The organism is Pseudomonas entomophila (assembly GCF_018417595.1).
GTDB lineage: Bacteria > Pseudomonadota > Gammaproteobacteria > Pseudomonadales > Pseudomonadaceae > Aquipseudomonas > Aquipseudomonas entomophila_C.
On the sequence record NZ_CP070982.1, the window covers coordinates 4,875,418 to 4,932,449 of the forward strand.

53 protein-coding genes and 1 other RNA gene (2 of these 54 only partly in view) are annotated in these 57,032 nt (G+C 63.5%); 16 read left to right on the forward strand and 38 right to left on the reverse strand.

What is annotated here, in order from left to right:
* The 14 genes from JYG34_RS21295 to rsmI form a co-directional block, all read right to left on the reverse strand.
* Positions 1–674, reverse strand: the 5' portion of a protein-coding gene (locus JYG34_RS21295) for a D-alanine--D-alanine ligase (RefSeq protein ID WP_213658217.1). The gene continues 283 nt to the left of window position 1, outside the view; 674 of the gene's 957 nt are visible here — the first part of the coding sequence; the start codon lies at positions 672–674; its stop codon lies beyond the left edge, outside the window.
* Complete coding sequence (murC, locus tag JYG34_RS21300; protein WP_213658218.1) at positions 671–2,119, reverse strand: UDP-N-acetylmuramate--L-alanine ligase; 1,449 nt, start codon at positions 2,117–2,119, stop codon at positions 671–673. Before murC ends, JYG34_RS21295 begins: the two co-directional genes overlap by 4 nt.
* Entirely contained in the window at positions 2,112–3,191 is a 1,080-nt protein-coding gene (gene murG / locus JYG34_RS21305; protein WP_213658219.1) for an undecaprenyldiphospho-muramoylpentapeptide beta-N-acetylglucosaminyltransferase, read from the reverse strand. The genes murC and murG overlap by 8 nt, the downstream gene beginning before the upstream one ends.
* Complete coding sequence (gene ftsW, locus JYG34_RS21310; protein WP_011535538.1) at positions 3,181–4,395, reverse strand: putative lipid II flippase FtsW; 1,215 nt, start codon at positions 4,393–4,395, stop codon at positions 3,181–3,183. The genes murG and ftsW overlap by 11 nt, the downstream gene beginning before the upstream one ends.
* Positions 4,392–5,738 carry a UDP-N-acetylmuramoyl-L-alanine--D-glutamate ligase gene (gene murD, locus JYG34_RS21315; protein ID WP_213658220.1) on the reverse strand — a complete coding sequence of 449 codons (1,347 nt, stop codon included), beginning with the start codon at positions 5,736–5,738 and terminating at the stop codon, positions 4,392–4,394. The genes ftsW and murD overlap by 4 nt, the downstream gene beginning before the upstream one ends.
* Positions 5,739–5,744: 6 nt before the next feature.
* A complete protein-coding gene (gene mraY / locus JYG34_RS21320) occupies positions 5,745–6,827 on the reverse strand; it encodes a phospho-N-acetylmuramoyl-pentapeptide-transferase (RefSeq protein WP_011535540.1) in 1,083 nt (360 codons plus the stop codon).
* Positions 6,827–8,194 (reverse strand): UDP-N-acetylmuramoyl-tripeptide--D-alanyl-D-alanine ligase, encoded by a 1,368-nt coding sequence (locus JYG34_RS21325; protein WP_213658221.1) that lies wholly within the window; start codon positions 8,192–8,194, stop codon positions 6,827–6,829. The genes mraY and JYG34_RS21325 overlap by 1 nt, the downstream gene beginning before the upstream one ends.
* The gene (locus tag JYG34_RS21330; RefSeq protein ID WP_213658222.1) at positions 8,187–9,650 is read right to left on the reverse strand and encodes a UDP-N-acetylmuramoyl-L-alanyl-D-glutamate--2,6-diaminopimelate ligase; all 1,464 of its coding nucleotides are present in this window, start codon (positions 9,648–9,650) and stop codon (positions 8,187–8,189) included. The genes JYG34_RS21325 and JYG34_RS21330 overlap by 8 nt, the downstream gene beginning before the upstream one ends.
* On the reverse strand, positions 9,650–11,380 hold the full coding sequence (locus JYG34_RS21335; RefSeq protein WP_213661239.1) for a peptidoglycan D,D-transpeptidase FtsI family protein: 1,731 nt from the start codon (positions 11,378–11,380) through the stop codon (positions 9,650–9,652). The genes JYG34_RS21330 and JYG34_RS21335 overlap by 1 nt, the downstream gene beginning before the upstream one ends.
* Positions 11,380–11,673, reverse strand: coding sequence for a cell division protein FtsL (gene ftsL / locus JYG34_RS21340; protein WP_213658223.1), 294 nt, complete (start codon positions 11,671–11,673; stop codon positions 11,380–11,382). Before ftsL ends, JYG34_RS21335 begins: the two co-directional genes overlap by 1 nt.
* Positions 11,670–12,617 (reverse strand): 16S rRNA (cytosine(1402)-N(4))-methyltransferase RsmH, encoded by a 948-nt coding sequence (rsmH, locus tag JYG34_RS21345; protein WP_434011146.1) that lies wholly within the window; start codon positions 12,615–12,617, stop codon positions 11,670–11,672. The genes ftsL and rsmH overlap by 4 nt, the downstream gene beginning before the upstream one ends.
* Complete coding sequence (mraZ, locus tag JYG34_RS21350) at positions 12,614–13,069, reverse strand: division/cell wall cluster transcriptional repressor MraZ (protein WP_011535546.1); 456 nt, start codon at positions 13,067–13,069, stop codon at positions 12,614–12,616. The genes rsmH and mraZ overlap by 4 nt, the downstream gene beginning before the upstream one ends.
* A 308-nt stretch (positions 13,070–13,377) precedes the next feature.
* An RNA gene (gene rnpB / locus JYG34_RS21355) (RNase P RNA component class A) lies at positions 13,378–13,737 on the reverse strand.
* A gap of 217 nt (positions 13,738–13,954) precedes the next feature.
* Positions 13,955–14,797: a 16S rRNA (cytidine(1402)-2'-O)-methyltransferase gene (rsmI, locus tag JYG34_RS21360; protein WP_213658224.1), complete on the reverse strand. Its 843-nt coding sequence runs from the start codon at positions 14,795–14,797 to the stop codon at positions 13,955–13,957.
* 220 nt (positions 14,798–15,017) lie between these two features.
* Between rsmI and JYG34_RS21365 the strand changes: the two genes are divergently transcribed.
* The 5 genes from JYG34_RS21365 (at position 15,018) to JYG34_RS21385 (ending at position 18,765) form a co-directional block, all read left to right on the forward strand.
* Positions 15,018–16,835 carry a penicillin-binding protein activator gene (locus JYG34_RS21365; protein WP_213658225.1) on the forward strand — a complete coding sequence of 606 codons (1,818 nt, stop codon included), beginning with the start codon at positions 15,018–15,020 and terminating at the stop codon, positions 16,833–16,835.
* Positions 16,835–17,206, forward strand: coding sequence for a YraN family protein (locus tag JYG34_RS21370; RefSeq protein ID WP_213658226.1), 372 nt, complete (start codon positions 16,835–16,837; stop codon positions 17,204–17,206). The genes JYG34_RS21365 and JYG34_RS21370 overlap by 1 nt, the downstream gene beginning before the upstream one ends.
* An 87-nt stretch (positions 17,207–17,293) precedes the next feature.
* A complete protein-coding gene (locus tag JYG34_RS21375) occupies positions 17,294–17,887 on the forward strand; it encodes a phosphoheptose isomerase (RefSeq protein ID WP_011535550.1) in 594 nt (197 codons plus the stop codon).
* Positions 17,884–18,462, forward strand: coding sequence for a BON domain-containing protein (locus tag JYG34_RS21380; protein ID WP_213658227.1), 579 nt, complete (start codon positions 17,884–17,886; stop codon positions 18,460–18,462). The genes JYG34_RS21375 and JYG34_RS21380 overlap by 4 nt, the downstream gene beginning before the upstream one ends.
* Positions 18,463–18,546: 84 nt before the next feature.
* Positions 18,547–18,765: a YgdI/YgdR family lipoprotein gene (locus tag JYG34_RS21385; RefSeq protein WP_011535552.1), complete on the forward strand. Its 219-nt coding sequence runs from the start codon at positions 18,547–18,549 to the stop codon at positions 18,763–18,765.
* Between the two features lie 48 nt (positions 18,766–18,813).
* Here the strand turns inward: JYG34_RS21385 and JYG34_RS21390 are convergent, their stop codons facing one another.
* From JYG34_RS21390 to rplM, 7 genes are all read right to left on the reverse strand, one after another.
* On the reverse strand, positions 18,814–19,248 hold the full coding sequence (locus tag JYG34_RS21390) for a ClpXP protease specificity-enhancing factor (RefSeq protein WP_213658228.1): 435 nt from the start codon (positions 19,246–19,248) through the stop codon (positions 18,814–18,816).
* Positions 19,249–19,262: 14 nt separating this feature from the next.
* Positions 19,263–19,886, reverse strand: a complete 624-nt coding sequence (locus JYG34_RS21395; protein WP_213658229.1) for a glutathione S-transferase N-terminal domain-containing protein — start codon at positions 19,884–19,886, stop codon at positions 19,263–19,265.
* Between the two features lie 116 nt (positions 19,887–20,002).
* Positions 20,003–20,782 (reverse strand): cytochrome c1, encoded by a 780-nt coding sequence (locus JYG34_RS21400; protein WP_011535555.1) that lies wholly within the window; start codon positions 20,780–20,782, stop codon positions 20,003–20,005.
* Positions 20,782–21,993: a cytochrome b gene (locus tag JYG34_RS21405; RefSeq protein WP_011535556.1), complete on the reverse strand. Its 1,212-nt coding sequence runs from the start codon at positions 21,991–21,993 to the stop codon at positions 20,782–20,784. The genes JYG34_RS21400 and JYG34_RS21405 overlap by 1 nt, the downstream gene beginning before the upstream one ends.
* Entirely contained in the window at positions 21,993–22,586 is a 594-nt protein-coding gene (petA, locus tag JYG34_RS21410; RefSeq protein ID WP_011535557.1) for a ubiquinol-cytochrome c reductase iron-sulfur subunit, read from the reverse strand. Before petA ends, JYG34_RS21405 begins: the two co-directional genes overlap by 1 nt.
* A gap of 262 nt (positions 22,587–22,848) precedes the next feature.
* A complete protein-coding gene (rpsI, locus tag JYG34_RS21415; protein ID WP_003260797.1) occupies positions 22,849–23,241 on the reverse strand; it encodes a 30S ribosomal protein S9 in 393 nt (130 codons plus the stop codon).
* A 14-nt stretch (positions 23,242–23,255) separates the two neighbouring features.
* Positions 23,256–23,684 carry a 50S ribosomal protein L13 gene (gene rplM / locus JYG34_RS21420; protein ID WP_003260798.1) on the reverse strand — a complete coding sequence of 143 codons (429 nt, stop codon included), beginning with the start codon at positions 23,682–23,684 and terminating at the stop codon, positions 23,256–23,258.
* Positions 23,685–23,941: 257 nt separating this feature from the next.
* Here rplM and JYG34_RS21425 point away from each other — a divergent pair, with 257 nt between their 5' ends.
* Together JYG34_RS21425 and JYG34_RS21430 are read left to right on the forward strand one after the other, a co-directional pair.
* Positions 23,942–24,982 carry an NADP(H)-dependent aldo-keto reductase gene (locus JYG34_RS21425; RefSeq protein ID WP_213658230.1) on the forward strand — a complete coding sequence of 347 codons (1,041 nt, stop codon included), beginning with the start codon at positions 23,942–23,944 and terminating at the stop codon, positions 24,980–24,982.
* Between the two features lie 242 nt (positions 24,983–25,224).
* Entirely contained in the window at positions 25,225–26,145 is a 921-nt protein-coding gene (locus JYG34_RS21430; protein ID WP_213661241.1) for a GlxA family transcriptional regulator, read from the forward strand.
* Between the two features lie 49 nt (positions 26,146–26,194).
* On the opposite strand, the gene zapE is transcribed toward JYG34_RS21430, so the two are convergent.
* The 3 genes from zapE to JYG34_RS21445 form a co-directional block, all read right to left on the reverse strand.
* Positions 26,195–27,289, reverse strand: coding sequence for a cell division protein ZapE (gene zapE / locus JYG34_RS21435; protein WP_011535560.1), 1,095 nt, complete (start codon positions 27,287–27,289; stop codon positions 26,195–26,197).
* Between the two features lie 223 nt (positions 27,290–27,512).
* A complete protein-coding gene (locus JYG34_RS21440; RefSeq protein WP_213658231.1) occupies positions 27,513–28,862 on the reverse strand; it encodes a tryptophan--tRNA ligase in 1,350 nt (449 codons plus the stop codon).
* A 25-nt stretch (positions 28,863–28,887) separates the two neighbouring features.
* Positions 28,888–29,523 (reverse strand): alpha/beta hydrolase, encoded by a 636-nt coding sequence (locus JYG34_RS21445; RefSeq protein ID WP_213658232.1) that lies wholly within the window; start codon positions 29,521–29,523, stop codon positions 28,888–28,890.
* A gap of 135 nt (positions 29,524–29,658) precedes the next feature.
* Between JYG34_RS21445 and JYG34_RS21450 the strand changes: the two genes are divergently transcribed.
* Complete coding sequence (locus tag JYG34_RS21450; protein ID WP_011535563.1) at positions 29,659–30,096, forward strand: YhcB family protein; 438 nt, start codon at positions 29,659–29,661, stop codon at positions 30,094–30,096.
* A 141-nt stretch (positions 30,097–30,237) separates the two neighbouring features.
* Here the strand turns inward: JYG34_RS21450 and mdeB are convergent, their stop codons facing one another.
* Entirely contained in the window at positions 30,238–32,919 is a 2,682-nt protein-coding gene (gene mdeB / locus JYG34_RS21455) for an alpha-ketoglutarate dehydrogenase (RefSeq protein WP_434011778.1), read from the reverse strand.
* 33 nt (positions 32,920–32,952) lie between these two features.
* Positions 32,953–34,149 carry a methionine gamma-lyase gene (locus tag JYG34_RS21460; RefSeq protein WP_213658234.1) on the reverse strand — a complete coding sequence of 399 codons (1,197 nt, stop codon included), beginning with the start codon at positions 34,147–34,149 and terminating at the stop codon, positions 32,953–32,955.
* A gap of 127 nt (positions 34,150–34,276) precedes the next feature.
* On the opposite strand from JYG34_RS21460, the gene JYG34_RS21465 reads away from it, so the two are divergent.
* Positions 34,277–34,756, forward strand: a complete 480-nt coding sequence (locus tag JYG34_RS21465) for an Lrp/AsnC family transcriptional regulator (protein WP_213658235.1) — start codon at positions 34,277–34,279, stop codon at positions 34,754–34,756.
* 170 nt (positions 34,757–34,926) lie between these two features.
* Here JYG34_RS21465 and cysN read toward each other — a convergent pair whose 3' ends face one another.
* The 3 genes from cysN to JYG34_RS21480 all read right to left on the reverse strand — a co-directional run bounded on the left by cysN (position 34,927) and on the right by JYG34_RS21480 (position 38,725).
* Positions 34,927–36,828: a sulfate adenylyltransferase subunit CysN gene (cysN, locus tag JYG34_RS21470; protein WP_213658236.1), complete on the reverse strand. Its 1,902-nt coding sequence runs from the start codon at positions 36,826–36,828 to the stop codon at positions 34,927–34,929.
* Positions 36,829–36,844: 16 nt separating this feature from the next.
* On the reverse strand, positions 36,845–37,762 hold the full coding sequence (gene cysD / locus JYG34_RS21475) for a sulfate adenylyltransferase subunit CysD (protein WP_011535568.1): 918 nt from the start codon (positions 37,760–37,762) through the stop codon (positions 36,845–36,847).
* 204 nt (positions 37,763–37,966) lie between these two features.
* Positions 37,967–38,725 carry a Nif3-like dinuclear metal center hexameric protein gene (locus tag JYG34_RS21480; protein WP_011535569.1) on the reverse strand — a complete coding sequence of 253 codons (759 nt, stop codon included), beginning with the start codon at positions 38,723–38,725 and terminating at the stop codon, positions 37,967–37,969.
* Between the two features lie 232 nt (positions 38,726–38,957).
* Here JYG34_RS21480 and algW point away from each other — a divergent pair, with 232 nt between their 5' ends.
* Entirely contained in the window at positions 38,958–40,118 is a 1,161-nt protein-coding gene (gene algW / locus JYG34_RS21485) for a Do family serine endopeptidase AlgW (protein ID WP_213658237.1), read from the forward strand.
* A 39-nt stretch (positions 40,119–40,157) separates the two neighbouring features.
* Here algW and JYG34_RS21490 read toward each other — a convergent pair whose 3' ends face one another.
* The 4 genes from JYG34_RS21490 to JYG34_RS21505 form a co-directional block, all read right to left on the reverse strand.
* Positions 40,158–40,922 carry an amino acid ABC transporter ATP-binding protein gene (locus tag JYG34_RS21490; RefSeq protein ID WP_011535571.1) on the reverse strand — a complete coding sequence of 255 codons (765 nt, stop codon included), beginning with the start codon at positions 40,920–40,922 and terminating at the stop codon, positions 40,158–40,160.
* A 10-nt stretch (positions 40,923–40,932) separates the two neighbouring features.
* Positions 40,933–42,030 carry an amino acid ABC transporter permease gene (locus JYG34_RS21495; protein WP_213658238.1) on the reverse strand — a complete coding sequence of 366 codons (1,098 nt, stop codon included), beginning with the start codon at positions 42,028–42,030 and terminating at the stop codon, positions 40,933–40,935.
* Between the two features lie 10 nt (positions 42,031–42,040).
* Positions 42,041–43,219 carry an amino acid ABC transporter permease gene (locus tag JYG34_RS21500; RefSeq protein ID WP_213658239.1) on the reverse strand — a complete coding sequence of 393 codons (1,179 nt, stop codon included), beginning with the start codon at positions 43,217–43,219 and terminating at the stop codon, positions 42,041–42,043.
* A gap of 66 nt (positions 43,220–43,285) precedes the next feature.
* Positions 43,286–44,314: an amino acid ABC transporter substrate-binding protein gene (locus JYG34_RS21505; RefSeq protein WP_213658240.1), complete on the reverse strand. Its 1,029-nt coding sequence runs from the start codon at positions 44,312–44,314 to the stop codon at positions 43,286–43,288.
* A 336-nt stretch (positions 44,315–44,650) separates the two neighbouring features.
* Here JYG34_RS21505 and JYG34_RS21510 point away from each other — a divergent pair, with 336 nt between their 5' ends.
* Both JYG34_RS21510 and rhlB read left to right on the forward strand, forming a co-directional pair.
* A complete protein-coding gene (locus tag JYG34_RS21510; protein ID WP_213658241.1) occupies positions 44,651–45,307 on the forward strand; it encodes an alpha/beta hydrolase in 657 nt (218 codons plus the stop codon).
* Positions 45,308–45,399: 92 nt separating this feature from the next.
* Complete coding sequence (gene rhlB, locus JYG34_RS21515; protein WP_213658242.1) at positions 45,400–46,863, forward strand: ATP-dependent RNA helicase RhlB; 1,464 nt, start codon at positions 45,400–45,402, stop codon at positions 46,861–46,863.
* Positions 46,864–46,958: 95 nt separating this feature from the next.
* On the opposite strand, the gene moaE is transcribed toward rhlB, so the two are convergent.
* The 5 genes from moaE to JYG34_RS21540 all read right to left on the reverse strand — a co-directional run bounded on the left by moaE (position 46,959) and on the right by JYG34_RS21540 (position 51,275).
* On the reverse strand, positions 46,959–47,405 hold the full coding sequence (gene moaE, locus JYG34_RS21520; protein WP_213658243.1) for a molybdopterin synthase catalytic subunit MoaE: 447 nt from the start codon (positions 47,403–47,405) through the stop codon (positions 46,959–46,961).
* A gap of 2 nt (positions 47,406–47,407) precedes the next feature.
* Positions 47,408–47,653 carry a MoaD family protein gene (locus JYG34_RS21525; RefSeq protein WP_213658244.1) on the reverse strand — a complete coding sequence of 82 codons (246 nt, stop codon included), beginning with the start codon at positions 47,651–47,653 and terminating at the stop codon, positions 47,408–47,410.
* Positions 47,653–48,123 (reverse strand): cyclic pyranopterin monophosphate synthase MoaC, encoded by a 471-nt coding sequence (moaC, locus tag JYG34_RS21530; protein WP_213658245.1) that lies wholly within the window; start codon positions 48,121–48,123, stop codon positions 47,653–47,655. Before moaC ends, JYG34_RS21525 begins: the two co-directional genes overlap by 1 nt.
* Before the next feature lie 132 nt (positions 48,124–48,255).
* A complete protein-coding gene (locus JYG34_RS21535; RefSeq protein ID WP_213658246.1) occupies positions 48,256–49,650 on the reverse strand; it encodes a PhoH family protein in 1,395 nt (464 codons plus the stop codon).
* A gap of 506 nt (positions 49,651–50,156) precedes the next feature.
* The gene (locus JYG34_RS21540; RefSeq protein ID WP_213658247.1) at positions 50,157–51,275 is read right to left on the reverse strand and encodes a polysaccharide deacetylase family protein; all 1,119 of its coding nucleotides are present in this window, start codon (positions 51,273–51,275) and stop codon (positions 50,157–50,159) included.
* 136 nt (positions 51,276–51,411) lie between these two features.
* On the opposite strand from JYG34_RS21540, the gene yaaA reads away from it, so the two are divergent.
* The 4 genes from yaaA to JYG34_RS21560 form a co-directional block, all read left to right on the forward strand.
* Entirely contained in the window at positions 51,412–52,188 is a 777-nt protein-coding gene (gene yaaA / locus JYG34_RS21545) for a peroxide stress protein YaaA (protein ID WP_011535582.1), read from the forward strand.
* An 805-nt stretch (positions 52,189–52,993) separates the two neighbouring features.
* Entirely contained in the window at positions 52,994–54,310 is a 1,317-nt protein-coding gene (locus JYG34_RS21550) for a nucleotide sugar dehydrogenase (protein WP_213658248.1), read from the forward strand.
* Between the two features lie 70 nt (positions 54,311–54,380).
* Complete coding sequence (locus JYG34_RS21555; protein WP_162042931.1) at positions 54,381–55,862, forward strand: glycosyltransferase family 2 protein; 1,482 nt, start codon at positions 54,381–54,383, stop codon at positions 55,860–55,862.
* Between the two features lie 35 nt (positions 55,863–55,897).
* On the forward strand, positions 55,898–57,032 hold the 5' portion of the coding sequence (locus tag JYG34_RS21560; RefSeq protein WP_213658249.1) for an alginate biosynthesis protein Alg44. The gene runs 32 nt beyond the window's last position; 1,135 of the gene's 1,167 nt are visible here — the first part of the coding sequence; it begins with the start codon at positions 55,898–55,900; its stop codon lies beyond the right edge, outside the window.

Here is a 57,032-nt window from a genome sequence, read left to right on the forward strand (position 1 = left end):
ATGTACTTGGCGTCGTAGTCGTAGAACACGTGCGGGGTGCCCAGCGCGATCGGCGGCAGCACCTGGCCACGCAGCACGGCGATGGTGTACTCCGGGCCATGGATCCACTGCTCGACCAGCACTTGCGAATCGTACTTGGCGGCGTCTTTCCAGGCGGCGACCAGTTCCTGCTCGCTGTTCACCTTGGCCATGCCGATGCTCGAACCTTCATGGGCAGGTTTGACGATCAACGGGAAACCCAGTTCCGCGCTGGCGGCAACGCAGTCCTGCTCGCTGGCCAGCACCGCGTGGCGTGGCGTGGGGATACCCAGGCTCTGCCACACCTGCTTGGTGCGCAGTTTGTCCATGGCCAGTGCCGAGGCGAGGATGCCGCTGCCGGTGTAGGGGATCCCCAGGCATTCGAGCAGGCCCTGCATGCTGCCGTCTTCACCGCCACGGCCGTGGAGGATGATGAAGGCGCGGTCGATCTGCTCGCGTTGCAGGCGATCCAGCAGATCGTCGCCCACATCGATGGCGACCACGTCGACACCGGCGCTGGTCAGCGCTTCGATCACCGCCGCGCCGGATTTCAGCGAGACCTCACGCTCGGCGCTCTTGCCGCCGTAGAGCACGGCGACACGGCCGAAGGCCTTGACGTCGAGGGTGGAGTGAAGCTTGTCGTAGGCGCTGGTCATTTCGACTTCTCCTGCTTGGCGCCTGCGAACAGCGGGCTTTTCATCAATTGCGGAGCCAGGCCGCCGACATCACCGGCACCCTGGCAGATCAGGATGTCGCCGGCGCGCAGCAGCGGCTTGACCAGCGGCGCGAGTTCGGCGCCACGTTCGATGTAGATCGGGTCGAGCTTGCCGCGCTGGCGGATGCTGTGGCACAGCTGGCGACTGTCGGCACCGGGGATCGGCTCTTCGCCGGCCGGGTAGACCTCCATCAGCAGCAGCACGTTGGCATCGCCCAGCACCTGTACGAAATCGTCATACAGGTCGCGGGTGCGGCTGTAGCGGTGTGGCTGGTAGACAATGACCAGGCGGCGGCTCGGCCAGCCGCCACGCACGGCCTTGATCACCGCAGCGACCTCGGTCGGGTGGTGACCATAGTCGTCGACCAGCATCACGCTGCCACCATCGACTGGCAGCTCGCCATACACCTGGAAGCGTCGGCCGACGCCCTGGAAGCCGGACAGGCCCTGGACGATGGCTTCGTCGCTGATACCTTCGTCGGTGGCGATGGCGATGGTGGCCAGGGCATTGAGCACGTTGTGGTTGCCCGGCATGTTCACCGACACCTCGAGCGGCTCGCAGTCGCGGCGCAGCACGGTGAAGTGGGTCTGCATGCCCTGCTGGCGCACGTTGATGGCGCGGATGTCGGCCTCTTCGCTAAAGCCATAGGTGACGGTCGGGCGCTTGACCTGCGGCAGGATCTCACGCACGACCGGGTCGTCCAGGCACATCACCGCCAGCCCATAGAACGGCAGGTTGTGCAGAAACTCGACAAAGGTCTTCTTCAGCTTGTTGAAGTCACCTTCGTAGGTGGCCATGTGGTCGGCGTCGATATTGGTGACCACGGCGACCATCGGCTGCAGGTGCAGGAAGCTGGCGTCGCTTTCATCGGCTTCGGCGATCAGGTAGCGGCTGGTGCCCAGCTGGGCATTGGTGCCCGCCGCAGTCAGACGACCGCCGATGACGAACGTCGGGTCCAGGCCGCCCGCTGCAAACACCGAGGCCAGCAGGCTGGTGGTGGTGGTCTTGCCGTGGGTACCGGCAACGGCCACGCCATGGCGATAGCGCATCAGCTCGGCGAGCATTTCGGCACGCGGCACTACCGGAATACGGCGCTCCAGCGCGGTGGCGACTTCCGGGTTGGCCGGGTTGATCGCGCTGGACACCACCAGCACGTCGGCGCTGGCGGCGTTCTCGGCACGGTGGCCGACGAAGATCTCGGCGCCGAACGACTCCAGGCGCTCGGTGACCGGCGAAGCCTTGAGGTCGGAACCGGACACTTCATAGCCCAGGTTCAACAGCACCTCGGCGATGCCGCACATGCCCACGCCGCCGATACCGACGAAGTGAATGCGACGGATACGGCCCATCTTCGGTTGCGGCATGGCTTTCTGGCTCTCAACCATGGGCCACCTCCAGGCAGATATCGACCACGGTGCTGGTTGCGGCAGGTTTGGCCAGGCGACGCGCGGTGCCGGCCATGGTGTTGAGTTTCTCGGGTTGCATCAGCACCTCGTTCAGGCGTTCAGCGAGCTGCGCTGCGCCAGTTGTCGCTTGCGGCATCAGGAAGGCGGCGCCTTCACGAGCCAGATATTGGGCGTTGTGGGTCTGGTGGTCGTCGATCGCGTGGGGCAAGGGCACCAGCATCGAGGGCAAGCCCGCCGCCGCGAGCTCGCTGACGGTCAGGGCGCCGGCCCGGCACACCACCATGTCGGCCCAGCCATAGGCGTGGGCCATGTCTTTGATAAACGGCTCTACCTGAGCCTCGACACCCGCCTCGTGATAACGCTCGGCGGTGGTCGGCGCGTGGTTCTTGCCGGCCTGGTGGAACACCTCTGGCCGCAGGCTCGCGGGCACCTCGGACAAGGCCTTAGGCAACAATTTGTTCAATGGTTCCGCACCCAGGCTGCCGCCCATGACCAACAGGCGCGCACGGCGTTCGGCCAGGGGCGCGCGCTGCGCATCCATGAACAGCTCCGGGCGCACCGGGTTGCCGGTGGTACGCAGCTTGTCGCTGGCCTCGAAGGTGCCCGGGAACGCTTCGCAGACGCGGGCCGCCAGTGGCACCAGCAGGCGGTTGGCGGTGCCGGCGCGGGCGTTCTGCTCGTGAATGACCAGCGGCACGCCGCACAGCTTCGCGGCGACGCCGCCGGGGCCGGTCACATAACCACCGAAGCCGATCACGCAGACCGGCTTGAGTTCACGTACGATGCGCCGCGCCTGCAGCACCGCCTTGACCAGGGTGAACGGCGCCTTGAGCAGCGACAGTTTGCCCTTGCCACGCAGGCCGGTGACCTGGATCAGGTGCAACGGCAACCCCGCCTGGGGCACCAGCTCGTTTTCGATACCACGCGGGGTGCCCAGCCAGTGCACGCTGTAGCCACGGGCCTGGAACTCGCGGGCACAGGCCAGGGCCGGGAACACATGCCCCCCGGTGCCGCCGGCCATGATCAACACGTTCTTGCCGTCAGCGGCCATGGCTGGTCTCCTCGGCAAAATCGCTCTCCTTGAATTCATGTTCCTCGCTGCCCAGGTGCGTGCGGCTTTCCCACTCGATCCGTAGCAACAGCCCCACACAGGCGCAGCAGATCACCAGCGAACTGCCCCCGTAGCTGAGGAATGGCAGGGTCAGGCCCTTGGTGGGCAGCAGGCCGACGTTCACGCCGATGTTGATCAGGAACTGGCCGATCCACAGGAACGACAGGCCGAAGGCCATGTAGGCGGCGAAGAACTGCTTGGCCTTCTCCGCCCACAGGCCGATGTACAGGGCACGAACCGTGACGAAGACGAACAGCGCGATGGTCAGCAGCGAGCCGACCACGCCCAGTTCCTCGGCCAGCACCGAGAACACGAAGTCGGTGTGCGCCTCGGGCAGGTAGAACTGTTTCTGCACGCTGTTGCCCAGGCCCACGCCCAGCCATTCGCCGCGGCCGAAGGCGATCAGTGCCTGGGTCAGCTGGTAGCCGGAACCGAACTGGTCGGACCAGGGGTCGGTAAACGTGATCAGGCGCGCCATCCGGTAAGGCTGGGCCTGGACCAGGACCACCACCGAAATGACCGCCAGCACCACCATCAGCGAGAAGCGGAACAGCCCCACCCCACCGAGGAACAGCATGGCCGCCGCAGCGCCCATCATCACCACCGTGGCACCGAAGTCCGGCTCCATCAGCAGCAGGCCCGCCATCGGCAACAGCACGATGAACGGCTTGAAGAAGCCCATCCAGCTCTCGCGCACCTCGGTCTGCCGGCGCACCAGATAGCCGGCCAGGTAGATGACCACGAAGACCTTGGCGATCTCGGAGGGCTGGACGTTGAAAAAGCTGAAGCCGATCCAGCGCATCGAACCGTTCACCTCGCGGCCGATGCCCGGTACCAGCACCAGTACGAGCAGGCCGAAGGCGCCGATCAGCATGAGGAAACCCATGCGCTGCCAGGTGGCGATCGGCACCATCATGGTCATCACCCCGGCGCCCAGGCCGAGGGTGACGTACACCAGGTGACGGATCATGTGATACAGCGGGTTGCCCGACTGCACCGCGGCCACTTCCGAGGAGGCCGAAGTGATCATCACCAGGCCCAGGCCGAGCAGCGCCAGGCAGCCGGCCAGCAGCGGGAAGTCCAGGTCGATGCCACGGCCGCTGATCAGCGGCGACGGGTAGGGTTTGAGGATGCCGAAGATCATGCCAGCCCCTCCGCTGCCTGCGCGAACAGGCGCCCGCGTTCTTCGAAGTTCTTGAACATGTCGAGGCTGGCGCAGGCAGGTGACAGCAGCACTGCATCACCTGGCTGGGCGAGTTCGGCACAGCGTTGCACGGCTTCGTCGAGGGTCTTGACCCGCACTTGCGGCACGGCATCGCCCAAGGTTTCGGCCAGGCGCTCGGCGTCACGGCCAAGCAGCACCACGGCGCGGCAATGCCGGGCCACCGGCTCGCGCAAGGCGGCGAAGTCTGCGCCCTTGCCATCGCCACCGGCGATCAGCACCAGCTTGCCCTCGATATCGGCACCCAAGCCTTCGATGGCGGCCAAGGCGGCACCGACGTTGGTGGCCTTGGAATCGTCGTACCAGTTCACGCCATTGCGTTCACGGACCCACTGGCAGCGATGGGCCAGGCCCTTGAACTCGCGCAATGCCTCGAGCATGGGCTCGAACGGCAGACCGGCGGCATGACCAAGGGCCAGCGCGGCCAGGGCATTGCTCTGGTTGTGGGCGCCACGGATCTTCAACTCACGCACCGGCATGAGCGTCTGGAATTCGAAGGCCAGGTACTTCTCGCCGTCGACGTCCCGTAGACCGAAGGACTTGAAGTCCGGCGCATTCAGACCAAAGCTCCAGCTCGGGCGACCTTCGACCGGCAGCGGACGGCTCAGGGCATCCTGGCGATTCACCACCACCTGGCGGGCACCGCGGAAGATCCGGTGCTTGGCCAGGTGATAGGCCGGCAGGCCGCTGTAGCGATCCATGTGGTCTTCGCTGATGTTCAGCACGGTGGCCACTTCAGCGTTGAGCTGGTCGGTGGTCTCCAGCTGGAAGCTGGACAATTCGAGCACGTACAGCTCAACGCTGTCGTCGAGCAGGTCCAGCGCCGGCGTGCCCAGGTTGCCACCCACCGCCACACGTTTGCCTGCCTTGGCGGCCATCTCGCCGACCAGGGTGGTCACGGTGCTCTTGGCGTTGGAGCCACTGATCGCGATGATCGGCGCTTTTGCGTGGCGGGCGAACAGCTCGATATCACCGGACAGCGTCACGCCGCGTGCCGCCGCCTGCTGCAGGGCCGGGGTGGCCAGGGCCAGACCGGGGCTCACGTACAGTTCGTTGGCGCGGCAGAGGAAGTCCACGTCCAACTCGCCACAACGCACTTCCACCTGCGGGTAGTCACGGCGCAGGGTGTCCAGTTCCGGCGGTTGCTCGCGGGTGTCGGCGACCGCAAAGGCAATGCCCCGGCTCGCCAGGAAGCGAACCAGGGACATGCCGCTCTTGCCGAGGCCGACAACGATGCGGAATTGGTCGGAAGCGATCAGTGACACGCTCGTTTACCTCAGTTTCAGGGTGGCAAGGCCGATCAGCACCAGGATCACGGTGATGATCCAGAAGCGCACGATCACGCGCGGCTCGGGCCAGCCCTTGAGTTCAAAGTGATGATGGATCGGCGCCATGCGGAACACACGCTTGCCGGTGAGTTTGAAAGACGCCACCTGAATGACCACCGACAGGGTTTCCATCACGAACACGCCGCCCATGATGAACAGGACGACTTCCTGGCGGACGATCACGGCGATGGTGCCCAACGCCGCGCCCAGCGCCAGCGCGCCAACGTCGCCCATGAACACCTGGGCCGGGTAAGTGTTGAACCACAGGAAACCCAGGCCCGCGCCGATCAGCGCGCCGCAGAACACGATCAGCTCGCCCGCGCCCGGCACATAGGGGATCAGCAGGTACTCGGCGAACTTCACGTTGCCCGACAGGTAGCAGAAGATGCCCAGGGCGCCGCCGACCATCACCGTCGGCATGATCGCCAGGCCATCGAGGCCGTCGGTCAGGTTGACCGCGTTGCTGGAACCGACGATGACGAAATAGGTGAGCACGATGAACCCGGCCCCCAGCGGGATGGCCAGGTCCTTGAGCATCGGGATGATCAGCGTGGTCTCGACGCTGGTGGGAGCGGTCTTGTACAGGAAGATCGCCGCGGCCAGGCCGAACACCGACTGCCAGAAATACTTCCAGCGGCTCGGAAGGCCGCGGGAATTCTTTTCGATCACCTTGCGGTAGTCGTCGACCCAGCCGATGGCGCCGAACGCCAGGGTGACGATCAGGACCACCCACACGTAGCGGTTGGTCAGATCGGCCCACAGCAGGGTGCTGATGGCGATGGCAGACAGGATCAGCGCGCCACCCATGGTGGGGGTGCCGGACTTCGACAGGTGCGATTGCGGGCCGTCGTTACGCACGGCCTGACCGATCTGGCGGATCTGCAGGGTACGGATCATCCACGGGCCCAACCAAAGGGCCAGGGACAACGCGGTCAGCACACCCAGGATTCCGCGCAGCGTGAGGTACTGGAAGACCGCGAAGCCCTTGTGGAACTGTTGCAGATACTCAGCCAACAGCAGCAGCATTAATGTTTCTCCCCGCTGGCACCGCACAGTGCGGCCACGACGTTTTCCATCGCAGCGCTGCGCGAGCCCTTGATCAAGATAGTGGTGTCGCTGGCTGCTTCCGCGCGAACGGCATCGATCAGCTCAGCTTGAGTAGCGAAATGGCGCCCTTTTTCGCCGAACGCCTTGACCGCATGGACCATGTTGTTGCCCACCGCGTACAGCGCGTCGACCTTGCCACGCGCGTAGTCGCCCACCTGACGGTGGCCTTCCTCCGCCCATTGCCCCAGTTCGCCGATATCCCCGAGCACCAGGACGGTGCGTCCGGAAAAGCCGGCGAGTATATCAATGGCCGCGCACATGGAGGTGGGATTTGCGTTGTAGCTGTCGTCGATCACCCGCGCGCCGCTGGGGGCGACCTGCGCCACGGTACGGCCCTTGACCGGTTGCACGGCATTCAGGCCGGCGGCGATGCCACTCAGGCTCAGACCAACGGCATGGGCGGCGGCGGCGGCGGCCAGGGCATTGCTGACGTTGTGGATGCCCAGCAGGTTCAATTGCACCGGGACGCTGCCGTCCGGACCGTGCAAGGTGAACGACGGGCAGCCACGGGCGTCGCGACCGATGTCGCTGGCGTGGAAATCGGCCTGTGGGTTGTCCAGTGCAAAGCTCAGGATCCGGTGGGTCCCCGCACGCTTGCGCCAGATGTCGAAGGCCTTGTCGGCCAGGTTGAGAATGGCCGTGCCACCCTCGCCCAGGCCTTCGAGAATTTCGCCCTTGGCTTCGACGATCTTCTCCGGACCGCCGAACTCGCCAACATGGGCAGTCCCGGCGTTGTTGATGATGACCACCTGCGGCTTGGTCAAACCGACGGTATAGCGAATCTCGCCAATACGCGAAGCGCCCAGCTCAATGACCGCGGCGCTGTGCTCGGGGGCGATCTCCAGCAGCGTCAGCGGCGCGCCCAGGTCGTTGTTCAGATTGCCGCGGGTAGCATGTACCGGACCACGGGTACGCAGGATCGCCGCGAGCATTTCCTTCACCGTGGTCTTGCCGCTGGAGCCGGTGATGGCGACGACCGGTTTGTCGAAAGCCGCACGGTTCAACGCACCGAGCTGCCCCAGGGCCAGGCGGCTATCGGCAACCACCAACTGCGGCAGGTCGACATCGGCGATCTCGCGCTCGACCAGCGCGGCGACAGCCCCCTTGGCTTTCACATCGGCCAGGTAGTCGTGGCCATCGAAACGCGGGCCGGCCAGCGCAACGAACAGCTGCCCCGCACCAACGCTGCGACTGTCGATGCTGACGCCAGTGAAGCTGGCATCGGCCCCGACGTGGCGAGCACCCAGTGCCGTGGTCAGCTGGTTGAGTGTCATGGGCTTAAGCATGTGGAGCCTCCCAGGCTGCAAGTGCCTTCTCGGCTTCGACCAGGTCGGAGAAGTCATGGCGTTCGCCATTGATCTCCTGGTAATCCTCATGCCCCTTGCCTGCCAGGACGATGACATCGTCGGCGGCGGCAGTGGCGATCAGGTGGGCGATGGCCTCGCCTCGGCCGGCGACGAACTCGACGTCGTCGGGCTTGGCGAAACCAGGGCGAATGTCATCGAAGATGCGTAGCGGGTCTTCGGTACGCGGGTTGTCGTCGGTGACCAGCACGCGATCGGCCAGGCGCTCGGCCACTGCCGCCATCAGCGGACGCTTGCCGCTGTCACGGTCGCCACCGCAGCCGAACAGGCACAGCAGCTTGCCGTGGGCGTGCGGGCGCAGGGCCTCCAGCACTTTCTCCAGGGCATCCGGTGTATGGGCATAGTCGACCACCACCAACGGCTTGTCACCGCCACCCAGGCGCTGCATGCGACCGATCGGCCCGTGCAACTGCGGGGTGACCTTGAGAATCTCGTCCAGTGGATAGTCCAGTGCGAGCAAAGTGGCCACGGCCGCGAGCATGTTGCTCAGGTTGAAACGCCCCAGCAGTCGACTGCGTAAAGCGTGCTCGCCCTGCGGGGTCACGATCACGGCGCGCACGCCATCGTCGTTGAAGATGGCCTGCTTGCAGAACAGCGTCGCTGCCGGGTCCTGCAGGCTGTAGCTGATCAGGCGCGATTGGCCATGGGCCTCGGCCAGGCGACGGCCGAAGTCGTCGTCCAGGTTGACCACACGTGCACGCAGGCTCGACCAGTTGAACAGCTTGGCCTTGGCGGCCTCGTAGGCCTCCATGCTGCCGTGGTAGTCAAGGTGGTCGCGGGACAGGTTGGTCATTACCGCGATGTCGAAGTCCAGCGCAGCGACCCGGCCCTGCTCGAGGGCGTGGGAGGAAACCTCCATGGCCACGGCCTTGGCGCCGCCTTTTTTCAGATCATTGAGCGTCGCCTGCACGGCGATGGGGTCCGGCGTGGTCAGGCGGCCGCTCTGCAGCTCGCCATAGAAGCCGGTACCCAGGGTGCCGATCAAGCCGCAACGCTGCCCAAGGGCGTCGAGCGCCTGGGCCAGCAGTTGAGTGACGCTGGTCTTGCCGTTCGTTCCAGTGACACCGACCAGCTCCAGCTGACGACTCGGCTCGCCATAGAAGCGTCCAGCGATCTGCGACAACTGGCCAATCAGCCCCTTGACCGGAATCAGAGGCACCTCGGTGATCGGCAGCACACTGGCGCCCTGCTCTTCGTAGGCGACTGCGGCGGCGCCACGGGCCAGGGCGTCGGCAATATGGGCGCGGCCGTCGACCTTAGTGCCAGGCACAGCCAGGAACAGATCGCCCGGGCGCACGGCGCGGCTGTCCAGTGTCAGCTCGCGGATCAGCGGATCGCGGCTGGCATGGGCGAACAGTTTGCTCAATGGCATCGTCATCAACCTCGCCCTCCCTTGGCGGGTACTGCGCTGGCTTGCTGCGTCGAAGGCGGCGGCAGGTTGTCCGGCGGTACGTTCATCAGGCGCAGGGTGCCCGACATCACTTTGCTGAATACGGGGGCCGAGACCAGGCCGCCGAAGTAACCGCCCTTGCCGGGCTCGTCGATGACCACGACGATGGCGTAGCGCGGGTCGCTCATCGGGCCGAAACCGGCGAACAGGGAGCGGTAGGCGTTCTCGGTGTAACCCTTGGAACCGACGGTGGCTTTACGCGCCGTACCGGACTTGCCGGCCACGTGATAGAACGGCACCTGGGCGCGGAACACACCGCGCGGCGCCTCGATCACCTGCTGCAGCATGCCCTGCACGGTTTCGGCGGTTTCTTTCGGGATGGCCTGCACCGCTTCCGGCGCCTTGTCGACCTTGAGAATCGACAACGGCACCATCTTGCCGTCGTTGGCCAGGGCGGCGTAGGCATGCACCAGTTGCAGGGCGGTCACCGAGACGCCATAGCCGTACGACAGGGTTGCCGTCTCGGCCTTGCGCCATTCGCGGTGGTTGGGCAGGTTGCCGACGCGTTCGCCAGGGAAACCCAACCCGGTGTACTGCCCGAGGCCAACCTGCGACATTACCCGGTAGATGGCCTCGCCACCGATATCGAAGGCGATCTTGCTCATGCCGACGTTACTGGAGTTGATCAGGATGCCGGTCAGGTCGAGGATCGGGCCCTCGCTCTTCGATACGTCCTTGATGGTGTAGCGGCCGATCTGCAGGCTGCCCGGATACACCTCGACCTTGTCGGTGGGTTTCCAGCGGCCGCTCTGCAGCGCGGCGCTCATGGAGATCGGCTTGACCGTGGAGCCTGGCTCGAAGACGTCGATGATCGCCCGGTTGCGCATCGCCGCCGGGAACATGCTGCGGCGGTTGTTGGGGTTGTAGGTTGGCTGGTTGACCATGGCCAGGACCTCGCCGGTCTTGACGTCCATGATCACCAGGCTACCGGCCTTGGCGTCCTGCTCGGCGATGGCGTTGCGCAGCTCGCGCGTGGCCAGGTACTGCAGGCGCAGGTCGATCGACAACGCCAAGGTCTTGCCGGCCTTGGCGTTCTTGGTTACCTGGATATCCTTGATCAGCCGGCCGCGCCGGTCCTTGATCACCTGTCGCTTGCCGGGCACGCCGGCCAGCCATTCGTCGTAGGCCAGCTCGACCCCTTCGCGACCGTGGTCGTCCAGGTCGGTGAAACCGACCATGTGCGCGGTGACATCACCGGCCGGATAGAAGCGGCGGAACTCTTCCAATCCATACACGCCGGGCACTTTCAGGTCGAGCACCTGCTGCCCCTGCTCCGGGGTCAGGCCACGGACCAGGTAGATGAATTCCTTGCTGGCCTGCTGGGTCAGGCGCTCGATCAATTGCTGCGGGTTCTGCCCAAGGGCGGCGGCCAGCTGCGGCCAGCGGTCCTTGGCCACCTGCATCTCCTTGGGGTTGGCCCAAAGGGTGGTGACCGGCGTGCTCACGGCCAGCGGCTCGCCGTTGCGGTCGGTGATCAGGCCACGGTGCGCGGGGATCGGGATATGCCGCAGGCTGCGGGCATCGCCCTGCCCCTTGAGGAAGTCGCGATCGACCACCTGCAGGTCGATGATGCGCCAGCAAATGGCGCCGACCATCAACGCCAGCAGGCCGACGACCACGCGGAAACGCCAGGGGTAGAGTGCGCCTTCGAGCTTCATCATGGCGCCACCATCCGTACTTCGTCAGCGGCCGGCACGCGCATCTTCAGCTGTTCGCTGGCCAACGTCTCGATCCGGCTGTGGGCAGTCCAGGTGCTTTGTTCAAGAATGAGGCGGCCCCATTCGGCCTGCGCTTTGTCGCGCTCGCTCAATTCACCGTACAGGGTGTTGAGCAACTGGCGGTTCCAGTGGGCGCTGTAAGACACGGCAATGGCCGAAACCAGAACACCGACGAACAGCAAAAGCATCAGGAAGCTTCCGCCTGGCAAAGGTTTGGCGAACAGCCGGCTCACCGCAGCTTCTCCGCCACCCGCATCACGGCGCTGCGCGACCGCGGGTTGGCCTTGAGCTCTGCCTCGGAGGCGAATTGCGCCTTGCCGATGAGCTTGATCTTCGGCTCGAACGTCTTGTGCTGCACCGGCAGGTTGCGCGGCAGGTTGTCCGCCTCGCCCTTGACCAGCTTGCGCATGAACAGCTTGACGATGCGGTCTTCAAGGGAATGGAAGCTGATCACAGCCAGACGCCCGCCGACCTCCAGCGCATCGAGCGCCGCCTCAAGACCGGTCTCCAGATCGCCCAGCTCGTTGTTGACGTGGATGCGAAGGCCCTGAAACGCGCGGGTCGCTGGGTTCTTGCCCTTCTCCCAGGCTGGGTTGGCGACCTTGAGCACCTCAGCCAGGTCAGCAGTGCGGGTGAACGGTTGCTTTTCACGACGCTCCACCACCGCACGGGCCATACGCCCGGCAAAACGCTCTTCGCCATACTCCTTGAACACCCGGGCGATTTCCTCCACAGGCGCGGTGGCGATGAATTCGGCGGCGCTGATACCCTGGTTCGGGTTCATGCGCATGTCGAGCGGGCCGTCATTGAGGAAGCTGAAGCCACGCTCCGGGTCATCCAGCTGTGGCGACGACACCCCGAGGTCGAGCAGGATACCGCTGACCTTGCCGGCCAGACCACGCCCCGCGACTTCAGAACCCAACTCGGCAAAGCTGCGCTGCACAATGACAAAGCGGCCGTCTTCGGCCGCCAGCGCTTGCCCTGTGGCAATCGCCTGTGGATCCTTGTCGAACCCCAGCAGCCGCCCTTGCGGCCCGAGCTTGCTCAGGATCAGGCGGCTGTGGCCGCCACGCCCGAAGGTGCCGTCCAGATAGCAACCGTCGGCGCGCAGGGCCAATGCCTCGACGGCTTCGTCGAGGAGGACGGTGATGTGGTTGAAGCCGCTATCTATGGTCACAGGATCAGGTCACGCAAATCATCGGGCATGGCGCCCGGTTGTTGGATAGCTGCAAGGTCGGCTGCCGAAACCGCGTTCCAGGCATCCTCGTCCCACAGCTGGAATTTGTTCAGCTGCCCCACCAGCATCGCCTTCTTGTCGAGCTTGGCGTACTCGCGCAGGCGGGGCGGCACCAGGAAACGCCCGCTGCCGTCGAGCTCCAGGTCAACCGCATTACCGATCAGCAAACGCTGCAGGCGGCGGTTTTCCTCACGCAAAGACGGCAAGGCGCGCAACTTGGCTTCTATCTGTTCCCACTCATCGAGGGGATAAACACACAAGCAGGGGTCAACGGCGTCGATGGTCACGATCAACTGACCATTGCAACGCGAATCGAGCTCGTCACGGTACCGGCTCGGCATGGCGAGACGGCCCTTGGCATCGAGGCTGACGGCGTTGGCTCCGCGGAACACGGCTGCGATTCCCCACAATGTTAGCTTTTTTGTGCCAGAAAACCCACTTCATCCCACTTTCTGCCACTTGCGCACACTATAGGAATCCGCCCGCCACACCGTCAAGGCACGTTCATAAGGAAAACCCTTACAGGACGGCGATTTAGCGCAACATTGGAAGGTGAAAGGAGTGTGAAAGAGAAAAACTGACGAGAAAAATCAAACCCACTCAAGCGGATAGAGCGCAGAGTTAAAGTAATTTATTAAGAGTAAGATTTTTTCGGTATTACCAAGGCGCTTCTGCTATCGAATCAAGCAGGGAGGGAGAGGTGGAGAGTCGATCTGTAAGCCGGGTTTTGTCGAGGACAGTCATTCCTCTACGACGGCCATCACTGGACGCCTCTAGCAACCTACCCGGTTCCGACGCGGGCCACGCCGTATGGAACCCTATTTGGTCTTGCTCCGAGTGGGGTTTACCTAGCCACGAACTGTTGCCAGTCGTGCGGTGCGCTCTTACCGCACCTTTTCACCCTTACCGGCGCCGAAGCGCTTAGGCGGTTGTTTTCTGTGGCACTTTCCGTAGGCTCGCGCCTCCCAGGCGTTACCTGGCACTCTGCCCTATGGAGCCCGGACTTTCCTCCCCCGCCTCTTGCGGAACAAAAGACGGCAGCGACTGTCCGATCGACTCTCCGCCGACAAGATTACCGGCAGGCGCGCTCAAGAACAAGCGATGTAACAATAATACCACTTAGCCATCACCGCAACCCCGGACAGTTCCTTGACCACGTGATGGCGGCCAGGTGTTTGGAGACAGCCTTGCAGCATTCTTGAGATAGAGCGCCGCGCGGGCGGTGCTCGATCTCATGGGCGCTGCAACTTGACCGTCGAACACCTCGAAAGCCCCGATTAGCTGGCTTTCTGTTTATCCAACGCCAACTGATAGAGCAGGTTCTTGCGCACCCCTGTGATCTCGGCCGCCAGTGCCGCAGCCTTCTTCAACGGCATTTCTCCCAACAGCAGATCCAGAACACGCTGCGCCTCGTTGCTGATCGCCTGCTCACCTTCAGGCGCGCTCCAACCGGCCACCAGCACCACGCATTCGCCCCGCTGCTGATTGCTGTCGCCCTGCACGAACGCCCGCAGCTCGGCCAGCGGCAAGCCCTTCAGCGTCTCGAAAGTCTTGGTGATTTCACGCGCCAGTACCGCCGGCCGATCACCACCGAATACCGCCTCCATATCCTCCAGGCACTCCAGGATTCGATGCGGGGCCTCGTAGAAAATCAACGTGCGCGGTTCTTCCTTCACTTGCTCCAGGCGTGCCCGACGCCCTGCTGTCTTGGCCGGCAGGAAGCCCTCGAAGATGAACCGGTCCGACGGCAGCCCCGCCGCCGACAACGCCGCGATCAGCGCACACGCACCCGGCACCGGCACCACCTGCACACCCGCCGCCCGCGCCTGGCGCACCAGGTGATAGCCCGGGTCGGAAATCAGCGGCGTACCGGCATCGGACACCAACGCCACATCGTCACCGGCCAGCAAACGGGTGATGAAGCGACTGCCTTCGTCGCGTTCGTTGTGCTCATGGCAGGCCGCCAATGGCGTGTCGATACCGAAATGCTGGAGCAGGCGCACCGAGTGGCGAGTGTCCTCTGCGGCAATCAGGCTGACATCGGCCAGCACTTTCAGCGCCCTGGCGCTCATGTCGTCGAGGTTGCCGATGGGCGTGGCGACCACATACAGCGTTCCCATGGTGGATTTCGAAGCCCCTGCAACATCAGTCACTGCGCACACCTGCATTTCGGATCAAAGGCGCCATTGTAGCCCGAGCGCCGGTAACAGGGCGCAACGAACTTCACCGCTCACCTGCCCAGTGCCACCTATAGTGAAGGTTCGGCATCGGCAAGATCGCGCCCGGACCGCCGCTTGGGTACAATTGTCGGCCAACTTGATCGAGTAACAGGACCTTTACATGATCGCTTGCCTGCGGCTGTTCACAGCCCTCTGCCTCGCTGCCCTGCTGGCAGCCTGCGCCAGCTCGCCCTCATCCAGCCTGGGCGAACTGCCACGCACCCCGGACGCCAGCATCGAGCAACTGCTCGACAAGGCAGCCACCAGCAAGTCAGCTGAAGACGCCGCGCTGCTGCGCCTGAGCGCCGCCGACCTGGCCTACAAGCAAAAGGACTTCCCCCGCGCCGCCCGCATTCTCGAGCAGGTGCCGCTGGACTCGCTCAAGCCCGCGCAGCAAGTGTTCGCCTCCACGCTGGCCGCCGAACTGGCCATGAGCCGCAACCAGCCCAAGGCCGCCCTTGCCGCCCTCGCCCACCCGAGCCTGCAACGCGTCGGCGAACTACCTGAGGAACAGCAGGCACGCACCTACAGCGTGCATGCCGCCGCACTGGAAGCCGACGGCCAGGCCCTGGCAGCCGCCCAGCAGCGCGTACTGCTGACCCCACTGCTCAGCGGCCAGGCAGCCGCCACCAACAATGACGCCATCTGGGCCCTGGTCGCCTCGCTGCCCGCCGAACAACTGCAGCAGCCCTCCAGCGATGCGACGCTCGCCGGCTGGACCAGCCTGGCACTCGCAGTCAAGAGCGCTGGCACCCTGGAGCAGCAGCAAGCGGCCATCGACGCCTGGCGCAAGCAACACCCCGACCACCCGGCGTCGAAACAACTGCCGGTGGCCCTGACCAAACTCAAGGAACTGGCTAGCCAGCCACTGACCAAGATCGCCCTGCTGCTGCCGCAGGAAGGCCAGCTTGCAGGCGTTGCCCGCGCCCTGCGCGACGGCTTCATGGCCGCCCACTTCCAGGCCCAGCAAGGTGGCCAGCCGGCACCTGCCGTACAGGTGTTCGACAGCTCGCGCATCACCTCGCTCGATGACTTCTACCGCCAGGCCCAGGCCGCTGGCGTGCAACTGGTCGTCGGCCCGCTGGAGAAACCCCTGGTGAAGAAGCTCGCCACCTATCCGCAACTGCCCATCACCACCCTGGCGCTGAACTACGCCGACGCCGGCCAGAAAGCACCGCCACAACTGTTCCAGTTCGGTCTCGCCGCCGAGGACGAAGCCCGCGAAGTCGCCCGCCGCGCCCGCGCCGACGGCATGGCCCGCGCGGTTGCGCTGGTCCCGAGCGGTGAATGGGGTGATCGCGTGCTCGCCGCCTTCCGCAAGGATTGGGAAACCAATGGTGGCACCCTGCTCGCCGCCGAACGCATCGCCCAGCCAGTCGCCCTGGCCCAGCAGATCGCCGAGCTGTTCCAGTTGCGCCAGAGCGAAGGCCGCGCCAAGAGCCTGCAGAGCACTGTGGGTGGCAACATCGCCGCACAACCGTCGCGCCGGCAGGACATCGACTTCATCTTCCTGGCCGCCACCCCGCAGCAAGCCCAGCAGATCAAACCCACCCTCAACTTCCAGTACGCCGGCGACGTACCGGTCTACGCCACCTCGAACCTCTACAGCGCCAGCGGTGACGTCAACCAGTACAACGACATGAACGGCATTCGCTTCTGCGAAACCCCGTGGCTGCTCGACAGCACCAATAGCCTGCGCCAGCAGGTGGTGCAACAGTGGCCCCAGGCTGCGGGCAGCCTCGGCCGCCTGTACGCCATGGGCGTCGATGCCTATAGCCTGGCCCCTCGCCTGGACCAGCTCAAGGCACTGCCAGGCAACCGAATCGAAGGCCAATCCGGCAGCCTGAGCATGAACGCCAATCAGCGTGTCGAGCGTCAATTGCCCTGGGCCGAGTTCTCCGGCGGCCAGGTCAAGCGCCTTCCGGATACGCCTCGCTGATGCCCGAAGCGTCGCCATCCTGCGCCGGCCAGGCCGCCGAAGACCACGCCCTCGAGCACCTTCGAGGGCAGGGCCTGCGGCTGCTGGCCCGCAACTGGCGATGCAAGGGTGGTGAGCTCGATCTGGTCATGCTCGATGCCGATACAGTAGTATTCGTCGAAGTCCGCTATCGGTTGCACGCGGGCTTTGGTGGCGCGCTCGGCAGTATCGATGGGCGCAAGCAGAAGCGACTGACGCTTGCCGCCAACCTTTTCCTGCAGAGCGAACCCCGCTGGGCCAAAAAACCCTGCCGCTTCGATGTTGTCGCCCTGCAGGGCCAGGGGCACGCGGGGCAACCGCTTCAATGGCTGAAAAACGCCTTCGAATGCTGAACCCTATCCGAATTCCAAGCTCTATGTTTCGCGGGCTGGTCCCTGTCGCGCGTCGCGCCAGCCACCGCCCTACTTAAGGTCACCCAGATGGACATGCAATCCCGAATTCGCCGGCTGTTCCAGGCCAGCATCGACACCAAGCAACAGGCAATGGACATCCTGGCACCCCACATCGAGCAGGCCAGCCTGGTCATGGTCAACGCCCTGCTCAGCGACGGCAAGATGCTCGCCTGCGGCAATGGCGGCTCGGCCGGCGACGCCCAGCACTTTTCCTCGGAGCTGCTCAACCGCTTCGAGCGCGAGCGCCCGAGCCTGCCAGCCATCGCCCTGACCACCGACAGCTCCACGCTCACCTCGATCGCCAACGACTACAGCTACAACGAAGTCTTTTCGAAGCAGATTCGCGCCCTGGGCCAACCCGGCGACGTCCTGCTGGCGATCTCCACCAGCGGTAATTCGGCCAACGTGATCCAGGCGATACAGGCCGCCCATGACCGCGAAATGATTGTCGTCGCCCTGACCGGCCGCGACGGCGGCGGCATGGCGTCACTGCTGCTGCCCGAGGACGTGGAGATCCGCGTTCCCTCGACGGTCACCGCACGCATCCAGGAAGTCCACCTGCTGGCGATCCACTGCTTGTGCGACCTGATCGACAGCCAACTGTTCGGGAGTGAAGAATGATCCCCAAGCGTCTCGGCCTGATGGCCCTCACCCTGTGCCTGAGCCTCTCCGGCTGCAGCTCGGTATTGACCTCGACCCGCAACTCGCCCATCGAGGATGACCGCGGCACCCGCACCATCGGCAGCAAGATCGACGATTCGCTGATCGAAACCAAGGTCTCGGTCAACATTGCCAAGGCCAACCCTGAGCTGGACAAGGGTTCGCACATCGTCGTCAGCAGCTACAACGGCGTTGTACTGCTCGCCGGCCAGACCCCGCGCGCCGACCTCAAGTCCCTGGCCGAGCAGACCGCCAGCCAGGTCCAGCGGGTCAAGAAGGTGCACAACGAGCTGCAGGTCATCCAGCCTTCTTCCATCCTCGCGCGCAACAACGACGCTTGGCTGACCACCAAGATCAAGACCCAGATGCTGACCGACGAGAGCGTTCCCAGTTCACGCATCAAGGTGATCACCGAAAACGGCATCGTCTACCTGCTCGGCCTGGTCAGGCAGCAAGAGGCCAACGCCGCCACCAATGTGGTACAGGGCGTCTCGGGCGTGCAGAAGATCGTCAAGCTGTTCGAATACATCGACTGACCCCTTCGCCGCCAAGGCGGCTCCTGCAGACCTGCGCAGGAGCCGCCTTGCCGGCGAACAACCCTCGAGAACCAGGAAACACTCATGAAGAAGCTTCTGCTGCCCGCCCTGCTCATCGGCGCTTTCGCCACCCTGGCCGGCTGCTCCACCCCGAGCGTGATCACCCTCAACGATGGCCGCGAACTGCAGACCACCGACACGCCGGAATTCGACCGCGCCTCGGGCTTCTACGAGTTCAAGCAGCTGGACGGCAAGCCGACCCGCATCAACAAGGACCAGGTACAAAGCATCAAGGACCTGTGATCCGACAGCAGTAACAAAAAAGGCGATCCATCCGGATCGCCTTTTTTGTTACTTGACCACCTTGAGGCTGGGTCGACCGCTCGGACGTGGCGGCTGGCCACCACCCTCCGGCGGACCATCGTCATTCGGTTCGACCCCCTCATCAGCCGGCAGGTCATCTTCATCGTCGAGTGGCGGCTCGAGCTCGAAGACCATGCCCTGGCCATTCTCCCGGGCGTAGATGCCCAGGATCGCGCCGATTGGTACATACAGCGTGTGGGCCACGCCACCGAAGCGCCCCTCGAAGCTCACCGCCTCATTGTCCATGTGCAGGCTGCGCACGGCGCTTGGGGAGATGTTCAGCACGATCTGGCCATCACTGGCGAAACCTTGGGGCACCTGGACGGCCGGATACTCGGCATTGACCAGCATATGGGGGGTGCAATCGTTGTCGACGATCCACTCGTACAGCGCTCGAACCAGATAAGGGCGACTGGAGTTCATCAACGGCTCCTTTTTTAAACCTTGCGCATTTCACGTTCGGTAGCGGACAGGCTCGCCTGGAAAGGCTCGCGGGCGAACTGTCGCTCCATGTAATCCAGCAGCGGCTTGGCCTGCCGCGGCAATTCGATACCCATCACCGGCAAACGCCAGAGGATGGGCAGTAGACAGCAATCGACCAGGCTTTGCTCCTCGCTCATGAAGCAGGCCATCTCGCCAAACAGCGGCGCCACCCCTGTAAGACTCTCACGCAGCTCCTTGCGCGCCTGGGCGCGCACCGCGTCGCTGTTGCGGGTATCGAGCACCGTGTCGGCCAAGGCACACCAGTCGCGCTGGATGCGATGCATCAGCAGCCGGCTGTTGCCACGGGCCACCGGATAGACCGGCATCAGCGCCGGGTGCGGGTAGCGCTCCTCGAGATACTCCATCACCACCGATGACTCGTACAACGCCAGGTCTCTATCGACCAGGGTCGGCAGGCTGCCGTAGGGGTTCACTTCAACCAGCTTGGGCGGTAGACGCTTGGGGTCGACATCGATGATCTGCACCGTGACGCCTTTCTCCGCGAGCACGAGGCGTACCCGATGAGAATAATGATCAGCGGGGTCGGAATAGCAGGCTAACCTGTTGGTTGCGCCCATGTAGCGCCTCCTCGCACGGGATGCTTGTAAAACTCTAAATGAAAACGCGCCCGGGGCGCCCTGGCATGTCTGCCAGGCGCCCCGGGCGCGTTCAACTACCAGAAACTACTGCGTGATCAGTGCACGTCCTTCCAGTATTCGCGCTTGAGCAAGTAGGCGAACACGAAGAAGAAAGCCAGGTACAGCAGGACATAGGTGCCTATGCGCTGGCTTTCCAGTTTGACCGGGTTGGCCGAATAGGCCAGGAAGGTCACCAGGTTCTTGACCTTCTCGTCGAACTGCTCGGTGGTCAGGGTACCGGATTTCTCCTCGACGGTCAGCTGGTCGCATGCTTCATGGGTCAACGGGCTGCCGGTCAGCGGGTCGAATTGCTTCTTGCCGTCGATCACGGTCTGCACTTGCTTGCAACCGATCACCTGGTTGCCTTGCAGCCCGACCAGCACGTTGGGCATGCCCACATTGGGGAATACCTTGTTGTTCACCCGATAGGGGCGCGCCGGATCCTCGTAGAAGCTGCGCAGGTAGGTGTACAGCCAGTCGTTGCCACGCACCCGGGCGACCAGGGTGAGATCGGGTGGCGCCGCGCCGAACCAGGTCTTGGCATCGTTCGGCTGCATGCCGATCTTCATGTGGTCGCCGATCTTGGCACCGGTGAACACCAGGTTCTCGAGCATCAGCTCGTGGGGTATCCCCAGATCGTCGGCTACCCGCTCGTAACGCTGGAACTTGGCGCTGTGGCAACCCATGCAATAGTTGGCGAAGGTACGCGCGCCGTCCTGCAGGGCGGCCTTGTCGGTCAGGTCGACATCGACCTTGTCCAGCTCCAGGCTGTGTTCGGCAGCGAAGGATAGGCCAGGCATCAGTGCCAGCAAAAATACTGCAATCAACTTTTTCATCAGCCAGTCACCCTTTCCGGAACCGGTTTGGTCTTCTCAAGCCTTGTGTAGAACGGCATCAGCAGGAAGTAGGCGAAGTACAGCACCGTACACACCTGCGACAGCAAGGTCCGGCCCGGCGTTGGCGCCAGCACGCCCAGCACGCCGAGGATGACGAAGGCCACGCAGAACACCAGCAGGAAGATCTTGCTCAGCCAGCCCTTGTAGCGCATGGAGCGCACAGGGCTACGGTCGAGCCAGGGCAGCACGAACAGCACGGCGATCGCGGCACCCATGGCGATAACACCGAACAGCTTGTCGGGAACCGCGCGCAGGATCGCGTAGAACGGCGTGAAGTACCACACCGGTGCGATGTGCTCAGGCGTCTTGAAGGCGTTGGCCTGCTCGAAGTTCGGTTTTTCCAGGAAGTAGCCGCCCATTTCCGGGAAGAAGAACACCACCGCGCAGAACACGAAGAGGAACACCACCACGCCGACGATATCCTTGACGGTGTAGTACGGGTGGAACGGGATACCATCCAGCGGAATGCCGTTCTCGTCCTTTTTCTTCTTGATGTCCACACCATCCGGGTTGTTCGAACCCACTTCGTGCAGCGCCAGGATATGCAGCACCACCAGACCGAGGATGACGATCGGCAGAGCCACCACGTGCAGGGCGAAGAAGCGGTTCAGGGTGATGCCGGAAATCAGGTAGTCACCGCGGATCCATTGAGTCAGGTCGCCGCCGATCACCGGGATCGCACCGAACAGCGAGATGATCACCTGGGCCCCCCAGTACGACATCTGGCCCCACGGCAGCAGGTAGCCCATGAAGGCCTCGGCCATCAGCGCCAGGTAGATCAGCATGCCGAACAGCCAGACCAGCTCACGGGGCTTCTGGTAGGAGCCGTAGAGCAGGCCGCGGAACATGTGCAGGTAGACCACGATGAAGAATGCCGAGGCGCCGGTGGAGTGCAGGTAGCGCAGGATCCAGCCGTACTCGACGTCGCGCATGATGTACTCGACCGAGGCGAAGGCCTCTTCCGCCGAGGGGGTGAAGCTCATGGTCAGCCACACGCCGGTGACGATCTGGTTGACCAGCACCAGCAGTGCCAGGGAGCCGAAGAAATACAGGAAATTGAAGTTCTTGGGCGCGTAATACTTGCTCAGATGGTCTTCCCACATTTTCGTCGCGGGGAAGCGCGCATCGATCCACTCCATGAACTTGCTCATCATGCTTTCTCCTGATCGATGCCGATGACGATGAGATCGTCCGACTCGTACGAGTGCGGTGGCACTGGCAGGTTCAGCGGTGCCGGCTGGGACTTGTAGACACGGCCCGCCAGGTCGTAGTGCGAACCGTGGCACGGGCAGAAGTAGCCACCGACCCATTTCGGACCGAGGTCGGCCGGGGCGACTTCAGGACGGAACGTCGGCGAGCAACCCAGGTGGGTGCACAGGCCGACCAGGACGAGAATCTCGGGCTTGATCGAACGGTTCTGCGGGTCGACGTAGGTGGGCTGCACCGACGCCTTGGACTCAGGGTCGGAGAGCTCACCGGCGATCTTTTTCAGATTACCGAGGATCTCTTCCGTTCGCCGCACGATGAATACAGGTTGGCCACGCCACTCAGCCACCATCTGCTGCCCGGGCTCGACCTTGGCAATATTGACCTTCACCGGTGCACCCGCGGCTTTCGCCTTGGCACTGGGAAACCATGACCCTACGAACGGTACCGCAGCCCCCACTGCCCCCGCTGCCCCGACCACGGATGTCGCGGCTACGAGGAAGCGGCGCCGGCCTGCGTTGACGCCGTCATTGCTCATTCAGTCCTCTCCCATCAGCTTGCTTGGCCTGCTCTAACAGGCATCTACTTAGGTATGTCTGTGGCACTAAAAATTGGCCGCAATGGTAAGGAACAAATCCACACACTGACAAGGTGATTACCCGCTAGTTGGGGTGCAACCCTCGCTTTGCTTGATCTGTGTCTATGCGGCAAACAACCACGGACTAGCTGACAGGTTAGTTCAAGACATAAAAAAAGCCCGGTTCCAAGGAACCGGGCTTTTTTCGACTGCCGAAGCGGTATTAACGCTTGGAGTACTGAGGACGCTTACGCGCTTTACGCAGACCCACTTTCTTACGCTCGACTTCACGGGCGTCGCGGGTGACGTAGCCAGCACGACGCAGGGCGCCACGCAGGGTTTCGTCGTATTCCATCAGGGCGCGGGTGATGCCGTGGCGGATTGCACCGGCCTGACCGCTGACACCACCACCGGAAACGGTGACGTAGATGTCGAATTTCTCAACGGTTTCGGTCAGTTCCAGCGGCTGGCGAACAACCATGCGAGCGGTTTCGCGGCCGAAGAACACGTCCAGAGAACGGTTGTTGATGGAGATGTTGCCAGTACCCGGACGCAGGAAAACGCGTGCGGTTGCGGTCTTGCGACGGCCAGTGCCGTAGTTTTGAGTCGCCGACATAATGAACTATCCCGTTAGATCTTCAGTTCTTGAGGCTGCTGAGCAGTGTGTGGGTGAGCAGCACCCGCGTACACTTTCAGCTTACGGTACATGTCGCGACCCAGCGGGTTCTTCGGCAGCATGCCTTTGACCGCGGTTTCGATAACACGCTCAGGGGCCTTGGCGATCAACTTCTCGAAGTTGATTTCCTTGATACCGCCCGGGAAGCCGGAGTGGGAGTAGTACATCTTGTCGGAAGACTTGGCACCAGTCACACGAACCTGCTCGGCGTTGATGACGACGATGTAGTCGCCGGTGTCAACGTGAGGGGTGTATTCTGGCTTGTGCTTGCCACGCAGGCGGCTAGCGATTTCGGTAGCCAGACGACCCAGGGTCTGACCAGCGGCGTCGACTACGAACCACTCGCGCTTTACTGTTTCCGGTTTAGCAGTAAAAGTTTTCATTCTCTAAAGCCTCAGAGGCCGCCCAGCGAAAAATAGACGGCGAATCTTACTGGATAGTGCACAACTTGCCAAGGGCAAGCGCGCAGCCGAACACTGACGCTTTTGGGGGCTCGGGTCGGGCACGCCAATGTTCGACGGGGTTCATCCTGCGTGGTGGTGCATCACTTCCGCCACACGGAGAGGGGCAGAATTATCCAGATTGCGCAAAAAATTTCAACCTGCTTTTATGGCTATCTTTGCCCAGGAGCCGCTCCACGATGGAATACCGCAAGCTCGGTCGTACCGACCTCAATGTCAGCGCCCTGTGCCTGGGCACCATGACCTGGGGCGAGCAGAACACCCAGGAGCAGGCCTTCGCCCAGATCGCACTGGCCAAGCAAGCCGGCATCAACTTCATCGACACCGCCGAGATGTACCCGGTGCCACCGCGCCCGGAAACTTATGCCGCCACCGAACGCATCATCGGCAACTGGTTCGCGAAAAATGGCGACCGTGACGACTGGCTGCTGGCCAGCAAGGTCGCCGGCCCCGGCAACGGCATCAGCCACATCCGCGATGGCCAGCTCAAGCACAACCGCCAGCACATCGTCGCGGCGCTGGACGCGAGCCTGGAACGCCTGCAGACCGACCGCATCGACCTGTATCAACTGCACTGGCCCGAGCGCAGCACCAACTTCTTCGGCAAGCTGGGCTACCAGCACCTGCCCCAGGACATCTTCACGCCACTGGAAGAAACCCTGGAAGTGCTTGACGAACAGGTGCGCGCCGGCAAGATCCGCCATGTCGGCCTGTCCAACGAAACGCCGTGGGGCACGATGAAGTTCCTGCACCTGGCCGAAAGCCGCGGTTGGCCGCGCGCGGTGTCGATACAGAACCCCTACAACCTGCTCAACCGCAGCTTCGAGGTGGGCCTGGCGGAAGTGGCGATCCGCGAGCAGTGCGGGTTGCTGGCTTACTCACCGCTGGCCTTTGGCATGCTGTCGGGCAAGTACGAGAATGGCGCCCGCCCGGCCGCTGGTCGCCTGACCCTGTTCAGCCGCTTCGCCCGCTACTCCAACCCACAGACGGTGGCGGCCTGCAGCCGTTATGTGCAACTGGCCCGCGAGCATGGCCTGGACCCGGCGCAGATGGCCCTGGCGTTCGTGACGCGCCAGCCGTTCGTGACCAGCAACATCATCGGCGCGACGACGGTGGAACAGTTGCAGAGCAATATCGACAGCCTGGCGTTGAACCTGGGTGATGAACTGCTGGCGGCGATCGAGGCGATTCACCAGGAGCAGCCCAACCCGGCGCCTTGAACCAAATCGCGGCTGAAGCCGCTCCTACAGGGTTCAGCGCCCATTCTGTAGGAACGGCTTCAGCCGCGAAGAAGGCACTGCCGTGCATCGGGGTAGACACAATCGCCAAAAAATAAGACGATCCAGCCGGTGATTGACCACTCTACCCTATAAGAACAATGACAATGATGTTTACCCAACCCTCCGCGTCGCTGCGGCGCGTCAGCATCCTGGCCATTGATAAAGTGTTCGCTTCGACACTGATGCAGGCCAAGGACTTCTTCCATCTCGCCAGCCTGCGCTACAGCAAGCAGCTGGGCCTGGGCCTGCAGCCGATGTTCGAAATCGGCCTGGTGAGCCCCGACGGCCTGCCCGTGGACAGCTTCAGCAATGTGCAGTTGCCGGTCGACAGTGGCCTGAACGACGCCGATGTGATCATTCTCCCGGCCTTCTGGGACGACTTCGACAACCTGCTGCAGCGTTACCCCCAGGTACTGCCCTGGCTACGCGCCCAGCATGCTCGGGGCGCGGTGCTGTGCGCCGAGGCCAGCGGGGTGTTCTGGCTGGCGGAATCCGGCCTGCTCGATGGCAAGGAGGCGACCACCTACTGGCGCTTCTTCAGCAACTTCGCCGAGCGCTACCCGAAGATCCGCCTGAACCAGGACAAGCACCTCACCGACGCCGACAACCTCTATTGCGCAGGCGGCACCACCTCGGCCTGCGACCTGTACATCTACCTGATCGAGCGCTTCTGCGGCGCCAACGTGGCCCGCGCCGTGGCCCGCGACATCCTCTACGAGGTACAGCGCAGCTACACGCCGGGGCGCATGGGCTTTGGTGGGCAGAAGCTGCACCAGGACCTGATCATCCTGCAGATCCAGCACTGGCTCGAAGAGCACTTCGCCGACAAGTTCCGTTTCGAGGACGTGGCCCGCAACCACGGCATGAGCATCCGCAACTTCATGCGCCGCTTCCAGGGCGCCACCGGCGACAAGCCGCTGCATTACCTGCAGCGCCTGCGCATCGAGACTGCCAAGGGCCTGCTGTCGAGCACGCGCAAGAGCATCAAGACCATCAGCTACGAGGTGGGCTACGACGACGCGAGCTTCTTTGCCAGGCTGTTCCGCCAGCACACGGAGCTGTCGCCGAACCAGTATCGGCAGCAGTTCATGCAGGAGGCCTGAGCCTTCTGTCGTGGGAGCGGGCTTGCCCCGCTCCCACGACAGCAATGGTTTATGGCTTGTGCGCCCGCGACAGGAACTCGTGGGACTGCATCTCCAGCAGACGGCTGAGCGTGCGCTGGAACTCGAAGCTCAGGCGCCCACCGGTGTACAGGTCCTTCAGCTCCACTTCCGCCGAGATGATCAGCTTCACGTTACGGTCGTAGAACTCGTCGACCATGTTGATGAAGCGGCGGGCGATGTCGTCGGTGGTCACGCCCATCTGCTCGACGTTGCTCAGCAGCACGGCGTGGAAGATCTTGCCCAGTTCGATGTAGTCGTTCTGGCTGCGTGGGCCGTCGCACAGGGCGCGGAAGTCGAACCAGGCGACATCGTCGCAGGTGCGCAGGGCGTGGATTTCACGGTTTTCGATCATCAGCACGTCATTCTCGACGGCCTGGGTGCACTCCGGGGTCAACGCCTTGAAACTGGCCCGCAGGCTCTCGTGGGCGGCGGCGTCGAGCGGGAAGTGGAACAGTTCGGCCTGTTCCAGGTGACGCAGGCGGTAGTCGACACCGCTGTCGACGTTCACCACATCGGTGTACTGCTTGATCATGGCGATGGCCGGCAGGAAGCGCGCACGTTGCAGGCCGTCCTTGTACAAGCCGTCCGGCACGATGTTGGAAGTCGCCACCAGTGAAACGCCGTTCTTGAACAGCTCTTCCATCAGGGTGCCGAGGATCATCGCATCGGTGATGTCGGATACGAAGAATTCGTCGAAGCAGATCACCTTGGCTTCTTCGCTGAAGCGCTTGGCGATGATGGTCAGCGGGTTCTTCTCGCCCTTGAGGGTCTTCATCTCCTCGTGCACACGCTTCATGAAGCGGTGGAAGTGCGTGCGCATCTTCTGCTTGAACGGCAGCGCTTCATAGAAGGTGTCGACCAGGTAGGTCTTGCCTCGCCCTACCCCACCCCAGAAGTACAGGCCCTTGACCGGTGTCTGCTCCTTCTTGCCGAACAGCTTGCCGAACACGCCCGGCTTGTTGTTCTGCGCGTGCACCAGGTCGTCGTACAGGCGCTGCAGGTGACGCACCGCAGTTTCCTGCGCCGCGTCATGGAAGAAGTCGGGACGTTTCAGATCTGCTTGATAGCGTTCTAGGGGAGTCATGATTTCGTTAGCGAGGCAACAAAAAACGGGCCGTCACTGTAGCGACCGGCCCGCTTAATGGCAATGCGACTTGCGTCAATATGCCTCAATGAAGACAGCGAGGCGCCGTGTGGCACTGGCTTGGCCAGTGATCGCGGGTAAACCCGCTCCTACAGAGGCATCACACCATGCAGGAGCCGGCTTTGCCGGCGAACACCGGCAAAGCCGGTGCCATGCGCCACCCTTAGTCCTGCTGAGGTGCCAGGGCCTCACGCAGGGTGGCAATAGCACCGTCACGGGCTTCGGCATTGTCGAACTGCGGCCCTTCGGCAACCGGCTCGCCTTCCAGCCACAGGCTGAAGCCAAGGCCTTCAACACGCACATCGGCCTCGCCACCTTGCTGCAGCTGCTTGCTCACAGCACCGGCGCTCTTGCCATCGGCGAAGCTGCGCGACAGCAGCAGTTGCTCGCCGTCGGCGGCCAGCAGGCGGAAGCGGAAACTGCCATCCTCATCACGGAAGCTGACGAAACGGGCGCTCTTGGCAGCCTTCTTCTTCACTTCGGCGGTGGCTTGCACAGTGGTGCGGAACGAACGCAGGCCAACCGCCTCACGCAGCTGCTCGAGGAACGGCGTGGCGGTCTTGCGGGCCTTGGCGGCGCCGGCCAGGAGGATGTCCTCCAGATCCGACGGGCGCGAAATCAGCTGGTGGTAGTGCTCGCGCTTCTCGGCCAGCTGGCCGTCGAGCAGCTGGAACAGGCGCTGCTTGGCCTCGCCCCAACCCAGGCCCTGCACCAGCGCTTCGCGGAATTCGGCGCATTGCGCGCTCGTCGAGAAAGCCTGGAACAGGGTGAACAGGTGCGAATTGTCCGGATCCTTCGCTTCGCCCGGCGCCTTGGAGTCAGTGACGATGCGCGAGATGGCATCCTTCATGTCCTTGGCACTGGTGAACAGCGGGATGGTGTTGTCGTAGCTCTTGGACATCTTGCGCCCGTCCAACCCCGGCAGGGTGGCCACGCTTTCCTCGATCACCGCTTCCGGCAGGGCGAAGAAGTCCTTGCCCTGGCCGAACAGGTGGTTGAAGCGCTGGCCGATGTCGCGGGCCATTTCCACGTGCTGGATCTGATCACGACCGACCGGCACCTTGTTGGCGTTGAACATCAGGATGTCGGCGGCCATCAGCACCGGGTAGCTGAACAGGCCCATGGTCACGCCGGCGTCCGGGTCTTCACCGGCCTCGACGTTCTTGTCCACCGAGGCCTTGTAGGCGTGGGCGCGGTTGAGCAGGCCCTTGGCGGCGACGCAGGTCAGCAACCAGGTCAGCTCGGGGATCTCGGGAATGTCCGACTGGCGGTAGAAGGTGACCTTGTTCGGGTCCAGGCCGCCGGCCAGCCAGGTGGCGGCGATTTCCAGGCGCGAGCGCTGGATGCGCAGCGGGTCGTCGCACTTGATCAGGGCGTGATAGTCGGCGAGGAAGTAGAACGAGTCGGCACCGGGCTGCTGGCTGGCGAGAATGGCCGGGCGGATGGCGCCGGCATAGTTGCCCAGGTGCGGGGTGCCGGTGGTGGTGATACCGGTGAGGATGCGCGTGGTCATGGGTGTTCGCTTATTCAGGCTTGGCTCAGTTCGAAAGGCGCGGCAGCAGCAGATCCTTCAGATCGGTCAGCTTGCCATGGAAGAAGTGTCCGCATTCTGCCACTTTCAGCAGCTCATGGGGGCGCGACAGGGCGTCGGACCAGTCGTATACCAGCTGCGGGTCGACGACTTCGTCGGTATCCGGTTGCACGATGGTCAGGGGAGTACGCTCGGGCAGCGGGAACTGCGCCGTCAGGCGCATCACCGCCGGGGCGATCATGAACAGGTGCTGCAGCGCAACGCCCTCGGCCTCCAGGCGACCGGCCAGACTGGTGGCGACGAAGCCTCCGAAGGAGAAGCCCATCAGCACCAGGGACAACCTGGGATGTTTTTCACGCAGCCAGGCCGCGACAGCCTCGGCATCGGCCACCTCGCCCGCCCCCATGTCATGGCTGCCGGCGCTCTGGCCAACGCCGCGGTAATTGAAGCGCAGGGTGACGTAGCCAGCGTCGCGGGCGGTACGTTGCAGGGTCGAGACCACCTTGTTGAGCATGGTGCCGCCCTGGACCGGGTTGGGGTGGCAGATCAGCACCGCGCCACGGGCATCGGCCACGTCCAGGTACAAGGCTTCCAGCTGGCCGCACGGGCCATCGATGAACAAAGGTGTTTCGCGGATAAGCAAGGCACTACTCCGTGACCTCGAGGAGGGTCGACTCGTCTAGCTGAGGAATTCTGTTCTGATTTGCGATCGCTCGCGGTATACAGCGCAGGTCTGAGCCGTTAACGTAAAGCAAAGCCGTTTATAGAGGAAGGACTCGTGGAACACTCGCTCCTTGTTTGGTTGCTGCCGACCCTGGCCCTGGCTGTCGGCGTCGTCGTCGGTTTCGCGTTGGCCCGCCTGCTGCCCAATGCGGCACCGAGCAACACCCAACGCCAGCTGGATGATATCCAGCAGCGCTTCGACAATTACCAGAACGAAGTGGTCACCCACTTCAACAGCACCGCGTCGCTGGTACAGCGACTCACGCAGAGCTACCAGGACGTGCAGGATCACCTGGCCGACGGTGCCAACCGCCTGGCGCTCGACGAACTGACTCGCCAGCGCCTGCTGGCCGCGCTGCATTCGGAAGCGGCGCAAGCGCCGCGTGATCGCCTGACCCCACCTAAGGATACCGCCGAAGTGCCGCGTGACTACGCACCGAAGGCACCGAACTCGCCGGGCATGCTCGATGAGAGCTACGGCCTCAAGCGCTGATTCGACGACATGAACAAGGCCTCGCAAGAGGCCTTTTTCGTGGGCGCGATTTGCCGGATATACACCGTCTGCAGGAGCCAGCCTTGCTGGCGAATCATGTCACGGGGTACTGACAAGCCGGCCCCTACAGGTATTGCGTGATCATCGATTCCAGGGCGCCTCATCATCCCTGATCGAATAGCGCACCCTGGCCTGTGCCAACACCTCTGCCGACAACACGCCTTGCCGCACCAGACTGTACAAGGCCGCCATCACCACCGCATGCCGATCCACCTCGAAGAAGCGCCGCAGCTGCTGGCGCGTATCGCTGCGCCCAAAGCCATCGGTGCCCAGGGTGATATAAGGGGCCTCGACATACTCGGCAATCAGTTGCGGCCAGGCACGCACATAGTCACTGGCGGCGATTACCGGGGCATCCCCTGCCAGGCAGCGCCGCAGATGACTGTCCTCTTCTCCACCCGACATCGCATGCCTGCGCGCATCCCGCGCCTCACGGGCCAGTTCGCTGAAGCTGGTGACACTGAACACTTCACTGTCGACCTGCCATTCGGTCGCCAGCAACTCGCTGGCAGCGATCACTTCACGCAGGATCGCGCCCGAACCCAGCAAGCGAATCTGCCCACGGGGTTTGAGGGCCTGCTGTACGACATAACGGTACATACCTAGCAGCACATCGCCATGCATCGCCTCCGGCAGCGAGGGTTGTGGATAGTTTTCATTCATCACCGCCACGTAGTGGAACTCGTCACGTTGCTCCACCAGCATCCGCCGCGCCGCATGGTCGAGGATCACCGCCAGTTCACCGGCGAAACACGGATCCCAGGCCCGGCAATTGGGCACCAAGGCGGCCATGACCAGGCTGGAGCCGTCCTGGTGCTGCAACCCTTCCCCGCCGAGCGTGGTACGCCCGGCAGTGGCGCCCAGCAACAGGCCGCGGGCGCGCTGGTCGGCGGCGGCCCAGATCAGGTCGCCGACCCGCTGGAAACCGAACATCGAGTAATAGATGTACACCGGCAGCATCGGCTCGCCGTGCACTGCGTAGGACGTCGCCGCCGCGACCCAGGACGAGATCGCCCCCGCCTCGGTGATGCCCTCCTCCAGCAACTGGCCGTCACGTGCCTCCTTGTAGGCCAGCAACGAGCCGGCATCCTCGGGCTCGTAACATTGGCCTGCCGGCGAGTAGATACCGATCTGGCGGAACAGGCTGGCCATGCCGAAGGTGCGCGCCTCGTCAGCGACGATCGGCACCACTCGCGGCCCCAGCCCCGGCGCCTTCAACCAGTGGCCCAGCAAGCGCACGGCGGCCATGGTCGTGGACATTTCCTTACCATCTGCATGCAGGGCAAAGCCGGCGAACGTCTCGAGGTCCGGCACCGGCAAGCTGGCGCAATCGCTGTGCCTGACCGGTAGCGGTCCGCCCAGCGCGGCGCGGCGCTGGCGCAGATAGACCATTTCCGCGCTGTCCTCGGCAGGACGATAGAACTGCAACTGTTCGACCGCCTGGTCGGACAAAGGCAGGTGGAAACGATCACGGAATGCCCGCAGCGCCTGCACATCCAGCTTCTTGGCCTGGTGCGCGGTCATCCGCGACTCGCCCGCGCTGCTCATGCCATAGCCTTTCTTGGTCTTGGCCAGGATCACCGTCGGGCGGCCCTTGCAAGCCTTGGCCGCGGCATAGGCCGCATGCAGCTTGCGAAAATCGTGGCCGCCGCGCTTGAGGGCATTGATCTCCTCGGTGTTCATGTGCGCGACCAGCCGCTGTAGCGCAGGGTCCTGATTGAAGAAGTGTTCCAGGTTGTAGCTGCCATCCTTGGCGCCGAGGGTCTGGAACTGCCCGTCGGGTGTCGCCGCCAGTTGGCGCAACAGCGCGTGTTCGTGGTCGCGGGCGAACAGCGCATCCCACTCCGAGCCCCATAGCACCTTGATCACGTTCCAACCGGCGCCGCTGAACAGCGCTTCGAGCTCCTGGATGATCTGGCCGTTGCCGCGTACCGGGCCATCCAGGCGTTGCAGGTTGCAGTTGACGATGAAGGTGAGGTTGTCCAGGCCTTCGCGAGCCGCCAGGGTGAGCCCTGCGGTCGACTCCGGCTCATCCATCTCGCCATCGCCGAACACGCCCCACACATGTCGACCCGACGTGTCGAGCAGACCTCGATGCTGCAGGTAGCGCATGAAACGTGCCTGGTAGATCGCATTCAGCGGGCCGATCCCCATGGAACCGGTTGGGAACTGCCAGAAGTCGGGCATCAACCAAGGGTGCGGGTAAGAGCACAGGCCATTGCCTGCGACTTCCTGGCGGTAGTTGGCCAGTTGCTGTTCAGTGAGCCGCCCTTCGAGGAAAGCGCGGGCGTAAATGCCCGGCGCCGAATGCGGCTGGAAGAACACCAGGTCGCCCGTGCGCCGCTCGCCGCCGCTTTCACCGCGAAAGAAGTGCTGGAAGCCCACCTCGAAGATTTCTGCTGCCGAGGCGTAGCTGGCGATATGCCCGCCCAGTTCGCCATAGGCATGGTTGGCGCGAACCACCATGGCCAGGGCATTCCAGCGCAGGATGCCGGTGATGCGCTCGTCCAGTTCAAGATCACCGGGGTAGGCACCCTGCTGCTCCACCGGCAAGGTGTTGCGGTAGGCGGAAAATGCCTGGGCCTCGCGTTCCAGGCCCAGCTCCAGGGCATGAGCCTGAAGGCGCTGCAACAAGTAACGCGCCCGCGCCGGGCCGCAATGGGCCAGGGCGGACTCCAGGGCCTGGCACCACTCGGCAGTTTCCACCGGGTCGCTGTCCAGGTTCACATCATGAGCGGTCAACGGCTCGTTCGGGTTCATCATCGCAACCATTGCGCAGGCCTCGTCCGTGGCGGTTCAGGCACAAGCCTTCAGGGCCTGGTCGATATCGGCCAGCAGGTCGTCGACGTCTTCGAGGCCCACCGACAACCGCACCAACCCTTCCGAGATACCATGGTGCGCCCGCTCCTGCGGCGTATAGCTGGAGTGGGTCATGCTCGCCGGATGCTGGGCCAGCGACTCGGCGTCGCCCAGGCTCACCGCCCGGCTGAACAGCTGCAGGGCGTTCATGAAGCGCCGACCCGCCTCGATGCCGCCCTTGAGCTCGAAGGCGATCATCCCGCCCGGCAGGCGCATCTGCCGCTGGGCCAGGGCGTACTGGGCGAAGGATGGCAGCCCCGGATAGTTGATCAGCTCCACCTGCGGTTGCCGCGCCAGGTGCTCGGCCACCTGCTGCGCATTGGCGCAATGGCGGTCCATGCGCAGGGCCAGGGTCTTGATACCACGCATCAGCAACGACGCGTCGTGGGGCGAGAGCACCGCGCCAGTCATGTCCTTGAGGCCTTCCAGGCGGATCCGGTCGATCAAGGCCTTGCGCCCGACCACCAGCCCAGCAGTGATGTCACCATGCCCAGAGAGGTACTTGGTGGCCGAGTGCACGACCAGGTCGGCACCCAACTCCAGCGGCCTTTGCAGGTAAGGCGTGCAGTAAGTATTGTCGACCACGATGCTCAGGTCGTGGCCACGCGTCGCGTCGGCCACGGCGGCGATGTCCACCAGCTGCATGTTGGGGTTGGCCGGGGTTTCGAAATAGATCATCCGGGTTTTCGGGGTGATCGCGGCTTTCAGCGCCTGCAGGTCGTTGAGGTCGACATGCAGGATCTTCACCCCAAACTCGCCGATGCCATGGTGCAGGTAGGCGAAGGTGCAGCCATACAGGGTGCGGCCGACGATCAGTTCGTCGCCCGGGCGTAGCAGGGTCCATAGCGTGGAGGTGATGGCGCCCATGCCCGAGGCCAGGGCGAGCCCGGCCTCGCCCCCTTCGAGCGAGGCCAAGCGCTGCTCGAGCAGGGCCAGAGTAGGGTTGGAGATGCGGCTGTAGAAGTGCCCGCTCTCTTCGCCGGCAAAGCAGGCGGCGCCGTATTCGACAGTGGGAAACGCGTAGGTGGCAGTCTGGTAGACCGGTGGCACCAGCGCGCCGCCGTGTGACAGCGGGTCATAGCCATGGTGGATGGCCCGCGTGGAAAAACCGGTGTTGTTATTGGAGTCGCGCATGGCAACAGCCTCTTGTGGTTTGCTATAAGCTTATGCCACTGGGCTGGCGCAATTTTTCCAAAGTAGCCCACCGTTCCCTGTGGTTTTTGAAAGAAAAACAATAAAAACCGAACCAGGAGGGCAAACCATGCCTTCGACCCTAGACCGTACCGACCGCGCCCTGCTGGCCGCCCTGCAGGACAACGCCCGCCTCACCGTTTCCGAACTCGCCGACCAGGTCGCCCTGACCACTTCGCCCTGCTGGCGACGTGTCAAGCTGCTGGAGGACAACGGTTACATCACCGGTTACCAGGCCATCCTCTCGCCCAAGTCGCTGGGCTTTGGGGTGACCGCTTTCGTCAGCATCATGATGGACTCGCACACCAAGGAGATGGCCTTGGCGTTCGAACGCAGGCTGATGGAGATCCCCGAGATCGTCGCTTGCCACAATGTGTCCGGGCGCTATGACTTCCTGCTGGAGATTCTGGCGCGGGACCTGGAGTCGTTTGGGGAATTCACCCGGGAGGTACTGCAGCGGTTGCCGGGGGTGAAGGAGATCTATTCGAGCTTTTCGTACAAGGCGGTGAAGGAACGGCGGGTGATTCCGGTATCCGAGAAACATATCTAGCATTTTTGGGGCGCTCTGCGCCCCTTTCGCGGCACAAGGCCACACCTCCAGGAACAGCACGATCCCTGTAGGAGCGGCCTTCAGCCGCGGATCTCGCAAGCAACGCATTTCCTGGCCAAGGCCAAATAAAAAACCCCGCCGAGGCGGGGTTTTTCACATCAGGCTATCGATCAGATCGCACCGCGCTGGCGCAGCACGTCCAGCACCAGCTTGACGCCCTCATCAACACTCAGCGACTGGGTGTCGATCACCAGGTCGGCGTCCAGCGGCACATCGAACGGGAAGCTCTCGCCCGGGATGTTGTCACCACCGGCGGCGTACAGGCCTTGCGGGTCACGCTCGCGGCAGGCCAGCGGCGATGCCTGGACGTACACGGTGATCAGGCGCTCCTTGCCGATCAGCGCCTTGGCCTGCTCGCGGCCTTCGGCATCCGGGGCAACGAACGCGGCCAGGGTGAGCAGACCGGCTTCGTTGAACTGACGCGCCACATGGGCGGCGCGACGCCAGTTCTCGGTGCGCCCGGCACGGTCCTGCGGCAGGCCCTTGTTCAGGTCGTGGCGCAGGTTCTGGCCATCGAGCACATAGACCGCGCGGCCCATGTCGAACAACTTGCGTTCCACGGCATAGGCCAGGGTGCTCTTGCCGGCGCCGGACAGGCCGCTGAACAGCACGGTGGCCGGCTGCTGGCCGAAGCGCAGGGCGCGCTCTTCGGTGGCGACGTGGGCCAGCTTGCCATGCTGGCCGGTGCTGCCGTGCGGCAGTACCGGCGGCGCGATGATCATGCCGGCACCCACGGTGCCGTTGGTCAGGCGGTCGATGACGATGAACGCGCCAGTGGTGCGGTTGCTGTCGTAACCGTCCAGGGCGATGGCACTGTCCAGCGCGACCTTGACCCGGCCGATCTCGTTGAGCTGCAACGCGCTGGCGGCGCCCTGCTCGAGGGTGTTCACATCGACCTTGTGGGTGATGCTGGCGATCGAGCCCGGCACGTAGCTGGTGGCGCGCTTGATATCGTACTTCTTGCCCGGGAGCATCGGCTCCTCGGCCATCCACACCAGCATGGCGTCGAACTGGTCGGTCACCGCCGGGACGTTGTCGGCATGCACCAGCAGGTCGCCACGGGAGATGTCGATCTCGTCTTCCATGGTCAGTGTGACCGCCTGGCCAGGGCCGGCGCTCTCCAGCTCACCCTCATAGGTGACGATGGATTTGACCCGGCTGCTCTTGCCCGACGGCAGCACGACGATCTCGTCACCCTTGTGCACCACGCCACCGGCGATGGTGCCGGCAAAGCCGCGGAAGTTCAGGTTCGGACGGTTGACGTACTGCACCGGGAAGCGCAGGTCGGTGACGTTGCGGTCGGCGGCGATCTCGACGGTCTCGAGGATCTCCATCAGCGCAGGGCCGGTGTACCACGGCGAACGCTCGCTGCGGTTGACCACGTTGTCGCCCTTGAGCGCCGACATGGGCACGAAGTGCAGGCTCGACGGCTTGAGGTTGATACCCTCGGCGAACTTCAGGTAGTCGGCCTTGATCGACTCGAAGACCTGCTCGTCGAAGCCCTTGAGGTCCATCTTGTTGACCGCGACGACGATATGCTTGATGCCCAGCAGCGAGGCGATGTAGCTGTGCCGACGGGTTTGCGTCTGCACACCATAGCGGGCGTCGACCAGGATGATCGCCAGGTCGCAGGTGGAGGCGCCGGTGGCCATGTTGCGGGTGTACTGCTCGTGGCCCGGGGTGTCGGCGATGATGAACTTGCGCTTGGCGGTGGAAAAGTAGCGGTAGGCGACATCGATGGTGATGCCCTGCTCGCGCTCGGCCTGCAGGCCGTCGACCAGCAGCGCCAGGTCGACCTCTTCGCCGGTGGTGCCGGACTTCTTCGAATCGCGGGTGATGGCCTCGAGGTGGTCCTCGTAGATCATCTTCGAGTCGTGCAGCAGGCGCCCGATCAGGGTGCTCTTGCCGTCGTCCACGTTGCCGCAGGTGAGGAAACGCAGCAGTTCTTTGCGCTCATGCTGAGCCAGATAAGCGAGGATGTCTTCGCTGATCAAATCGGATTGGTGCGACATGGAGTAACCCTGAAAATTAGAAGTAGCCCTGACGTTTCTTGTCTTCCATGGAACCGGCGCCATCGTGGTCGATGACTCGGCCCTGGCGCTCGGAAGTGCGCGTCAGGAGCATTTCCTGAATGATGTCGGTCAGCGTTTCGGCTTCCGATTCGACAGCCCCCGTCAACGGGTAGCAGCCGAGGGTACGGAAACGCACCTTCTTCTTGACGATGCGCGCCTTCTCCTCGTCGCTGAGGTGCTCGAGGATGCGCTCGTCGTCGATCATGATCAGGGTGCCGTTCTTCTCGATCACTTCACGCTCGGCGGCGAAGTACAGCGGCACGATCGGGATGCCTTCGAGGTAGATGTACTGCCAGATGTCCAGCTCGGTCCAGTTCGACAGCGGGAACACGCGGATCGACTCGCCCTTGTTGACCTTGCCGTTGTAGATGTTCCACAGCTCCGGGCGCTGGTTCTTCGGGTCCCAGCGGTGCTTGCTGTCACGGAACGAGTAGACGCGCTCTTTGGCCCGCGACTTCTCTTCGTCGCGGCGCGCGCCACCGAAGGCGGCGTCGAAGCCATGCTTGTCCAGCGCCTGCTTCAGGCCCTGGGTCTTCATGATGTCGGTGTGCTTGGAGCTGCCATGGGTGAACGGGTTGATGCCCTGCGCCACCCCTTCCGGGTTGACGTGGGTGATCAGCTCCAGGCCCATCTCTTCGACCATCTTGTCGCGGAAGCGGTACATCTCCTGGAACTTCCACTGGGTGTCGACGTGCATCACCGGGAACGGCAGCTTGCCCGGGAAGAACGCCTTGCGCGCCAGGTGCAGCATGACCGCGGAATCCTTGCCGATCGAGTACAGCATCACCGGGTTGTCGAACTCGGCGGCCACCTCGCGGATGATGTGGATGCTCTCCGCCTCCAGCTGTTTCAAGTGCGTCAGATTGTCGACCATGGCTACTCACGAAAAACGATCTTATGGACGGCCTGCGGGCCGTGTTCGAGCGAGCCACTTTATCACAGCGCCTGATTCTATTTAGGAGGCTGCCTAGATCGAAAAGGTCTAATGATATGACTGGGGGTTTGGGGCCTGCGAAGTACCTGTAGGAGCGGCACAAGGCCGCTCCTACAGGAAACCGTATCCGCCGCCCGCGATGGGTCAGATCGGGTTCGGGCAATCGATGAACAGGTGCTCGACCGCGAACCGCCGCGCCAGGTAATCGCCCAGCGCCTGCACGCCATAGCGCTCGGTGGCGTGGTGCCCGGCGGCGATGAAACTGATGCCGTTCTCGCGGGCACTGTGGAAGGTCTGCTCGGACGCCTCGCCACTGATGAACAGGTCGACGCCCGCGGCAATCGCGGTGTCGATGTAACCCTGCCCCCCCCCGGTGCACCAACCCACCCGGCGAATCATCCGCTCGCCCTCGACCACCAGCGGCTCACGCCCGAGGGCCTCCTGCACGCGGCGGGCGAAATCGCGCGCCGACAGCGGCTCGGCCAGCGAGCCGACCAGGCCCACGACCTTGGGGTTGTTCGGGTCCAGCGGCCCCTCGACGGTGATGTCCAGCTGGCGTGCCAGCTGCACGTTGTTGCCCACCTCCGGGTGCACGTCCAGCGGCAGGTGGTAGGCCAGCAGGCTGATGTCGTGCTTGAGCAGGGTCTTCAGGCGACGTTGCTTGATACCGGTGATGCACGGGTTCTCGCCCTTCCAGAAGTAGCCGTGGTGCACCAGCACCAGGTCGGCGTCGGCCTCCACTGCGGCGTCCAGCAGCGCCTGGCTGGCGGTGACGCCACTGACGATGCGGCTGACCTGTGGCCGGCCCTCGACTTGCAGGCCATTGGGGCAGTAGTCCTGGATCTTCGCGCTGGCCAGGTAGCGCTCGGCTTCCTCGACCAGGGTATTGAGGGCGACGGCCATGAAAAATCTCCTCGGATTCGGCGTTGCGGCTGGGCACGAGGCCCTATAATGGCCGCCATTATGGGCCGTCGCCGGCTTCGGGGAAACCGGCGGCAGTTGCCCGGGGGCAAGCCTGCCGCGAAGCAGACACCGCGATTCAAGCCGTCGCCGATCGACCTTTTCACGTGTATGATCGCGCGCGCTCGCCCCGGGCCTACTGACATGGCCCCCGCCCTACTCCCAGGATTCATTCATGCTCAAGGCTCTGCGTTACTTCGGCTGGCCCCTGCTCACCGGTGTGCTGATCGCGATGCTGATCATCCAGCGCTTCCCGCAATGGGTCGGCCTGCCCAGCCAGGACGTCAACCTGCAGCAGGCGCCGCAGACTTCGCGGATCATGCAGGGCCCGGTCTCCTATGCCGATGCCGTGACCCTCGCCGCCCCGGCGGTGGTCAACCTGTACACCACCAAGGTGGTGAACAAGAGCGCCCACCCGCTGTTCGAGGACCCGCAGTTCCGCCGCTTCTTCGGCGACAACCTGCCCAAGCAGCGGCGCTGGGAGTCGAGCCTGGGTTCGGCGGTGATCATGAGCCCTGAAGGCTACCTGCTGACCAACAACCACGTCACCAGCGGCGCCGACCAGATCGTCGTGGCGCTCAAGGACGGCCGCGAAACCCTGGCGCGGGTGATCGGCAGCGACCCGGAAACCGACCTGGCGGTGCTGAAGATCGACCTGAAGAACCTGCCGGCGATCACCATCGGCCGCTCCGACAGCATCCATATCGGCGATGTCTGCCTGGCCATCGGCAACCCGTTCGGCGTCGGCCAGACCGTGACCATGGGCATCATCAGCGCCACCGGCCGCAACCAGCTGGGCCTGAACAACTACGAGGACTTCATCCAGACCGACGCGGCGATCAACCCGGGCAACTCCGGTGGCGCGCTGGTGGACGCCAACGGCAACCTGGTGGGTATCAACACAGCGATCTTCTCCAAGTCCGGTGGCTCCCAGGGCATCGGCTTCGCCATCCCGATCAAGCTGGCGCTGGAGGTGATGAAGTCGATCGTCGAGCATGGCCAGGTGATCCGTGGCTGGCTGGGCATCGAGGTGCAGCCGCTGAGCCAGGAGCTGGCCGAGTCGTTCGGCATGCAGGGCCACCCAGGCATCGTCGTGGCCGGGATCTTCCGCGACGGGCCGGCGGCGCGCGCAGGGCTGCAACTGGGTGACGTGATCCTGAGCATCAATGGCGAACCGGCTGGCGACGGGCGCAAGTCGATGAACCAGGTGGCGCGGATCAAGCCCAACGAGAAGATCACCATCGAGGTGGTGCGTAACGGGCAGCAGCTGAAGCTGGTCGCCGAGGTGGGGCTGCGGCCGCCACCGGCGCCGGTGCCCCCAAAAGAAGAGAATTGAAGCCTGGGTTCGCCGGCTTGCCGGCGAACCCCTGTCACATCAATGCAGGATCTGGCTCAGGAACAGCTTGGTCCGATCACTGCGCGGCCGGTCGAAGAAGTCATCCGGCGCGGCCTGCTCGACGATCTCGCCCTTGTCCATGAAGATCACCCGGTTCGCCACGGTTCGGGCAAAGCCCATCTCGTGCGTCACGCAGAGCATGGTCATGCCGTCCTCGGCCAGGCTGACCATGGTGTCGAGCACCTCCTTGACCATTTCCGGGTCCAGCGCCGACGTCGGTTCATCGAACAGCATGATCTTCGGTTTCATGCACAGTGCGCGGGCGATCGCCACCCGCTGCTGCTGGCCGCCGGACAACTGCCCCGGGTACTTGTGCGCCTGCTCCGGAATGCGCACGCGCTCGAGAAAGTGCATGGCGATTTCCTCGGCCTTGCGCCGTGGCATCTTGCGCACCCACATCGGTGCCAGGGTGCAGTTCTCGAGAATGCTCAAGTGGGGGAACAGGTTGAAGTGCTGGAACACCATGCCCACCTCGCGGCGGATCGCCTCGATCTGCTTGAGGTCGTTGGTCAGCTCCACGCCATCGACGACGATGCGCCCCTGCTGGTGCTCTTCCAGGCGGTTGAGGCAGCGGATGGTGGTCGACTTGCCCGAGCCGGACGGCCCGCACAGCACGATACGCTCGCCCTGACGCACGTTCAGGTTGATGTCCTTGAGCACATGGAACTGGCCGTACCACTTGTTCACGCCCTGCATCTGGATGATGCCTTCGGGGCCGGCAGGCTGCTTGATCGCTTCACTCATTTCGAAACTCCTAACGCTTGTGGCCAGTGTCCAGCTTGCGCTCCAGGTGCATGGAGTAGCGGGACATACCGAAACAGAAAATCCAGAACACCAGGGCGGCGAACACGTAGCCCTCGGTGGCCATGCCCAGCCAGGTCGGGTCGGCCGCCGCCTGCTTGACGCTGTTGAGCAGGTCGAACAGGCCGATGATGATCACCAGGCTGGTATCCTTGAACAGGGCGATGAAGGTGTTGACGATGCCGGGGATCACCAGCTTGAGCGCCTGGGGCAGGATCACCAGGCCCATCGCCCGCCAGTAGCCCAGGCCCATGGCCGCGGCGGCTTCGTACTGGCCCTTGGGGATGGCCTGCAGACCGCCGCGCACCACCTCGGCGATGTACGCCGACTGGAACAGGATCACGCCGATCATCGCCCGCAGCAGCTTGTCGAAGCTCATGCCCTCGGGCAGGAACAGCGGCAGCATCACCGACGACATGAACAGTACGGTGATCAACGGCACGCCGCGCCAGAACTCGATGAAGGTGACGCAGACCACCTTCACTGCCGGCATGTTCGAACGCCGCCCCAGCGCCAGCAGGATACCCAGCGGCAAGGCACCGACGATGCCGACGGTGGCGATCACCAGGGTGAGCATCAGGCCGCCCCACTGGCTGGTCTGGACCGTGGCCAGGCCCAGGTAGCCGCCGTGCAGCAAGGTGTAGGCGAGCACCGGGTACAGGACCAGGAAGCCCAGCCCATACACCGCCTTGCGCGGGAAGCGCTTGATGAACAGCGGCGCGGCGCCGAGCACGGCCAGCCACACGGTCAGGTCGACGCGCCAGCGCAGCTCCGTAGGGTAGTAGCCGTACATGAACTGGCCGAAGCGCTGCTGGATGAACACCCAGCAGGCGCCGTCCTTGGTGCAGTCGGCGCGGGTGGTGCCGACCCAGTTGGCGTCGATGAATGCCCATTGCAGCAGCGGCGGCACGATCAGCCACACCAGGTACAGCGCGAACAACGTCAATAGTGTGTTGAGCCAGCTGGAGAACAGGTTGGCCCGCATCCAGGCGAGCACGCCAACGGTCTTCACCGGTGGCGGCATGTCGGGTTTGAAAACATGGGCTGTCACGGAAGTACCCTCACCGCTCGATCAGCGCAATGCGCTTGTTGTACCAGTTCATCAGCAGCGAAATGCTGATGCTGATGGCGAGATAGACGCTCATGGTGATGGCGATCACCTCGATGGCCTGGCCGGTCTGGTTGAGCACGGTACCGGCGAACAGCGAGACCATTTCCGGGTAGCCGATACCGGCCGCCAGCGACGAGTTCTTCGCCAGGTTCAGGTACTGGCTGGTCAGCGGCGGAATGATCACCCGCAGCGCCTGGGGGATGATCACCTTGCGCAGCGTCGGGCCTTCGCGCAGGCCCAGCGAGCGGGCCGCCTCGGTCTGGCCGTGGCTGACCGAGCGGATGCCGGAACGCACGATCTCGGCGATGAACGCCGCGGTGTAGATGGTCAGCGCCAAAGTGAGCGCCAGCAGCTCGGGGATCAGCACCCAGCCGCCCACGAAGTTGAAGCCCTTGAGTTGCGGAACGTCCCAGTGCACCGGGCTGCCGAACAGCAGCGCGCATACGCCGGGGATGCCGACCAGCAACAACAGGCCCACCCAGAACTTGTGGAACGGTTCGCCGGTTTCGTCGAAGCGTTTGTTGGCGTGGCGCACCATCAGCACGACGGCGACGATCGCCAGCACCAGCGCGGCGACGAACGGCCAGAAGCCTTCGGCGAGCGAGGCGCCGGGCATGTTCAGGCCGCGGTTGCTGATGAAGAAGGTGTCCTGGATGTTGATGCTACCCCGTGGGCCCGGCAGGGTGAGGAACACCGCGAAGTACCAGAACAGGATCTGCAGCAGTGGCGGAATGTTGCGGAAAGTCTCCACATACACCGTCGCCAGCTTGTTGATCATCCAGTTCGGTGACAGCCGCGCCACGCCGATGATGAAGCCCAGCAGCGTCGCCAGGATGATGCCGATGAAGGTCACCAGCAGCGTGTTGAGCAGGCCGATGACGAACACCCGCGCATAGCTGTCCGACTCCACGTAGGGGATCAGGTGCTGGGCGATGCCGAACCCGGCGCTGCGCTCGAGGAAGTCGAAGCCCGAGGTGATGCCCCGGTGCTGAAGGTTGGTTTGGGTGTTGTGGAACAGGTACCAGCCCAGGCCCGCCACGAAGACCACCGTGAGGATCTGGAACAGCCACGCGCGCACACGTGGATCACTAAGGGAAAACCCTTTCCGTGCGCCGATTTGATTTTGCATGAAGTGCCCCGAAAAGAAGGGATTCGAACGACCCGCGGCGGCAGGATGCCGCCGCGGGTGCAGCCATCAGCGCACCGGAGGCGCGTACTGGATGCCGCCGTTGTTCCACAGGGCGTTCATGCCACGGTCGATCTTCAGGTCGGTGCTCTGGCCCAGGTTCTTCTCGAACACTTCGCCATAGTTGCCGACTTGCTTGACGATCTGCACTACCCAGTCCTTGGGCAGCTTGAGGTCCTTGCCGTACTCGCCATCGGCGCCCAGCAGGCGGGCCACGTCAGGGTTCTTGGTGGACTTGGCCTCGGCCTCGACGTTCTTCGAGGTGATGCCCGCTTCTTCAGCATTGAGCATGGCGAACAGGGTCCACTTGACGATGCTGAACCACTCTTCGTCGCCTTTACGCACCACTGGACCCAGCGGTTCCTTGGAGATGGTCTCCGGCAACACCACGTATTCGCTCGGTGCGGCCAGCTTGGAGCGCTGGGCGAACAGCTGCGACTTGTCGGAGGTCAGTACGTCGCAACGACCGGACTCCAGCGACTTGGCGCTTTCATCGGAGGTGTCGAAGGTGATCGGGGTGTACTTCAGCCCATTGGCGCGGAAGTAGTCGGAAACGTTCAGCTCGGTGGTAGTGCCGGCCTGGATGCAGATGGTCGCGCCGTCGAGTTCCTTGGCGCTCTTCACACCCAGCTTGTTGTTGGCGAGGAATCCGACGCCGTCGTAGTAGGTGACACCGGCGAACACCAGGCCCATGCCGGCATCGCGCGAGCTGGTCCAGGTGGTGTTGCGCGACAGCACGTCGACTTCGCCGGACTGCAGGGCGGTGAAGCGCTCCTTGGCGTTGAGTTGGCTGAACTTGACCTTGGTCGCGTCGCCGAACACGGCGGCGGCTACGGCACGGCACACATCGGCGTCGATACCGACGATCTTGCCTTGCGCGTCCGGCACGGAGAAGCCTGGAAGACCATCGCTCACGCCACACTGGACGAAGCCCTTCTTCTTCACCGCATCGAGGGTGGCGCCGGCCTGGGCGAAGCTGGTAGCGCCCAACGCGGCGGCGGCGGTGAGGACTGCCAGGGTGGTTTTCAACATCTTCATCAACAACCTCCAAATCGCTCTTGTTGTACGAGCCGGAATTGCACCGCACCCTTATGAGGCGCATCCGACCCCTTGTTGGCTTGTTTTTGGGTCAATTGGCGCAATGGGCTGTTCTGTGACAGCCTTCAATCCACACGGGGGTGTTACCGTAACCGGCCTATCCCCTCGCATCAGCATAGACATAGCAAAGCGCGTACCACGTTCATGGGCTTAAGCGATTAAGCGGTCGTCAAGTAGTAAAAGTTGTAGAGTTGCGACATCTTTTTCCGGCATTAACCTCCACTGCCTTCTTTTCACGCACTCAAAATGCACGCACGCACAGATTCGGAGCAGTCCATGACCCACCCGCTGATCCTCGAACCCCAGAACACCGCAGACGCCTGTGTGATCTGGTTGCACGGCCTGGGCGCCGACCGTTACGACTTCCTACCGGTGGCCGAGTTTCTCCAGGAGCGCCTGGCCAGTACCCGTTTCGTAATGCCCCAGGCCCCCACCCGCCCGGTGACAATCAACGGCGGCTATGAAATGCCCAGCTGGTACGACATCAAGGCCATGACCCCGGCGCGGGCCATCGACGAGGCGCAGCTGGAGGCGTCAGCCGAGCAGGTCATCGCCCTGATCGAGGCCGAGCGGGCCAAGGGCATCGACCTGTCGCGCATCGTCCTCGCCGGCTTTTCCCAGGGCGGCGCCGTGGTGCTGCACACCGCCTATATAAAGTGGCAGGAAGCCCTGGGCGGGGTGATCGCCCTGTCGACCTACGCCCCGACCTTCACCGACGGCCTGCAACTGAGCGCCTGCCAGCAACGCACCCCGGCCCTCTGCCTGCATGGCGTGCACGACCCGGTGGTGATCCCGTCGATGGGGCGTACGGCGTTCGAGTACCTCAACACCTGGGGCGTGGCCGCCCGCTGGTACGAGTACCCGATGGAGCACGAAGTGGTGGTCGAGGAACTGAACGACATCTACGACTGGCTGAGCCGCCAGCTGCAGTGAGCCTGTAGCCCACCGAGCATTCCACTACGCCGCGCCCGATTCTTGCATTACACTGCCCGGCGTACATTCCTTAACCAGTTGACGAGACGACCGTGCTCAAGGCACTCAAGAAAATATTCGCCAAGGGAGACGCCGCGCCGCAGGCCGCCGAGCCCGTCGCCGTGTCCCCGCCCGCCCCGGCCGCGCAGCCGCCCGCTGTCGCTCCGGCCCCCAAGAGCCACCGCCCCAAACCTGCGCCCAAGCCGCAGGCCGAGGCCCAGCCAGACCACCAGCCGCGCGCCGAACAGCCCGTCAAGGACAAGCCACGCCGCGAGCGCAAGCCAAAGCCCCAGGCCAGCCTGTGGAAGCCCGAGGACTTCGTGGTCGAGCCGCAAGAGGGCAAGACCCGCTTCCACGACTTCAAGCTCTCCAACGAGGTGATGCACGCCATCCATGACCTCGGCTTCCCCTACTGCACCCCGATCCAGGCCCAGGTGCTCGGCCATACGCTGCGCGGCCAGGACGCCATCGGCCGGGCCCAGACGGGTACCGGCAAGACCGCCGCGTTCCTGATCTCGATCATCTCCCAGCTGCAACAGGTGCCACCGCCCAAGGAACGCTACATGGGCGAACCACGGGCGCTGATCATCGCCCCGACCCGCGAGCTGGTGGTGCAGATCGCCAAGGATGCCATGGCGCTGACCAAGTACAGCGGCCTGAACGTGATGAGCTTCGTCGGCGGCATGGACTTCGACAAGCAGCTCAAGTCGCTGGAGGCGCGCCACTGCGACATCCTGGTGGCCACCCCTGGCCGCCTGCTGGACTTCAACCAGCGCGGCGAGGTGCACCTGGACATGGTCGAGGTGCTGGTGCTGGACGAGGCCGACCGCATGCTCGACATGGGCTTCATCCCCCAGGTCCGCCAGATCATTCGCCAGACGCCACCGAAGAGCGAGCGTCAGACCCTGCTGTTCTCCGCCACCTTCACCGACGACGTGATGAACCTGGCCAAGCAGTGGACCACCAACCCGGCCATCGTCGAGATCGAACCGGAGAACGTCGCCAGCGAGACCGTCGAGCAACACGTCTACGCCGTGGCCGGCAGCGACAAGTACAAGCTGCTGTACAACCTGGTCACGCAGAACAAGTGGGAACGGGTGATGGTGTTCGCCAACCGCAAGGACGAGGTGCGGCGCATCGAGGAAAAACTGGTGCGCGATGGCATCAACGCCGCCCAGTTGTCGGGCGACGTGCCGCAGCACAAGCGCATCCGCACCCTGGAGAACTTCCGCGAGGGGCGCATCAGCGTGCTGGTGGCCACCGACGTGGCCGGGCGCGGCATCCACATCGACGGCATCAGCCATGTGATCAACTTCACCCTGCCGGAAGATCCGGACGACTACGTGCACCGTATCGGCCGTACCGGGCGGGCGGGGAGCAGTGGCGTGTCGATCAGCTTTGCCGGTGAGGACGACTCGTACCAGCTGCCGGCAATCGAAGAACTGCTGGGGCGCAAGATCAAGTGCGAGATGCCGCCGGACGAGCTGTTGAAGCCGGTGCCGCGCAAGCACCATTGATATCCGCGGCCCCTGTAGGAGCGGCTTTAGCCGCGATCACCCGCAAAGCGGGTGCCAGGCATCGCGGCTAAAGCCGCTCCTACAGGCGAACCGCTCTACCAGCGCTCTGCTGCATCCTGGTCGCTCTGCTTCCCCTCGACCCAGCGCGGCCCATCCTGGGTGTTCTCCTTCTTCCAGAACGGCGCCCGGGTCTTCAGGTAGTCCATGATGAAATTGCAGGCGTCGAACGCCGCCTGCCGATGCGCGCTGGCCACCCCGACGAAGACGATCGGCTCGCCCGGTTCCAGCGCACCAATGCGGTGCAGCACCTCGACCTTGAGCAACGGCCAGCGCTGCTCGGCCTCGACCACGATCTTCTGCAATGCCTTCTCGGTCATCCCCGGGTAGTGCTCGAGGAACATCCCGGCCACATCCAGCCCGTCATTGAAATCCCGCACATAGCCGACGAAACCGACCACAGCGCCCACACCGACATTGGCGGCGTGCATGGCGTTGACCTCGAATCCAGGGTCGAACGCGCCCTCCTGTACCCGAACACTCATGCTCAGCCTCCCGTCACCGGCGGGAAGAACGCCACTTCATCGCCGTCTTCCAGCGCCTCGCCGAGCTTGCACAGCTCTTCGTTGCGCGCACACATCAGGTTCTGCTCGGCCAGCACCTCATACTTGCCGCCCTTGGCCACCAGCGCCTGGCGCACGTCGTCCAGCACCTTGAAGTCGCCCTCCAGACGCTCGGCATCAACACCCAGCAGCTCTCGGTAACGGGCGAAATACATGACCTTGACCTTCATCACGCCTCCACCTTGTAGTGGCCGCTCTTGCCGCCGGTCTTCTCCAGCAGGCGCACCTGTTCGATGACCATGCCCTTGTCCACGGCCTTGCACATGTCATAGATCGTCAAGGCGGCGACGCTGGCGGCGGTCAGGGCTTCCATTTCGACGCCGGTCTGCCCGGCCAGCTTGCAACGGGCGACGATGTGCACGACATCCTCGCCTTCGGCGGCCAGCTCGACCTTGACGCCGGTGAGCATCAGCGGATGGCACAGCGGGATCAGGTCGCTGGTCTTCTTCGCCGCCTGGATGCCGGCGATGCGTGCCACGGCGAACACGTCACCCTTGGGGTGCTGGCCATCGACGATCATGCGCAGCGTGTCGGGCAGCATGCGCACGCGCGCTTCGGCGGTCGCCTCGCGCGCGGTCACGGCCTTTTCGGTGACGTCGACCATGTTGGCGCGCCCCTGGGAATCAAGATGAGTCAGCACTGCTCTGCTCCTGGGAAGGGAATGCAGAGTGTAAACCCGCCGGTCAGCTTTGAGCAGAGGGTGTTTCGACGCAGGGGCCGGTACGCCGGCAAGCCGGCTCCTGCGGGGTGCAGGAGCCGGCGAACAGGCGGTTTACAGGTGGGACTCGGCGTACTCGGCCAGCACCGAGCGTGGCACGCCCTGCAGGGTGATGTGAACGCCGTGGGGGAAGTCCTTGAAGCGTTCGGTCAGGTAGGTCAGCCCGGAGCTGGTGGCCGACAGGTAGGGGGTGTCGATCTGCGCCAGGTTGCCCAGGCAGACCACCTTCGAGCCGTTGCCGGCACGGGTGATGATGGTCTTGATCTGGTGCGGCGTGAGGTTCTGGCACTCGTCGATGAGGATCAGGCTCTGCTGGAAGCTGCGGCCACGGATGTAGTTCAGCGACTTGAACTGCAGCGGCACCCGCTCGAGGATGTACTCGACACTGCCGTGGGTGCTCTCGTCATCCATGTGCAAGGCTTCGAGGTTGTCGGTGATGGCGCCCAGCCAGGGTTCCATCTTCTCCGCCTCGGTGCCCGGCAGGAAGCCGATCTCCTGGTCCAGCCCCTGCACGCTGCGGGTGGCGATGATACGGCGGTAGCGCTTGCTGACCATCGTTTGCTCGATGGCCGCGGCCAGCGCCAGGATGGTCTTGCCGGAGCCGGCGGCGCCGGTCAGGTTGACCAGGTGGATATCCGGGTCGAGCAAGGCGAACAGCGCCAGGCTCTGGTGGATGTCCCGCGGCTTGAGCCCCCAGGCTTCCTGGTGCAGCAAGGGTTCCTGGTGCAGGTCGAGCAGCAGCAGCTCGTCGTTGCGGATGCCCTTGATCCAGCCGACGAAGCCTTGTTCATCGATGATGAACTCGTTGATGTGCACCGCCGGCAGGTTGTCGATCAGTTGTACCCGGTGCCAGGTACGGCCGCGTTCCTGGCGGGTGTCGACCTTGCTCACGCGGTCCCAGAACGAGCCGGTGACCGAGTGGTAGCCCTTCGACAGCAAGGAGACGTCGTCGACCAACTGGTCGGTGCTGTAGTCCTCGGCGGCGATCCCACAGGCGCGCGCCTTCAGGCGCATGTTGATGTCTTTGGTGACCAGCACCACGTCCAGGTCCTTGCGCTTGGCGCGCAGGTCCAGGAGCTGGTTGATGATGATGTTGTCGGCGAGGTTTTCCGGGAGCAGGCGGTTGGGTTCGTTGCGCGCGCTCATCAGGATGGACAGGAAGCCCTTGGGCCCGCTCTTGCCGCGCTGGATCGGCACGCCCTGCTCGACATCGCTGGGGGAGGCATCGCCTAGCGTCTGGTCGATCAGGCGGATGGCCTGGCGACATTCTGCGGCGATGGTGTGCTTGCCGGTCTTGAGCTTGTCGAGTTCCTCCAGCACCGTCATCGGTATGGCGACATGGTGCTCCTCGAAGTTGAGCAGGGCGTTGGGGTCGTGAATCAGGACGTTGGTATCGAGCACATACAGGATTGGCTGGTTGGAGGAAGGGTTGCGTCCTTGGTCATCCATACTCGGTCACCTTATGTGAAAGCCACACGGCGCGAACGGCTGCGCCGCAGAGTGACTGCCGTTTTCCCCGTATCCGCGTCGTTACGGGCGGGGAGCTCACCTGGCGAGGGGGGCGTGGATGACGCCACCTGTTTTGCAGGGTTCGGCTGTCTGACTCCTTGATACCGCAAAAACCATGACCGAAAAAAGACTTTTTACGCTTGGGTGAAGTTTATTTTTCGGATTGACGAACAGGGCTTGGCGTGGGGGCATGGCAGGACTACGCTCAGGGATCAGGTGGCTGTAGTTCGGGCTCGTTTCCTGGTGATGGCCGCAAGGTGCCTGCCGAAACAGGTGCAGCCCCCATGAGATCGAGCGCCGCTCGCGGCGCATCGCAGATGAATCCGCTCCTACAGGCTATGGTTGCCCGGCGCGATATTTCGGTTACCGCCACTGTAGGAGCGGATTCATCCGCGATGCACCGCGCAAGCGGTGCTAGGACCCGGAGCACCAAGACTTCACCAACCCTATTCCCGCACCCCATACTCCCGGCAATTCTCCCACCCGATCCCGCTCTGCGCCGTATGCTGCAACAACCACTCCACCGCCGGCTGCGCCTTGGGCTGGTTGTCATGGAACTGGATCACGCCCTTGCGCCACAGCAGCATCAAGGTCAGCACCCGCTGCGCCGACGCCTCGGCGGTCAACGGCCCATCATCCTGCGCATCGATATCCCACAACGAAACCTGTAACTGCTGGCTGACCATGAACCCCTCGCCATCGCCGCGCCTCTGCCCGTAAGGCGGGCGGAACAACGGCACATACTGCTCCGGCAGATCGGCTTGGACCCGCGCCTGGGCACGGCGCAACGAGTCCTGCCAGCCCTGCCACTGGGCATGGGAACGGTATTCCCAACCCTGGATCCCCACGCACTGCCCCGCATAGAGCTCGACCAGCGGGCCGGCATCACGGCGTTGCTGCAGTCGGTTGCCAAGCACGAAAAAGATACCGTCGAGCTTCTGCCGACGCAGGTAGTCAGCCACGACATCGGTGCTACCACCTTCAGGGCCCGGGCCACCGGCAAAGGTCAGGAGGAACATCCGGTCGTTCAGTTCATCGCCATTGCGCTCACGGCTGGAGAGCTTCTCCACCTCGCTGGAGGTCTGCGGATATACAGCCGCCTTGCGCAGTTGCTCGTCCAGGTAGCGGGTGTGGAACTGGTGGCTCGGCTCGATCCAACCGGTGTAGAACGTGCCGACATCGCCGGCGAACGAGGCGGCTTGCATGCGCAAGTCAGCCATGGACTCCACCGGATAGCAGAACGACGCGTCCTGCTCGCAGCTCTGCTGCGCCTGCTGGTAGCCCTGCCACAACCGCTGCCACATGCGCGCCCTCACGGCACGAACGGTCGGCAGGTTGACCTGGCGCAGGCCCAAGCGCGCGGCCAGGGCGCTTTCATCGAGCATTTCGTTTTCATGCAGCACCCGGGCAAAGGACAGGATCTCGGCGCGCGACGCCACGTCGAACAGCACCGGGCTGTCCAACTGCTCCGGCCACAGGCCGCGATCGAAACTGACGAAGTCCGCAGGGGCGGCCTGGGCGCCCAGGCTCAACAGGCCGGCGAACAGGGCGAAAGCGATACGCACGATGAACGTTCTCCACGAATGCATGGCGCGCACTATAGCGCGGCGCCCACCGATGTTCCGTGACTATCGTCGCCATAGTTTGGCGTTGCGCCACCAGCCCCGTAGAATTCGCCCGACGATTCCAGGAGCCGACCCGATGCTGACGGTGATTTCCCCCGCCAAGACCCTCGACTACGACACCCCGCCGGTCACCCAACGCCACACCCTGCCTCAGTACCTGGACGATTCCCAGGCACTGATCCTGCAACTGCGCGAACTGTCGCCGGCGCAGATCAGCGAACTGATGCACCTGTCCGACAAGCTCGCCGGCCTCAACGCCGCGCGCTTTGGCAGCTGGACCCCGGACTTCACCCCGGCCAACGCCAAGCAGGCGCTGTTGGCTTTCAAGGGCGATGTATATACCGGGCTCGACGCCGAAAGCCTGGGCGAGGATGACTTCACCTACGCCCAGGACCACCTGCGCATGCTGTCGGGCCTGTACGGCCTGCTGCGCCCGCTCGACCTGATGCAGCCCTACCGCCTGGAGATGGGCACCAAACTGGCCAACGCGCGCGGCAAGGACCTCTATGCGTTCTGGGGCACGCGCATCAGCGAGTGGTTGAACCAGGCCCTGGCCGACCAGGGCGACGACGTGCTGCTCAACCTGGCCAGCAATGAGTATTTCAGCGCGGTGAAGAAGAGCGCCCTCAAGGCGCGGGTGATCGACGTCGACTTCAAGGACCTGAAGAACGGCCAGTACAAGATCATCAGCTTCTACGCCAAGAAGGCCCGCGGGATGATGAGCCGTTTCGTGATCCAGGAGCGGATCAACGATCCCGAGCAGCTCAAGCGATTCGATGTGCAGGGTTACTACTACAGCCCCGAGCAGTCGAAGCCGGACCACCTGGTGTTCCTGCGCGATCACGCCGAATAACCCCCTCCCCTCCTTTGTAGGAGCCAGCCTTGCTGGCGAACAGCCACTAATTGGTGGTGACGCGTTCACCAGCAAGGCTGGCTCCTGCAATCAATACAAAACGCCAATACTTGGGCGCCATAAAACCAGCACGTCTCTTCTTATCGCAAAACGCCATAAGACCGTTCGTAGTTTTTTGACGAATTTTGAAAATTTTTTTCGCATGCTGGCCTAAGACCATCCCACCTCGACTTCCCCCTTTATATACGGGGGTGAAACTGTCTCGTGCTATCAGTTTGAAAGTATTTTCCCCTGAAGAAATATTTAGAAATCTTTCATCTCGGCGCAACTCACCCCGGAACTTCTACTGCGCTTCCTCGCTCATAGCACCCGTAACGAGTTTCAAGCGCCAAGCGTAAGAGATGACTTACAGATGACAGATGCTCGGTACTACACCGAACTTCAAAAACTTCAGAGGTGGCAATGGATATGCCGTACAGCGAACGCCAGGAAGGCCGAACGCAACCTTTAATGACCGTCCTAGTGGTTGATTTCAAAGGATTTATCCACTTGAAAAAACAAGCACAGCAGCGCGGTAAATAGCGCACTGCAATAAAGACGGCTGCATTTCAGGGCACGTCATTTAAATACTGGCCTTTGACTACCAACTTCGAGCGCACAACTTTCTGCGCTCCGGATTTATTCATGCCTGCGTTCGGTGAAGTGTCATTTCGCCATGAATCCGTTCGCCCAGTAATTGTTGGTCAATCAACCCGATCGGCTCTTCCGCGAAGGGCTGGCGTGATAAACACACGAGGTGATTACGATGCGTATCAGCATCTTTGGTTTGGGTTATGTGGGTGCGGTGTGTGCGGGCTGCCTGTCGGCACGCGGCCATGACGTGATCGGTGTGGACGTGTCCAGCACCAAGATCGACCTGATCAACCAGGGCAAGTCGCCCATCGTCGAACCGGGCCTCGAAGCGCTGCTGCAACAGGGCATCGCCAATGGACGCCTGCGTGGCACCACCGACTTCGCCGAAGCCATCCGCGCCAGCGACGTGTCGATGATCTGCGTGGGTACGCCAAGCAAGAAGAACGGCGACCTGGGCCTGGAATACATCGAGTCGGTGTGCCGCGAGATCGGCTTCGTGCTGCGCGACAGCACCCGCCGCCACACCATCGTCGTGCGCAGCACCGTGCTGCCAGGCACCGTCAAGAACGTGGTGATCCCGATCCTCGAGGACTGCTCGGGCAAGAAGGCCGGCGTCGACTTCGGTGTGGCAGTCAACCCCGAGTTCCTGCGCGAAAGCACCGCGATCAAAGACTACGACCAGCCACCGATGACCGTCATCGGCGAACTGGACAGCGCCAGCGGCGACGTGCTGCAGGCCCTGTACGAAGAACTGGACGCGCCGATCATCCGCAAGCCGATCGAAGTGGCCGAGATGATCAAGTACACCTGCAACGTCTGGCACGCCACCAAGGTTACCTTCGCCAACGAGATCGGCAACATCGCCAAGGCAGTGGGCGTCGATGGCCGCGAGGTGATGGATGTGGTCTGCCAGGACAAGGCGCTGAACCTGTCGCAGTACTACATGCGTCCGGGCTTCGCCTTCGGCGGCTCGTGCCTGCCGAAAGACGTGCGCGCCCTCACCTACCGCGCCGCCAGCCTAGACGTGAAGGCGCCGCTGCTCGACTCGCTGATGCGCAGCAACGAGTCCCAGGTGCAGAACGCCTTCGACATCATCGAGAGCCACGACAAGCGCAAGGTCGCCCTGCTCGGCCTGAGTTTCAAGGCCGGCACCGACGACCTGCGCGAAAGCCCGCTGGTGGAACTGGCCGAGCGTCTGATCGGCAAGGGCTACGAGCTGAACATCTACGACCAGAACGTCCAGTACGCCCGCGTCCACGGTGCCAACAAGGACTATATCGAGTCGAAGATCCCCCATGTCTCATCCTTGCTCAACGCCGACTTCGACCAGGTGGTGAACAACGCCGAGATCATCGTGCTGGGTAACCGCGACGAGCAGTTCCGCGCCCTGGCCCAGCAGGCGCCGGAAGGCAAGCAGGTGATCGACCTGGTCGGCTTCATGAGCAAGCCGACCTGCGCCACCAGCCGCACCGAAGGTATCTGCTGGTAAACCCGGCAGGGCGGCGCGTCCCTCCCCAGCGCGCCGCCCTTGCCCCCTGAATTCTCGACGGATGCCGAACATGCAAAGGCTTCAGACCCTGCTGCTGCAATGCGCCGGCTGGCTGCTCTACATGAGCCTGCTGATGCTGATCGCCCTGGCGTTGCCCAGCGACATCTTCGACTCGCAATCGAAGCATTTCATTTTCCTGGTCGGCGCCGTCGGCATCTGGCGCTACTCCATGGGCGCCACCCATTTCATCCGCGGCATGCTGTTCCTGTACATCGTCTACCCCTACCTGCGGCGCAAGGTGCAGAAGCTGGGCAAGGCCGCCGACCCGTCGCACGTGTACCTGATGGTCACCAGCTTTCGCATCGAGGCCCTGACCACCGCCCAGGTGTACAGCTCGGTGATCCGCGAGGCGATCGACTGCGGCTACCCCACCACGGTGGTCTGCTCGCTGGTGGAGAAGTCCGACGAGCTGCTGGTGAAAAGCCTGTGGGCCAAGTACAACCCGCCCGCCCACGTCACCCTGGACATCGTGCGCATCGCCGGCACCGGCAAGCGCGACGGCCTGGCCTATGGTTTCCGCGCTATCTCGCGGATGCTGCCGGATGAGAACGCCGTGGTGGCGGTGATCGACGGCGACACCGTGCTGGCCGAAGGCGTGGTGCGCAAGACCGTGCCGTGGTTCCGCCTGTACCCCAACGTCGGTGGCCTGACCACCAACGAATTCTGCGAAGTGCGCGGCGGCTACATCATGAGCGAGTGGCACAAGCTGCGCTTCGCCCAGCGCCACATCAACATGTGCTCGATGGCGCTGAGCAAGCGCGTGCTGACCATGACCGGGCGCATGTCGATGTTCCGCGCCAGCGTGGTGACCAACCCCGAGTTCATCGCCGACGTCGAGAGCGACTCGCTGATGCACTGGCGCCTGGGCCGCTTCAAGTTCCTCACCGGCGACGACAAGTCCAGCTGGTTCAGCCTGATGCGCCTGGGCTACGACACCTTCTACGTGCCCGATGCCGCCATCAACACGGTCGAGCACCCGCCGGAGAAGAGCTTCGTCAAGGCCAGCCGCAAGCTGATGTACCGCTGGTACGGCAACAACCTGCGGCAGAACTCCCGCGCCCTGGGCCTGGGCCTCAAGCGCCTGGGGCTGTTCACCAGCATCGTGCTGCTCGACCAGCGCGTGTCGATGTGGACCAGCCTGCTGGGGCTGACCGTGGCGGTGATCGCCAGCTTCAAGTTCGGCCTGCAGTTCCTGCTGGTGTACCTGCTGTGGATCGGCATCACCCGCCTGATCCTCACCGTGATGCTGCTGTGCTCGGGCCACAACGTGGGGCCGGCCTACCCGCTGATTCTCTATTACAACCAGATCGTCGGCGCGGTGATGAAGATCTACGTGTTCTTCCGCCTCGACAAGCAGTCCTGGACCCGCCAGCCCACTGCCCTCAAGCGCGACCTGGCCAGCTTTCAACAATGGTTCAACACCTGGTCCTCGCGGACCATGACCTTCTCGGCCGCGAGCATCTTCGTCGCCGTGCTGTTCATGGTCGTGTGAGCCCCCCGGATCGGATAACAGGAACGAATATCGCCATGAATACCGCCGTGAACGTCAATGTCGTGCATGAGTCCGAAGCGCAGCGCCAGCACGCCCGGGTACGCATCCCCGCCAAGCTGCGCTACCTGGACGGCAACCGCGAGCCGCACGAAGTGAAGGTTGACGACCTGTCCGCCGGGGGCCTGTCCTTCCACGCCAAGAAAGCCCTGCCGGTGAACGAGGTGTTGCGCGGCCGCCTGCAGTTCGTGGTCGACAACCTCGGGCTGTCGATGGATGTCGAGATCCTGGTGCGCACCAGCAACACCGAGACCGGCCGCACCGGCGCCGAATTCCAGAACCTCGAACCACGTGACATCGCCACCCTGCGCCACATCATCACCAGCCACTTGTCGGGGGAGCTGATCAGCGTCGGCGATGTGCTCAGTACCCTGCAACGCGACAACTTCACCAAGGCACGCAAGCAGAAGGATTCTGGCTCAGGCCTGTCGGCGTTCGGCCGCCTGCGCGCGGTCACCGTCACCGCCGGGGTGTTCGTGGTCGGCCTGGTGGCCTTCGGCTTCGTCGCCAAGTCGCTGTATGGCTTGTACTTCGTCAGCCACGCCGAGGCCGGCGTGGTCGCGGTGCCCACCACCAACGTCACCATGCCCCGCGACGGCAGCCTGCAGAGCCTGGTGGAAAGTGGTGCAACGGTGAGCAAGGGCGCGCCGCTGGCGACCTTCAACACCAGCATGCTCGACCTGCTCAAGGGCCACCTGGACGACTCGCAGCTGGAACCTGCCAAGGTCGAGGAACTGTTCGGCAAGCAGCTCTCCGGCACCCTCACCAGCCCTTGCGACTGCGTGGTGTCGCGCCAACTGGTGGACGACGGCCAGTACGCCAGCAAGGGCCAGGCGGTGTTCGCGCTGATCCCGCGCACCACCACGCCGACCGTGGAGGCGCGCTTCAGCTACCGCCAGTTCGACGAGGTGAAGCCGGGTACCCGGGTCAACTTCCAGGTGGCCGGCGAGGACGAAGTGCGCACTGGCCGGATTGTCGGCAGCAGCAGCCTGGACATCGACAACCTGGCCGCCGACATCCGTGTGCAGATCAAGCCTGACGAAAGCCTGCCGGCCGAGCTTGCCGGCCGCCCGGCCGCGGTCAACAGCGACCGTGGGCCGTCGCTCAACTGGC

Coding starts and splice junctions, on each gene's coding strand:
- mdeB (WP_434011778.1), bottom strand. CDS start 32,919: ATGATGAACCCGAACGAGCCGTTGACCGCTCATGATGTGAACCTGGAC.
- JYG34_RS21500 (WP_213658239.1), bottom strand. CDS start 43,219: ATGCAAAATCAAATCGGCGCACGGAAAGGGTTTTCCCTTAGTGATCCA.
- JYG34_RS21370 (WP_213658226.1), top strand. CDS start 16,835: ATGCCCGAAGCGTCGCCATCCTGCGCCGGCCAGGCCGCCGAAGACCAC.
- JYG34_RS21465 (WP_213658235.1), top strand. CDS start 34,277: ATGCCTTCGACCCTAGACCGTACCGACCGCGCCCTGCTGGCCGCCCTG.
- cysN (WP_213658236.1), bottom strand. CDS start 36,828: ATGTCGCACCAATCCGATTTGATCAGCGAAGACATCCTCGCTTATCTG.
- JYG34_RS21335 (WP_213661239.1), bottom strand. CDS start 11,380: ATGAAGCTCGAAGGCGCACTCTACCCCTGGCGTTTCCGCGTGGTCGTC.
- JYG34_RS21375 (WP_011535550.1), top strand. CDS start 17,294: ATGGACATGCAATCCCGAATTCGCCGGCTGTTCCAGGCCAGCATCGAC.
- moaE (WP_213658243.1), bottom strand. CDS start 47,405: ATGAGTGTTCGGGTACAGGAGGGCGCGTTCGACCCTGGATTCGAGGTC.
- rsmI (WP_213658224.1), bottom strand. CDS start 14,797: ATGGGAACGCTGTATGTGGTCGCCACGCCCATCGGCAACCTCGACGAC.
- JYG34_RS21385 (WP_011535552.1), top strand. CDS start 18,547: ATGAAGAAGCTTCTGCTGCCCGCCCTGCTCATCGGCGCTTTCGCCACC.
- JYG34_RS21395 (WP_213658229.1), bottom strand. CDS start 19,886: ATGGGCGCAACCAACAGGTTAGCCTGCTATTCCGACCCCGCTGATCAT.
- murG (WP_213658219.1), bottom strand. CDS start 3,191: ATGGCCGCTGACGGCAAGAACGTGTTGATCATGGCCGGCGGCACCGGG.
- JYG34_RS21525 (WP_213658244.1), bottom strand. CDS start 47,653: ATGAAGGTCAAGGTCATGTATTTCGCCCGTTACCGAGAGCTGCTGGGT.
- JYG34_RS21510 (WP_213658241.1), top strand. CDS start 44,651: ATGACCCACCCGCTGATCCTCGAACCCCAGAACACCGCAGACGCCTGT.
- JYG34_RS21325 (WP_213658221.1), bottom strand. CDS start 8,194: ATGCTTAAGCCCATGACACTCAACCAGCTGACCACGGCACTGGGTGCT.
- rplM (WP_003260798.1), bottom strand. CDS start 23,684: ATGAAAACTTTTACTGCTAAACCGGAAACAGTAAAGCGCGAGTGGTTC.
- JYG34_RS21505 (WP_213658240.1), bottom strand. CDS start 44,314: ATGAAGATGTTGAAAACCACCCTGGCAGTCCTCACCGCCGCCGCCGCG.
- JYG34_RS21430 (WP_213661241.1), top strand. CDS start 25,225: ATGCAGGCCAAGGACTTCTTCCATCTCGCCAGCCTGCGCTACAGCAAG.
- JYG34_RS21535 (WP_213658246.1), bottom strand. CDS start 49,650: ATGGATGACCAAGGACGCAACCCTTCCTCCAACCAGCCAATCCTGTAT.
- JYG34_RS21390 (WP_213658228.1), bottom strand. CDS start 19,248: ATGAACTCCAGTCGCCCTTATCTGGTTCGAGCGCTGTACGAGTGGATC.
- ftsW (WP_011535538.1), bottom strand. CDS start 4,395: ATGATCTTCGGCATCCTCAAACCCTACCCGTCGCCGCTGATCAGCGGC.
- zapE (WP_011535560.1), bottom strand. CDS start 27,289: ATGACTCCCCTAGAACGCTATCAAGCAGATCTGAAACGTCCCGACTTC.
- cysD (WP_011535568.1), bottom strand. CDS start 37,762: ATGGTCGACAATCTGACGCACTTGAAACAGCTGGAGGCGGAGAGCATC.
- JYG34_RS21460 (WP_213658234.1), bottom strand. CDS start 34,149: ATGCGCGACTCCAATAACAACACCGGTTTTTCCACGCGGGCCATCCAC.
- JYG34_RS21380 (WP_213658227.1), top strand. CDS start 17,884: ATGATCCCCAAGCGTCTCGGCCTGATGGCCCTCACCCTGTGCCTGAGC.
- JYG34_RS21425 (WP_213658230.1), top strand. CDS start 23,942: ATGGAATACCGCAAGCTCGGTCGTACCGACCTCAATGTCAGCGCCCTG.
- JYG34_RS21440 (WP_213658231.1), bottom strand. CDS start 28,862: ATGACCACGCGCATCCTCACCGGTATCACCACCACCGGCACCCCGCAC.
- algW (WP_213658237.1), top strand. CDS start 38,958: ATGCTCAAGGCTCTGCGTTACTTCGGCTGGCCCCTGCTCACCGGTGTG.
- JYG34_RS21365 (WP_213658225.1), top strand. CDS start 15,018: ATGATCGCTTGCCTGCGGCTGTTCACAGCCCTCTGCCTCGCTGCCCTG.
- petA (WP_011535557.1), bottom strand. CDS start 22,586: ATGAGCAATGACGGCGTCAACGCAGGCCGGCGCCGCTTCCTCGTAGCC.
- JYG34_RS21550 (WP_213658248.1), top strand. CDS start 52,994: ATGCGTATCAGCATCTTTGGTTTGGGTTATGTGGGTGCGGTGTGTGCG.
- JYG34_RS21400 (WP_011535555.1), bottom strand. CDS start 20,782: ATGAAAAAGTTGATTGCAGTATTTTTGCTGGCACTGATGCCTGGCCTA.
- yaaA (WP_011535582.1), top strand. CDS start 51,412: ATGCTGACGGTGATTTCCCCCGCCAAGACCCTCGACTACGACACCCCG.
- JYG34_RS21555 (WP_162042931.1), top strand. CDS start 54,381: ATGCAAAGGCTTCAGACCCTGCTGCTGCAATGCGCCGGCTGGCTGCTC.
- mraY (WP_011535540.1), bottom strand. CDS start 6,827: ATGCTGCTGCTGTTGGCTGAGTATCTGCAACAGTTCCACAAGGGCTTC.
- JYG34_RS21405 (WP_011535556.1), bottom strand. CDS start 21,993: ATGAGCAAGTTCATGGAGTGGATCGATGCGCGCTTCCCCGCGACGAAA.
- JYG34_RS21490 (WP_011535571.1), bottom strand. CDS start 40,922: ATGAGTGAAGCGATCAAGCAGCCTGCCGGCCCCGAAGGCATCATCCAG.
- murC (WP_213658218.1), bottom strand. CDS start 2,119: ATGGTTGAGAGCCAGAAAGCCATGCCGCAACCGAAGATGGGCCGTATC.
- JYG34_RS21480 (WP_011535569.1), bottom strand. CDS start 38,725: ATGGCCGTCGCCCTCAATACCCTGGTCGAGGAAGCCGAGCGCTACCTG.
- rpsI (WP_003260797.1), bottom strand. CDS start 23,241: ATGTCGGCGACTCAAAACTACGGCACTGGCCGTCGCAAGACCGCAACC.
- JYG34_RS21330 (WP_213658222.1), bottom strand. CDS start 9,650: ATGACGATGCCATTGAGCAAACTGTTCGCCCATGCCAGCCGCGATCCG.